Genomic DNA, 56,198 nt, shown 5'->3' with positions numbered 1-56,198 from the left:
GTCGCGTTCCCGATTGCTCGGCGACGAGACGCGCGTGTAGCGGCCGACGGCGATCTCGACGAGCCCGAACCGCTCGAGTCGCTGCAGGGCTTCGCGCACCGGCGTGCGCGACACACCCAGCTGCTGAGCGAGGTCGACGTCGCGCAGGCGCGCGCCGGCGACGAGTCTGCCATCGAGGATGGCGGCGCCGATGACGGTGTACACCTCGTCGCCGAGGATCGTGCCGACGGTCAGCTCTATCGGGTGGAGTGTGACGGGCATCGACGGCCAGTGTACGAGGCTCACGGCGGATTCCCACCAACACCCCCCTCCCGAGTGCCGGATCGGGTGGGTACAGTTAGGCTCAGTCACGCACTGCGTGGCCTATCCGGGGGGATCCGTCGACGCCCGGGCGCACGCGAGAATCGCGAGACGCCCGGGCGTCGAATGGTTAACGGGTGACATCGGGGTGAACCTCTGTCGGCAATGTTGCAACGTTTATGTCACCATCCCCGCCCCGAGGGCGCCGGAAGCGCCCGTCAGCACTAGGTTGGTGCGTGTCGGCGCGATCGCGTCGACACCGCACGCAAGTAAGGCAGTTCATGGCAACGCAGGGCACCGTCAAGTGGTTCAACTCGGAGAAGGGCTTCGGGTTCATCGCTCCCGATGAAGGCGGCGCAGACGTCTTCGCCCACTACTCCGCGATCGAGTCGAGCGGCTACCGCTCGCTCGAGGAGAACCAGCGCGTCGAGTTCGAGATCGCCCAGGGCCCCAAGGGCCTGCAGGCGGAGAAGATCCGACCCCTCTGATCCACAAGTGACGGCCCGCGCTCGCGCGGGCCGTCACTTTCTCAGAACCGGGCGTCGTAGTCCGCGAGGGCGACGGCGTCTTCGGCGTGCCGCAGGGCACGCCGCGCGGCGTCGAGCGCATCGACGGGATTCGCGGCCCCGCGGGCTGCCGCCAGCTCGCGCTGCGCGGAACCGAGCCGCACCCGGGCATCCGCCCCCGCCGCAGGCATGCGCGGTTCAGCGCGCGCGATCTGGTCGCGCGCTGCCGCGAGTGCACCGGGCAGCGCAGACCGCGCGCCCTTGAGCCGTTGCTGCGCCGTGCGCGCATCGCCGACGGCGAGATCCAGCCGGTCACGCAGCCGGGCGATCGCCGTCACCGCCGCCGTCGGCCGCCGCGCAGCGTCGGCTTCGACGGCGTCGAGCGCGGCCGCGACCTCTGTCAGAACCGCGCCGAGCCGCGCGGCATCGTCGGACTCGAGTTCGCCCCGCACGGCGTTCGCCTCGCGCAGAGCACCCCGCGCGGCGCTGATCTCGCCGTCGACCGCTGCCGAGGCATCCGTCGCGAGCCGGTGCCGCTCTTCGAAGCGCCGCGACTCGGCCTGCGCGCCCCGCAGGGCCCGCTCGGCGTCCGCCAGCAACGGCAGCGCCGACCGAGTTGGATCCGCTGCCCGCGTCGCCGCCTCGTCGATGAGCCGCTCGGCGGCTGCGAGGGCTGCCGCGGCCGCGACGGCCGAACGCTCGGCGTCGACCCATTCGCTGCGGTCGTAGCGCTCAGCCAGCGTCGCCAGCAATGGCGCGGGGTCGCCGAGCTCGGCGTGCAGGGCGCGGGCGCGGGACCGCGCCGCCTCGACCTGCGCCGCTGCGCTGACGTTGCGGGTCATCCACGCCGTGTGCTCGGCACGCGCGGCGTCGATCGTCGCGAGCGCCGATTCCGTGCGCGCGCGGATGCCCCGCGCGACGCGACGCACCTCGTCGGGGTGCGTCTCGGGCGTGAGCGCGCGCAGTTGCTCGAACGAGGCATCCCGCGCGTGCTCGGCCGTCATGCGCGCGCGGCGCAGCGTGTCGGGAGCCGTCCCGTCGTAGAGGGCGCCCGACAGCCCCACCTCGAGAGCGAGCTCGTCTATCGCGTCGTCGAGCCGCACGAGCGCCGAGCCCGCCGCGGTGCGCTCGGCTTCGGCGGATGCCCGTGCCGCGGGCGAGCGCCGCGACCGGCGCAGCAGCCAGATCGCGACGGTAGCGAGCACCGCCGTGCCCCCGAAGACGACGAGCGCCGGGATGAGCCAGCGCCAGATCTCGGCCGCGAGCTCGTCCATCGTCAGTCCTCGATGAGCAGCAGCGCGCGCAGGTCGGCCACCGTGTCGACGACGGCCGCGGCGCCCTCGGACTCGTGCGGCCAGCTGAAGCCCCAGTTCACGAAGATGACCGGCACGTCGTTCGCGGCGCCGCCGTCGACATCGTGATGCCGGTCGCCGATCAGCACGGGGCGACTCGTGTCGAGGCCCGCCGCCTGCAGCCGTCGCAGCGCTTCGGCGACGATGTCAGCCTTCGTCGCGAGGGTCTTCTCGTCGGGCGTCGACCCCACGAGCGCCTGCAGGTGCGGCGAGAGGTCGAAGTGCTCCATGAGCGCCGTCACCTGCACTTCGGGCTTCGAGCTCGCGGTCGACTGGGCGATGCCGGCGGCATCGAGTTCGGCGATCAGTTCACCGACGCCGGGGTAGAGCCTCGCGCCGGTCGTGTAGCCGTCGTCCTTCGAGATTCCGCGGTAGTACGCGACCGCGACCGTCGACTCCTCGGGCGTCATCCCGACGTTCTTCTGGAACGACTCGAACATCGGCGGGCCAATCCAGTGCACGAGCTCTTCGCGCGTGGGAGCGGGCTTGCCGAAGTGCTCGAGGGCGATCGTCAGGCGCCGCAGGATGCCCTCCGAGGCATCCACGATCGTCCCGTCGACGTCCCACAGCACGCAGGTCCACGCAGATCTCAGTGACATGACCTCAGCCTATCCAGGCCGGTCGGCGGGCCGGCCGCCAGTTCACGCGGGGCCGCCAGCGCGGGCCTCAGAACAGGCGCGGCGCCCCTGACTCGATGCCCTTCATGCCCTCGTAGTCGAGGGTGACGCAGCGGATGCCCCGGTCGGCGGCCAGCACCTTCGCCTGTGCCTTGATCTCTTGCGCGGCGAAGACGCCGGTCACCGGCGCGAGGTGCGGGTCACGGCCCAGCAGCTCGAGGTAGCGGGTGAGCTGCTCGACCCCGTCGATGTCGCCGCGCCGCTTGACCTCGACGGCGATCGTGCCGCCGGAGGGGTTGCGCAGCAGCAGGTCGACCGGGCCGATCGCCGTCGGGAACTCGCGGCGCACGAGCGTGAGGCCATCGCCGATGACGTCGACCTGCTCGGCGAGCAGCCGCTGCAGGTCGGCCTCGACGCCGTCCTTCTGCAGACCGGGGTCGACGCCAAGGTCGTGCGACGAGTCGTGCAGCACCTCATAGATGCGCACGAGCAGGGCATCCCCCGTCTTCGCGTGCGTCACGCGCCAGTGCTCGACGACGCCCGCCGACGCCGACTCGTCATCGGGCTCTTCGACGGTGAGCGTGCACGGCGGGCTCATCCAGTTGAGCGGCTTGTAGCTGCCGCCGTCCGAGTGCACGAGCAGCGATCCGTCGGCCTTGTGCATCAGCACGCGGGTCGCGAGCGGCAGGTGCGCGTTGAGGCGACCCGTGTAGTCGACGGAGCAGCGGGCTATGACGAGACGCACCCGACGATCCTACGCACTCCGGGAAGCGCCGTCAGTGGTGTCCGGCGCCGACCTTCGACCCGGCGACGGGCTTGGCCGCGCCCGACGCGAACCCGCTCATGACGATCAGTCCGACGATGATCCACAGCGTCGGCAGGATGCCGATCTGGTGGCTGATCCAGCCGAGCACCGGCGGTCCGCACAGGAACGCGATGTACCCGATGGTCGCCGCCGCAGAGACGGATGCCGCGGCCTTCGTCGGGTCGTCGGCCGCCGCCGACATGCCCAGCGGGAAACCGAGCGACGCGCCCGCGCCCCACAGGGCGACACCGACGAAGGCGAGCGGCAGATTCGGCGCGAGGATGAACATCGCCAGGCCCACGCCGGCCGTCACCGCCAGCAGGCGCAGCGTCCACACGCGTCCCAGCCGGTCGGCGATCAGACCGCCCACCGCGCGGAACACCGTCATCGCGATCGAGAACACCGTGAGGGCGATCGCGCCGACCTCCTCGCGCTGCCCGTGGCCGTCGACGACCGCGATCGTCAACCAGTCGTTCGCACTGCCCTCGGCGAACGCCATGCCCAGGATGATGAGCCCGATCGCGTACGTGCGCGGGTCGCGCCAGACCGCCAGCGCGTCCGCCAACCGCTGCCGGCGGTCGCCCGTCGTGGCCTCCGGAACCTCTTCGGTTCCCGCCGCGTGTGCCGGGATGAAGCGCAGCGCGACGACCGTGATGACGAACCACACTGCCGCGACCGCGCCCAGGTGCCACGAGACCGTGACGCCCCACTGCGCCATGACCACGCCGATGCCAGCGCCCGCGACCGTGCCCAGGCTGAAGAACGCGTGGAACAGCGGCATGAGCGTGCGCCCCGACGCCTGCTCGACCGCCGCCGCTTCGACGTTGATCATGACGTCGGTCGCGCCGAAGCACAGCCCCATGACCGCGAGTCCGATGACGGCGAGCGCGTACGACGACAGCGCGTCGACGCCGAGTGCCGCCGCCAGCAGGCCCACCGCGACGCCCACGACCGTGACGGACAGCCCCTTCTTGGCACCCCAGCGCGCCACGATCACGTTCGCCGACATGACTCCGGCGAGCGAACCGGCGCCCATCGCGAACAGCAGCACGCCGACCTCGAAGTCGTCGATGCCGAGGTTCAGCTTCACCGCGGGAAGCCGCGACGCCCATGACGCGAACGTGAGCCCGCACATCAGGAACATCGTGAACACGGCGGTGCGCCAGTTGACGAGGTTGGTGCGCGAGAGGGTGGTGGTCGTGGTCACCACGAGAGTCTACCGAATCGATTCGATCCCAGCGACCACGGAGGGTTACCATGCAGAGATGACGAATCGACGTGCCACCATCTCGGACGTCGCCCGCGAGGCGAACGTCTCGCCGTCGACCGCGTCGGTCGTCTTCAGCGGAAAGACCCCCGTCTCCGACGCGACGCGCGAGCGCGTGCTCGCCGCCGCCGCTGCCCTCGGCTACGCCGGGCCCGACCCGCTCGCCGCGTCGCTGCGGCGCGGGCGCAGTGGCATCGTCGGCGTCGTCGTCGGTTCGAGCCTCAACTCGATCTTCATCGACCCTGTGCAGCGCCTGCTCATGGACGGCCTCGCCGAAGCCGTCGCCCCTCTCGGCGCGGGACTGCTGCTGCTGCGCAGCACGAGCGACATCGAGAACGCACCGACCCTCACGACGGCCCCCGTCGACGCCGCTGTCCTCATCGGTTGTGACGCCGAGCTGCGCGACTCGCTCGACGACGTCCGCGCGCGGGGCATCCCGATCGTCGTCATCGAAGGCGACGCCGGAGCGGGCGTGCCCCGCGTGCGCCTCGACAACCGCGAGGCCCAGCGCCTCGCCGCCGGGCACCTGCGTGAGCTCGGTCACACCGACGTCGCGATCGTGACGCTGCGCACCGACCCGAGCGGCACCCTGGGCCGCATCGAGCCCGGCCGCGACATCACGATCGATGTGACCCGCGAACGCCTCGAGGGTGCGCGCGACGTGTACCCGGATGCCATCGCTCTCGCGACCTCGGGCAGCACGATCGACGACGGTCTCGCCGCCGCGCGCACGCTCTTTGCCGACCCCAGGCACCGCCCCACCGCCGTCATCGCGCAGAGTGACCTGTTGGCGACGGGCGTCATCCGCGCCGCCGAAGAGGCCGGGCTGCGCGTTCCCGAAGACGTCAGCATCACGGGATTCGACGGCGTACCCGTCGACGGCCTCGCGCCATACCGGCTGACGACGCTCGTGCAGGCGGCGACCGAGAAGGGCCGCGCCGCGGGTGCCGCCGTCGCGGCGATGCTCGAGGGCGAAGAGCCGGCCTCCGTGCTGCTCACGTGCGAGTTCCGCCTGGGGAACACGTCCGGACCGGCCCCCGCGCCCCGTTAGACTGGAACCCGACCCCCCGCGCGACCGTCAGGAGGCCCGTTTTTGCTCGTCCTCCTGGCTGCGTTCGCGCTCACCCCGCTGACGCTGCCGTGGCTGACGAACAGGATCGGTCCGCGCGCATTCTTCCTCGCGGCCCTCGTTCCGCTCGCGGGTTTCGTGCACGCGGGCCTGCTCACGCCAGTGGTGCTGGCCGGCGAGACGGTGACCGAGACGTTCTCGTGGATCCCGCAGTTGGGTCTCAGCCTCTCGATGCGCATCGACACCCTGAGCTGGGTCATGACCCTCATCGTCACGGGCGTCGGGGCGCTCGTCATGATCTACTGCCGCTGGTACTTCGACGGCAAGACGAGCGGCGTCGGCATGTTCAGCGCGACCCTGCTCGCGTTCGCCGGGGCGATGTACGGACTCGTCCTGACCGACGACCTCATCCTGCTCGTGATGTTCTGGGAGATCACGAGCATCCTGTCCTACCTGCTCATCGGGTACTACCACGCGCGCGGTGCGAGCCGCCGTGCCGCCCTGCAGGCCCTGCTCGTGACGACGCTCGGCGGGCTCGTCATGTTCGTCGGCGCGGTGATCCTCGTCGTGCAGGCGGGTACGAACAGCATCTCGGGCATCCTTGCGGAATACGCCGACACGGCATCGGGACTCGCCGCCAGCCCGCTCATCGACACGGCGATCGTGCTGCTGCTGGTCGGCGCGCTGAGCAAGTCGGCGATCTTCCCGTTCCACTTCTGGCTGCCCGGTGCGATGGCCGCGCCGACCCCGGTGAGCGCGTACCTGCACGCGGCTGCGATGGTCAAGGCCGGCATCTACCTCATCGCGCGCGTCGCCCCGTTCTTCGCGGTCGCCGCGCCGTGGCGGCCGATCGTGCTCTCGCTCGGCATCTTCACGATGCTGCTGGGCGGGCTGCAGGCGCTGCGTGAGTCCGACCTCAAGCGCATCCTCGCCTTCGGCACCGTCAGTCAGCTCGGTCTGCTGACGGCCGTCATCGGCTACGGAGAGCGCAACACTGCCCTCGCGGGCCTCGCCCTGCTGATCGGCCACGCCCTGTTCAAGTCGGCGCTGTTCCTCGTCGTCGGCGTCATCGACCGTCAGCTCTCGACGCGTGACATCGGCGAGCTCAGTGGCGTGGGGCGCCAGGCCCCGACCCTCGCGGTGGCCTCGGCGCTCGCCGTGGCATCCATGATCGGGATCATCCCGATGGTGGGCTTCGTCGCGAAAGAAGCGGCGCTCACCTCGCTGCTCGAGGCGGCCGAGGAGCCGTGGGCGCTGGTCGCCCTCATCGGGATCGTGCTCGGGTCGGTGCTGACGACGGCGTACGGGCTGCGCTTCTTCTGGGGTGCGTTCGCGACGAAGAAGGATGCCTCGGGTGCGCGCAAGCCCGCGACGGCGTGGCCCGACCCGCCGATGGGCTTCCTCGCTGCTCCCATCGTCTTGGCGGTGCTGTCGCTCATCGCCGGATTCGCCGCACCCTGGCTCGACACCGCGCTGCGCGGCTACGCCGACACGGCGCCCGAGGTGGGCGACCCGTACCACCTCGCCCTCTGGCACGGACTCGAGCCGGCCCTGTTCCTCTCGCTCGGCTGCATCGCGGTCGGTGCCGTGCTCTTCGGCTTCGCCGTGCGCACGGGCAAGACACCGCGACGCCTGCTCACCTTCACTGCCGCCGACGTCTACAACCTGACGCTGCGCGGCATCGCGCGCCTCGCGGTATGGACCACCTCGCTCACCCAGCGCGGCTCGCTGCCGGTCTACGTCGGCACGATCTTCGTCGTGTTCGTCGCGAGCCAGGCGACGGCGCTGCTGGCCAGCCCCGATTGGAAGATCGAGCTGGATGCCTGGCAGACGCCGATCCAGGTCGTGGTCGCGCCGATCATGATCCTCGCCGGCATCGTCGCAGTGCGTGCCCGCAAGCGGTACACGGGCGTCGTGCTGGTGTCGGTCACGGGCCTCGGCATGGTCGTGCTGTTCGCGACGAGCGGTGCCCCAGACCTGGCGCTGACCCAGGTGCTCGTCGAGACCGTGACGCTCGTGACCTTCACCCTCGTGCTGCGCCGGATCCCGGCGCGCCTGGGCGAGCACAACGCCTCGGTGTGGCCCGTCGCCCGCGCCGTGCTCGCGGTCGCCGTCGGCGCCACGATGGCGATCGTCGCGATGGTCGCGACCGGAGCACGCATCGAAGACCCCATCTCCGATGCCTTCCCCGACCTCGCCTACGAGCTCGGCCACGGCAAGAACGTCGTCAACGTCGCCCTCGTCGACCTCCGCGGCTGGGACACGATGGGTGAGCTGTCGGTGCTGATCCTCGCCGCCACGGGCGTGGCATCCCTCGTGTTCGTGACCCACCGCTCCGACCTGCTCTCCAGCGCGATCTCGTCGCTGCCGACGGCCGCCGTGCGCACGCGTCGCCCGCTCGTCGAGACCGAAGAGGGGCCGCGCCCCCGGGCATCCGCCCCCGGCAGCACCCGCCAGGCGTGGCTTGTCGGCGGGCAGCGCATGCGCCCGGAGAACCGGTCGATCATGCTCGAGGTGATCGTCCGGATACTGTTCCACACGATCATCGTCGTGTCGATCTTCCTGTTGTTCTCGGGACACAACCTGCCCGGCGGCGGTTTCGCCGGGGGACTGGTCGCCGGCATGGCGCTGGTCATGCGCTACGTCGCGGGCGGCCGGTATGAGTTGGGTGCGGCGGCGCCGACGGATGCCGGGCGGCTGCTCGGCGCCGGCATGACGCTCGCGATCGCGTGCGCCCTCGTGCCGCTGCTGTTCGGTGAGGCGCCGCTGACTAGTCACTTCTGGGAGGCCGATCTGCCGATCCTCGGCCACGTCGAGTTCGTCACCTCGACCCTGTTCGACATCGGCGTGTACCTCGTCGTGATCGGCCTCGTGCTCGACGTGCTGCGCTCGCTCGGCGGCGAGGTCGATCGCCAGCTGCAGGCGCTGCGCGAGGCGCAATCGGCGCGCACCGCGGGAGGCATCTCGTGAGCGTCTCCCTCGTGCTGATCATCATCATGGGCATCCTGTTCGCCGCCGGCGTCTACGCGATGCTCGAGCGCAGCCTCACCCGCGTGCTGATCGGATTCCTGCTGCTCGGCAACGCCGCGAACCTGTTCCTGCTCGTCGTGATGGGCCAGCCGGGGGAGGCGCCGTTCTTCGGGGTGGGCTCGCCCGATGAGATGAGCGACCCGCTTCCGCAGGCGCTGACGCTGACGGCCATCGTCATCACGTTCGCGGTGTCGGCCTTCCTGCTCGCGCTCATCTATCGCTCCTGGCAACTCGGTCAGGCCGATACCGTCCACGACGATGAAGAGGATGTCGCGCTGCGCGAGCGCGTCCCTTCGGGCGAAGATGCCATGAACGACGAGACCTCCATCGAGGACCAAGACGACGAGGTCACGACCGACTTCGTCGGCACCGCCACGGCACCCATCACGGTGTTGCAGCACCGCGACATCGCCGGCATCCGCGACGATGCCCCGACCGATCGCCCGACCGACGGAGGCGCCACCGGCGGAGGTGAGCAGCGATGAACGCGCTCATCCCGCTCGTCGTGACCCTGCCGCTGCTCGGCGCGGGCGTTGCGCTCATCTTCGGTCGCCGTCGTCGCGTGCAGATCAGCGTCTCGGTGGTGACCCTCACCCTCGTGCTCGCGATCGCTGCGGTGCTGCTCTACACGGTCGACAGCTCGGGCCAGGCGCTCGCCGTCTCGGTCGGTGGGTGGCCGATCCCGTTCGGCATCGTGCTCTACGTCGACCGGCTCGCGGCGCTGCTGGTCGTGATCTCGAGCATCGTGCTGCTCGCGGTCCTCTTGTTCTCGGTCGGCCAGGGCGCCGCCGACGGCGACGACGACACCCCCGTCACGATCTTCCACCCGACCTACTTGATCCTCGCGGCGGGCATCTTCAACGCGTTCATCGCGGGCGACCTGTTCAACCTGTACGTCGGGTTCGAGATCCTGCTGGTCGCCTCGTACGTGCTGATCACGCTCGGCTCGACCGAGTCGCGCATCCGCACGGGCGTCGTCTACATCGTTGTCTCGCTCGTCTCGTCGATCCTCTTCCTCGCCGCGATCGCCGCGATCTACGGCGCCCTCGGCACCGTCAACATCGCCCAGATCTCCGAGCGCATGACCGAGCTGCCGCAGTCGACGCAACTCGTGCTGCATCTCATGCTGCTGCTGGCGTTCAGCATCAAGGCGGCCGTCTTCCCGCTGTCGTTCTGGCTGCCCGACTCGTACCCGACGGCGCCGGCACCGGTCACGGCCGTCTTCGCGGGATTGCTGACCAAGGTCGGCGTCTACGCGATGATCCGCACCGAGACGCAGATCTTCCGTGAGAACGACGTCAACACGCTGCTGCTGATCGTCGCGCTCGCCACGATGATCGTCGGCATTCTCGGAGCTCTCGCGCAGGCTGAGCTCAAGCGCATCCTCTCGTTCACGCTCGTCAGCCACGTCGGCTACCTCGTGTTCGGGCTCGCGATCGCCACCCCGCTCGCGCTCGGCGCGACGATCTACTACATGGTCCACCACATCATCGTGCAGACCACACTGTTCCTCGCCGTCGGACTCATCGAGCGCCGTGCGGGATCGACCTCGATCCTCAAAGTCAAGGGACTCATGCGCGCCGCGCCCGTGCTCGCCGTGCTCTACTTCATCCCCGCGGTCAACCTCGGTGGCCTGCCGCCGTTCTCGGGGTTCATCGGCAAGTTCGCCCTGTTCAACGCCGCCGCCGAAGTCGGCACACCGCTCATGTACGTGCTCATGATCGGGGGCATCCTCACGTCGCTGCTGACGCTGTACACGCTCATGCGTGCGTGGAACCTGTCGTTCTGGCGCGAAGACGACGACCACACCGAAGAGCAGTCGGTCGTCGAGCGGATCGAGTACCTGGGGGCTGCCCCCGCCGCCGACGAGCAGGGCGGACGCCGCGTCATCCCGCGCATCATGACCGCGACGACGGCCGGCATGGTCGCCGTGACGGTCGCGCTGACGGTGTTCGCCGGGCCGCTGTACCAGCTGTGCGCGAGCATCGGCGACGCGCTGCAAGAGCCGGTCACGCTCGTCCACCTCGAAGAGGAGGCCGCCCAATGAGCCCGACGCGCAAAGCCGTCCTCGCCGCGGTGTGGCGGCAGTTGCCCTTCTTCGTGTGGCTCGTCGCCGTGTGGATGCTGCTGTGGGCGCAGTTCACCGTGCTCGCCGCCGTCACCGGCATCATCGTCGCGATCGTCGTGACGCGCGTCTTCCGGCTGCCACCGGTCGAGCTGTCGGGCCGTGTGAACTTCTGGTGGGGTCTCGTCTTCGTCGTGGAGTTCCTCATCGCCCTCGTGCGCGGCTCGCTCACGGTCGCGTGGCAGACGCTCACGCCCGGCCAACCGGGGGCGGCGATCATCGGAGTATCGATGGTCAGCGACGACGACCTCATCATGACGCACGTCGCCGTCACGGCATCCCTCATCCCCGGCTCACTGATCGTCGACATCGACCGCGACCGGCGCATCCTGTACCTGCACATCATCGGCGTGAAGTCGGACGACGACGTCGAGGCGCAGCGCCGGTCGGTGCAGCATTGGGAAGAGCGCATCATCCGGGCCGTCGGGTCGCCGGCGCAGGTGGCAGCTCTGCGAGAAACCGAGGCGCACGCATGACGATCCTTCTGGTGCTCATCTTCGTCGTGTTCGGCATCGCCGCACTCCTCACGGTGTGGCGCATCATCACGGGGCCGTCGATCCTCGACCGCGCCGTGGCATCCGACGTTCTGCTGACGCTCGTGCTGTGCGTCCTCGGCGCCGAGATGGCCATCAACCATCACACCCGCTCGCTGCCGGTGCTGCTGATCGTCGCGGCCGTCGGCGTGTTCGGATCGATCTCCGTCGCGCGCTTCGTCGCGCGGCGGGACGGGGAGGGACGATGACCGAGATCATCGTGCTGGTGCTGATCCTCATCGGGGCGCTGCTGTGCCTGACGGCATCCATCGGTCTGTTGCGGTTCCGCGACGTCCCCACGCGTCTGCACGCCGCCACGAAGCCGCAGGTGCTGGGGCTGCTGATCATCTGCATCGCGATCGCGCTGGCCCTCGGATCGTGGCAGGTGGCCGCGTTCCTCGTGCCGGTGATGCTGATCCAGCTCGCAACGGCGCCGCTGTCGGCCCACATGGTGGGCAGGCAGGCCTACCGCAACGGCACGATCGACGAGCCGTCGCTGTACGTCGACGAGCTCGCCGAAGACAAGGCCACCCCACCCGCCGCGGGCGGGTGAGGCGGGCTCGGGCGGGTGCGCGGGGTCGCGCGCCGGCGCGCAAGTTGGCGCGACACGCGGTTATCCACCCGGTGAGGGGCAGGTTTGCGCCAACTTCGCCGCGCGGGGGTCGGGCCGTTTCGTCTCGCGGCTTCGCCGCTCGCTCAACGACCGGGGTGGGGCGGGCTCACGCGCGCGGGGGCCTCAAGTTGGCGCGACGCGCGGGTATCCAGGCTGTGAGGGGCAGGTTTGCGCCAACTGCGCGGGGCGGGGCCGCGCCCCAGACCATGAAGTTGGCGCGACGCGCGGGTATCCACCCGGTGAGGGGCAGGTTTGAGCCAACTTCGCCGCTCGCGGGGCGACCGGGGTGGGTAGCGCTCACGCGCCAGGCGTCAGCACCAGGGTGTCGATCGCGGCATCCTGCACCCTGTCGAGGGTGAACAACCAGGGGGTCTGCTCGAGGTGCTGCCACGCGTCGACCTGGTCGATGTAGTTCGGGTGGAAGGCGTGCCCACTCGTGCCGGTGAGCTGGTTCCAGCGCGACGCGTCGAGGTCTGACAGGTCGACCGTCATGCGCATCGAGGGCACCGTCCACGTCTCGAAGTCGCCGCTGCCGAGATCCCACCCCGTCGCATCGACGACCGAACCGCCGCCACCGACCGGGAACGGCCCCCGGTTGAACAGCCACTCGAGCGGCGCGATCCCGCTCGAGCCGTAGCTGCCGTGGTACAGCGTGATCGCGTGCAACCCGCCCCAGTTCCACGCGTTCGGATCGTCGCCCTGCAGCGACACGAGGCGCGTGTACGCGTCGGTCGCGGCCCGCGTCAGCATCTCGTCACGGCCCGTGACACCCAGTTGGTCATTCGTCCACCAGTCGGATGCCGGTTCGTCCAGCAGCGCGTCGACGACGACGAAGAACCTGCTCTGGCTGGTCAGCGGAATCGGGTCGTCGCGGCGTGTGAACAGGTCTTGCGCGAGCTCGTCCCACAGCACGTTCGCGTAGGCCGCGGCGGCCGAGTCGGCCGTGTTCTGCGCGTCCCAGTTCGCGAGCAGGTCGAGGCCGCGCTGGGCCGAGGCATCCGGCAGGGCCATGTCTGCGTAGACGGCCGCGAGTCGCTTGCCCATCCAGAACTCCTGATCGGACTGGATCGCGCTCATGTCGTCGGCCGTCAGCTTGCCGTTCGCGATGGCGCGCTCGAGCAGGTACGTGATGCGGGCGGCGCGCCAGCCGTAGTCCCAGTCCGAGCCGAGGAAGTACGGGTAATCGTCCGCGGCGACCTGGTTGTTCGCGGTGACGATGAACCCCGAGTCGGGGTTGTAGACCACCGGCAACTCGTCGAACGGGATGAACCCGGTCCAGTCGTAGGCCGAATCCCACCCCGGCTGCGGCATCGTGCCGTCGCCCGCGCCGCGCACGGGCAGCTTGCCGGGCGTCTGGTAGCCGATGTTGCCGTCGGTGTCGGCGTAGATGAGGTTCTGCGCGGGCACGTCGAACAGCGTCGCGGCGGCGCGGAACTCGTCGAAATCAGTGGCCGTGTTGAGCGCGAAGATGGCGGATGCCGTGGTGCCGGCATCCAACGCCGTCCAGCGCAGCGACACCGCGTAGTCGCCCGCGGGGGCGTCGCCGGGCGGAGCCACGGCATCCGTCGACCCCGTGTACGGATCGTCCGCGATGCTGTCGAAGTCGCTCGTCAGCCCCGACACGATCGGACCGTGCACGGTCGAGCGCACCTCGAGCGTGACGTCGTCGCCGCCCGCGACGTGGAACGTCTCGGTGCGGGTCTGCAGCGGCACGAGCTCACCGTCGCGCCAGTACTGGTCGCCCTCGACCTTCTCGAGGTACAGATCGGTGACGTCGACGGTGAGGTTCGTGAACCCCCACGCGATGTCGGCGTTGTGGCCGATGACGACGCCCGGCACACCCGAGAAGCCGAAGCCTGCGACGTCGAACGCGCACGCGGTGGTCACGACGCGGCAGCGGAGTCCGACCTGGTGCCACACGCTCGGCAGTGAAGCCCCCAGGTGCGGATCGTTGCTCAGCAACGGCAGCCCACTCTCGGTGAGCGCACCCGAGACGACCCACGAGTTCGAGCCGATGCTCTCGCCGACATCGCCCAGCAGTGCGGATGCCGCTTCGACGACCGAACTGACTTCGGTCCACGAGATCGACGCCGTCTGCGTCGCGGCGCTGACCGCGGCATCCGCAGACGCCGACGCCGTGTCCGCCGACGCCGTGTCCGCCTCCGCGCCCGCCACAGCCGACAACCCCGTCGTGATCGTCGGCACGATGACGGGGTGATCGGCGGGGTACGCGGGGTACAGCTCGGCGATCTGCTCGGCCGTGTACGACGGCGCGAGCAGAGCACGCGCGGTCTCTTCCTCGATGTTGCCGCGGAGGTCCCACGCCATCGCCTTGAGCCACGCGACCGAGTCGGCGGGCGTCCACTGCTCGATCGTGTAGTCGGGGTTCTGCAGTCCCATGATCGCGTACTCGAACGACGCGTCGGCCCCGTCGTGATCGGCGAGGTAGGCGTTCACGCCGTCGGCGTAGGCCTCGTAGTACGCGCGCGACGCGTCGTCGAACTGCGCGACCTCTTCTTCGGCGACGCGGTGCCAGCCGAGGGTGCGAAGGAACTCGTCGGTGGCCAGTTGCGACTCGCCGAACATCTCCGCGAGCCGCCCGCTCGTGACGTGGCGGCGGAAGTCCATCTCCCAGAACCGGTCCTGCGCGTGCACATAGCCCTGCGCGAAGAACAGGTCGTGCGTCGAGTCGGCGACGATCGTCGGGATGCCGAGCTCATCGCGGGCGACCGTCACGTCGCCCTCGAGCCCGGCGACGGCGAGCGTGCCACTCAACTGCGGGAACGACCGCTGGATCGTCCAGACGACGACGCCCGCGGCGATCAGCGCGATCACGGTGATCCCGGCGACAACCGAGAACACGATGACGCCGATGCGGCGGCCGATCGATCGGCGTGACGGAGCCGTCGACGCGTCGCCGGCCTGAGCCACAGTGCGGTTGGCGCCCGTGAGCGAGGGGAGATCTGACATCGTCGTCAAGCCTTCCGAGAAGGAGAGACCCGTGCCCCCAGTCGGACGGGCCGCATTCGCATCCTAGCCCGGACGGTCTGTCACAGCAGGTGAATGTCGACGCCGAGCGCGGCGTACGTCGGTGTAGCGCGCCGGTCGCACGTCACCAGCGTCACGCCCGCGCTGCGGGCAGCAAGCCCGACGAGGCCGTCGTAGACCGCGCCGCCGGCGACGCCCGCGTGGGCGAGCACCGAGACGGCAGACAACGCGTCCTTTGGGCCCAGCGGCACGGATGCGGGGAACTCCTGTGCGATGATGCGTGCAGCGCTGGTCGGGGTGACGCGCGCAGCGCCGGGCAGCCGCGTCAGTACCGAGTACACCTCGAGCATCGCGTGTCCCGAGAGGCCGAGCACTGCGCTACGGCAGAACTGCGTGACGGCGACGTGCTGGGCGTGGTCTTCCACCACCAGCGCGATCGCCGCGCTGGTGTCGAGCAGCCAGTCAGCGCTGGTCGGCAAGACGGAGCTCTCGCACGTCGTCGGAGGTGAGCGCGTGCCCCGACGCTGCGATCACGGCGCGGCCCTCGCGTTCGACGACGTTGTCGGGGGCTTCCACCTCGATGCGGACGCCGGTGCCATCGATGAACAGATCGACCGGGCCCGGGACAAGGCCGAGCCGCTCCCGCACGCTCGCCGGAATGACGACACGTCCGGCCTTGTCCATGCTCGCCTTCATGCCATCACGATACCATTCGGATGGCATGAGGCTCCGGTCAGTCGGCGCCGAAGTCGAACGATGCCGATTCGGATGCCTCGTCGACAGCCTCCGCGAGCTCTTCGCGCGCTGCGTCGAAGGGCGCCGCGTGCTCCGTGATCTCGGCCGCTTCGCCCGCGGCGAGCTCGCCGACCAGCTCGGCGGTCGCGCCGCCGATGAGGCCGAGGCCCGCGTACTGCTCGAGGCGCGCGCGCGAGTCGGCGATGTCGAGGTTGCGCATCGTGAGCTGCCCGATGCGGTCGACGGGGCCGAACGCGGCATCCCCGACCCGCTCCATCGAGAGCTTCTCGGGCGCGTAGGACAGGTTCGGCGAGGTCGTGTCGAGGATCGTGTAGTCCTCACCGCGGCGCAGTCGCAGCGTGACCGTGCCGGTGATCGCCGAGCCCACCCAGCGCTGGATCGACTCGCGTAGCATGAACGACTGCGGCTCGAGCCAGCGGCCTTCATACATGAGGCGGCCGAGGCGCCGGCCCTGCTCGTGATAGGTCGCGAGGGTGTCTTCGTTGAGGATGCCGTTGACGAGGCGCTCGTACGCGATGAACAGCAGCGCCATGCCGGGCGCCTCGTAGATGCCGCGCGACTTCGCCTCGATGATGCGGTTCTCGATCTGGTCGCTCATGCCCAGGCCGTGGCGGCCGCCGATCGCGTTGGCCTCCTGCACGAGCGCGACGGCGTCGGCGAACTCGACGCCGTTGATGGCGACCGGGCGGCCCGCCTCGAAGCTGATCGTCACGTCCTCGGTCGCGATCTCGACGGCCGGGTCCCAGAAGCGCACGCCCATGATGGGGTCGACGATCTCGAGCGAGACGTCGAGGTGCTCGAGGGTCTTGGCCTCGTGCGTGGCGCCCCAGATGTTGGCATCCGTCGAATACGCCTTCTCGACCGAGTCACGGTACGGGAAGTCGTGTGCGACGAGCCACTCGCTCATCTCCTTGCGGCCGCCGAGCTCGGTGACGAAGTCGGCGTCGAGCCACGGCTTGTAGATGCGCAGCGCGGGGTTGGCCAGCAACCCGTAGCGGTAGAACCGCTCGATGTCGTTGCCCTTGTAGGTCGAGCCGTCGCCCCAGATGTCGACGCCGTCCTCCTTCATGGCGCGCACGAGCAGCGTGCCCGTGACGGCGCGGCCGATCGGCGTCGTGTTGAAGTAGGTGCGCCCGCCCGAGCGGATGTGGAACGCGCCGCACGACAGTGCGACCAGGCCTTCTTCGACCAGCAGCGGCTTGCAGTCGATGAGGCGGGATGCCTCGGCGCCGTACTGCAGCGCCCGGCCGGGAATCGAAGCGATGTCGTCCTCGTCGTACTGACCCAGGTCGCCCGTGTAGGTGTACGGCACGGCGCCCTTGTCGCGCATCCACGCGACGGCGACCGACGTGTCAAGCCCTCCGGAGAAGGCGATGCCGACGCGCTCGCCGACGGGCAGGGACTGGAGGACCTTCGACATGGCATCAATCCTACTGACGACGCGCTGACGCCGACGGTCTCTGGTCGGCGACGCCGGCGGGTCCCCTGTCCCACCCTCGTCTGCGAGCCAGCGCGTGGTGATGCGGTGTGCAGGATGCCTCGTGCGTGTGTGCACCGTGCCGAGCGTGCTCCGTGTCCGGATGATCCGGCGGACCGGCTCGTCGGCCCTGCAGGGGCCACCGATTGCCCCCGGTGGCGTGGGGTGTGCGCTCGCACTCGCGGACTACCGACTTCACGCCGGCGTCGCCCGTTCAGCCAGTCAGATCAGATCGCTCTGCCAGTTCGCCTCCTGGATGCGCACGTCGAGCTCGCGCCACTGCTGCGAGAGCGCGTCGGCCTGTGCGCGCACGGCCGCGACATCGATCGCCGAGACGTAGCGGATCTCGGACTGGCTGTACCGGTCGGCGCGCGCGGCACCGGCATCCGCTGCCTGTGTGTACGCCTGCACGCGCAATCGCAGCACGTCGCGCTGGGCGAGGGCGTCGGTCAGCGTCGTGCCGTCGGCGAGCGTCGCCTGCAGGTTCGTGCGGTTGATGCGCGCGATCAGGTCGGTCAGCGCCGCCGCGACGCGGTCGTGCTCGGCGAGCAGGGCGTTCGGGTCTTCGACGGGCGGCTCGCCCTCTTGCACGCGCGCGTGCTGCGCGGCGCGCTGGGCGAGCTGGGCGAGGCGAGTGGACAGCGCGGCGCGCTCTGCGAGTGCTTCGGCGAGCTTCATCGCTCCAGGCTAGCCGCGTGGCGTGCGCCGCGGCGGCGGCGGACCCAGATGACGCCTGCGGCGACGAGCGCGATGCCGACGGCGATCGCGACGATGTAGGCGATGACGCCGCCGATCCCGCCCGTCATGGCCGAGTTCGGGTCGAGGAACGGATACGGATACCACGGCGTGGTGCCCGTCACCTGCGACGTTGTGAACGGCCCGCGCACCATCGTGTAGACGACCCACACGATCGGAAACGCGAGCACGACCCAGATCGCACGCCACCGCACCGACCGCACGTGCGGCGCGACCAGCAGGTCCAGCAGCAGGAAGAGGGGGCCTATCACGTGCAGGATCTCGTTCGTCCACTGCGCACCCGGCAGGGGAAACCCGCGCAGCAGCACGTTGTAGACGATGCCTGTGACGATCATGTAGGTCGTGACGGATGCCAGGGCCAGCGCGAGCGGCAGGGGTTCGCGGCGCGGCGCGCCCGCTGTCGTCAGACCGCGCCCGCGCGTCCAGAACCAGACCGCTGCCCAGGTGAGCACGATGACCGACAGGGCGTTGGAGAGGATCGTGAAGTAGCTGAAGAAGTTCGCGATCACCGTCGGCAGGTGCCAATCGTTCGCGACCGCGTTGTCGATCGAGGTCACCAGTTGCGTGAGGATCGTCGCGAGCAGCAGAGCGGCCATGGCGAGCCGCAGGGCGGCCCAGAGGTGTGCCCCAGTGGGAGTGCGCAGCATGGCTTCACGATAGCGAGCGGAGCGGGGCCGATAGGATGGGGTGTAACCGTCCGAACAACGGGGGAGTAGGCCATGCCAGGCATCGTGATCGTCGGCGTCCAGTGGGGAGACGAGGGCAAGGGCAAGGCCACTGACCTCCTCGGAGAGCGCACCGACTGGGTCGTCAAGTTCAACGGGGGCAACAACGCCGGTCACACGGTCGTGATCGGCGACGAGAAGTACGCCCTGCACCTCCTTCCCTCGGGCATCCTCTCGCCCGGTGTCAACGCCGTCATCGGCAACGGCGTCGTGATCGACCTCGAGGTGCTCTTCTATGAGCTCGAGGCGTTGCAGGCCCGGGGCCTGGACACGTCGCGCCTGCGCATCAGCGCCAACGCGCACGTCATCACGCAGTACCACCGCACGCTCGACAAGGTCACCGAGCGCTTCCTCGGCAAGCGCATGATCGGCACGACCGGCCGCGGCATCGGCCCGACCTACGCTGACAAGATCAACCGCGTCGGCATCCGCGTGCAAGACCTCTTCGACGAGAACATCCTGCGCCAGAAGGTCGAGGGCGCCCTCGATCAGAAGAACCACCTGCTTGTGAAGGTCTTCAATCGCCGCGCGATCACGGTCGACGAGATCGTCGACGACCTGCTGTCGTACGTCGAGCGGCTGCGCCCCATGGTGTGTGACACCGGCCTGTTGCTGAACGATGCGCTGGATGCCGGTGACATCGTCGTCTTCGAGGGCGGCCAGGCGACCATGCTCGACGTCGACCACGGCACCTACCCGTTCGTGACGTCGTCGTCGGCGACGGCCGGTGGCGCGTCGACGGGGTCGGGCGTCGGCCCCAACCGCCTCGACCGCATCGTCGGCATCGTCAAGGCGTACACGACGCGGGTCGGGTCGGGCCCGTTCCCGACCGAGCTGTTCGACGAGCAGGGCGAGTGGCTGCGCAAGCGCGGCTTCGAGTTCGGCACGACGACGGGGCGCCCGCGCCGCGTCGGGTGGTACGACGCCCCCGTCACGCGCTACGCGACGCGCGTCAACGGCATCACCGACCTCGTGCTGACCAAGCTCGACATCCTCACCGGTCTCGATCAGATCCCCGTGTGTGTCGCGTACGACGTCGACGGTGAGCGGTTCGACGAGGTGCCGGTCAACCAGAGTGACTTCCACCACGCGAAGCCGATCCTTGAGTACTTCCCCGGCTGGAACGAGGACATCTCGGGTGCGCGCACCTTCGAGGACCTGCCGCTCGAGGCGCAGGACTACGTGCTCGCACTCGAGGCGATGAGCGGCACCCGCATCTCGGTGATCGGCGTGGGCCCCGCCCGCGACGCCGTCATCGTGCGCCACGACCTCGTGGACTGAGATGCGAGCGCTCCTCGGCGGGTACACCGCCGACACGGGCGGGAACGCGTCCGGCATCGGGATGCTCGTGGCCGGCCTCGCCGACGATGCGTCCGCCGGCGGTGCCCTCGCGTTCACGGGCGAGGTCGCCACGGCCGATTCGCCGTCGTGGCTCGCGCCGCATCCGGGTTCGCTGACGGTGGCCCCGAGCGGTGTCGTCTATGCCGCGCTCGAGCACCGGGGTCAGGTGCAGGCGTTCCGGCGCACGGGCGAGGCGGCGTTCGCCCCGTTCGGCGATCCGATCGACGCGGGCGAAGCGGTGTGCCACGTCGCGGTGTCGCCCGACGGGCGGTTCCTGGTGGCCAGCTGCTGGGGCGACGGGCGCGTGGTCCGGATGACGCTGGATGCCTCGGGTCGTCCTTCGGCGCCGGTGATCGCGCCCGCGGCGGTGGATCCGCACGGCGATGAGGGTGCGCCTGTGGCCGACCGCGCCGGCGACATCGATCTCGCCGCCGCGGCGCGCGCACTGCGCGAAGCCGCAGGCGAGGAGTACGCCCACCTCGTGCCGGAGCACGACCGCGCGGAGTCGTCGCCGGCGGATGGCAATGCCGGCGGGGCTGACGCGGCATCCGATCTTCGTCCGTCGCGTGCACACGCAGCGGTGTTCCTGCCGGGCGGGCTCATCGCGACGACCGACCTCGGCTACGACCTGGTGCGATTCTGGCGCGATGGCGCGACGGGGCTGCGCGCGGTGGGGCAGGTCGCCCTGCCGGTCGGCAGCGGCCCGCGGCAGATGGTGTGGCATCCGAGTGGTCACCTGTACGTCGTGACCGAGCTCTCGTGCGAGCTGTTCGTGCTTGCGCCGGCATCCGACGGCACCTGGAAGCTCGTCGGCGGCACGCCGCTCGGCCCGACGCTCCCGGGCGACGCCGCGGCCGAACTCGCGACCTCGCGCGACGGCGAGTTCCTCTACGCCGGCGTGCGCGGCAGCAACACGATCGCGACGCTGCGCGTGCGCGGCGCGGGCGAGCTCGTCTCACCCGTCGCACTCGTCGACGCGGGCGTGGACTGGCCGCGCCACCACGTCGTGGTGCGCGACGTCCTGCTCGTCGCGGGGCAGCTCTCGAACGAGGTCGCCTCGCTCACGCTCGACGTGCGCACCGGCGTGCCGGGCCGCGTGCGCCACCGCGCGGAGGCGCCGTCGCCCACGTGCCTGCTGCCTGTGCGCTGAGGCGCGCGCAGTTCGGGAGGAGATTTCCGTTCGGGAGGATGCCTGGGCCCGAAAACTCCTCCCGAAGTGAAATCTCCTCCCGAGGCGCGACCTCGGGTGCTGACAAGCCAGGCGGTGGATGCCCCGCGGCTCAGACCGCGGCATCCTGCTTCGGAATGAAGACCTTCTTGATGATGAGCAGGATGGACGCCGTCACAGGGATCGCGACGAGCGCGCCGAGCAGGCCCATGAGCGTGCCACCGACGAGTGCGCCGATCACGACGAGCGACCCCGGCACCGAGATCGCCTTGTTCATGACGCGCGGCGTGAGGATATATGCCTCAATCTGCATGTAGACGAGGTAGGCCGCGGCGAAGATGAGTGCGGCGAGCGGGTTGGAGATCAGCGCGACGACCGATCCGATGCCCCAGAACAGGACGGTACCGACGAGCGGGATGATCGTGATACAAAACGCCACGACCGCCAGCAGCGCCGGGAATGGCAGCTGCAGCACGGTGTAGAGGATGAACGTGATCACCGCGTTGAAGAATGCGAGCACGACCATGCCGCCGAGGTAGCCGCCGACCGACTCGGTGATTTCCTCGGTGAGCTCAGCAGTCAGCGGGCGGGTGCGCGCCGGCACCATCCGGTAGAACGCCTTCTTCATCTCGGGCAGCGTCGCCAGGAAGTACAGGCTCAGCACGATGATGATGATGATCCCCGAGATCGTCGTGCCGATCGAGATGCCGAACTGCAGCACACCGCCGCCGATCGCGGCGAGGTTCGACGGGTCGGTCAGGAACGCCTGCAGATCAGACAGCAGCTGCGGAACCTGCGAGCCGAACTGTTCGTGCAACCACGCGTAGAGCTCGGTGCCTTGGAACGAGGTCACCATGCTCGGCAGATCGGTGATGAACTGCGCGATCTGGGTCACGACCGTCGGAACGATGAGCCAGAGGATGCCGATGAGCACGATCGCGAACACGAAGTAGACGATGACGATCGCCCACGCGCGCTTCGTGCCGCGGTTCTCGAGCCGCCGTACGAGCGGGTCGAGGCCGAGCGCCGCGAACAGGGCGAAGGCGATGTAGATCCAGATCGTGACGAGGTTCGTGATCGCGAGGCCGAGGGCGAACGCGGCAAGTCCACCGAACGTCAGGAAGAATCCGGCGACGAACGGACGGTTGACGTTCGCCAGCACCCGGCGATCGGCCGGGGTGACGGCGCCGGCCGGGGCGACCGCGCCGCCCGGCGTGACGGTCGGGGCCGCCGCGGCCGGCTCGGAAGCCGTGACGGCGGCGCCTGCGCGACGTTTACCGAAGCGACGGCGGGGCTCTTCGTTTCCGGATGCCATGCCCACACTCTATTGGCGCGCCGGCGCCCGGCGGGGACCCAGCGTGAACCCAGGCGTCGACCCCGACCTGGACCCAGCGGCGGAGGCGGTAGTCTCGGCGACGTGGAAGGAACGCACGAACCCGACCCGCAGGCCCAGTTGCTGCGCCTGCGCGGCAGCATCGACAACATCGACGCCGCCCTCATCCACCTGCTCGCGGAGCGCTTCAAGGCGACCCAGCAGGTGGGGCTGCTGAAGGCGGAGTATCGGATGCCGGCATCCGACCCTGCCCGTGAGGAACGCCAGATCGCGCGCCTGCGTCAGCTCGCCGACGACGCCGACCTTGACCCCGAGTTCGCCGAGAAGTGGTTCAACTTCGTGGTGGCGGAGGTCATCCGCCACCACACCGAGGCGGCCGACGGCCGCTGAGCCGCGCTCGGCCGAAGCCGCTGACGGTCAGGGGGTCGCGCGGCGCAGTGTCGCCCACGCGACCACGCCGAAGACAACCGTGGCCCCAGCCATGCCGAGCGCGAGCCCGCCTGCTCCGAGCGCGGCGAACCACTCGAAGACCGTTCCCCAGGCATCCAACTGCTGCACCAGGAACATCGCGATCACCAGCACCACGCCGAACGCCACGAGGGTGAGGGTGAGCCCGAGCGCGCCGAAGCGGCGGTACAGCGTTGCGCCCCAGAAGCCGATGACGAACAGCATCAGCGACAGGATGCCGAAGAACAGGCCAGCGACGAGCCAGCCCGACTGCCACACCCAGTCGAGGTAGAAGAAGTACCCGTTGACACCCCAGCCGCCGGTGGCGACCTCGATCGCCCCGCCGAGGACGAAGGCGACCGCGAGGATCAGCGCCGTGACGCCCGCCGCGAGCATCGTTCCGAAGAAGAACTCGCGGCGCGTGAGGCTGAGTGCCTGCGAGAACGGGAACGTGTAGCTGAGCGACGTGATGCCCAGCGCGAAGAAGTACCAGATCGGCGCCTGACTCCCGCCGCCGTACTTTCCCCCGTCGTACGGGATCATTGCGAAGATCAGAACCGACAGCGCGAGCGAGGCGCCGAGGATGATCAGCGGCAGCCAGACGAACGTGTACTTGTTGACGAACTGCATGCGCATGACCGAGAGGGTGCGGTTCATCGCCCTGCTCCTTCCGAGGTGGGGGCCGGTGTGGCTTGCGAGCCTGCGGCGGGGGCCGCGGCAGAGTGCTGCGTGAGGCGGACGACCAGTTGCTGCAGCGAGACCGGAGCCAGTTCGAGGCCCGCGGCGGCGAGTCGCGCGTGGTCGGCGGCATCCAGTTCGCCGAGCACCGTGACGCTGGCGACGCGGCCGAGGGATTCACGGTGGATGACCTCGCGTCCCGCGACGAACGCCTCGACCGCCGTGGCGTCGCCGACGACGGTCGACGCGCGGCCGCGCACGGCATCCGTCTCCTCGTCCAAGAGGATGCGGCCCTGATCGATCACGATGACGCGTTCGATGAGGTTCGCGACCTCGTCGATGAGGTGACTGGAGAGGATCACGGTGCGGGGATGCTCGGTGTAGTCCTGGATGAGCCGGTCGTAGAAGATCTGGCGCGCGACGGCATCCAGGCCGAGGTACGGCTCGTCGAAGAAGGTGATCTCGGCGCGCGAGGCGAGTCCGATGATGACGCCGACGGCCGACAACTGCCCCCGCGAGAGCTTCTTGATGCGCGTCTTCAGCGGCAGCTGGAACTGCACGATCAACTCGTCGGCGAGTTCCTGACTCCAGTTCGGGAAGAACAGACTCGCCATGTGGAAGGCGTGGCGCGGCAGTGCGTCTTCGGGGTAGCGCTGGCTCTCACGCACGAAGCAGATGCGCTGCAGCACGCGCGCGTTCTCGTACGGCTCCTCGCCGAACACGTGCGCCGTGCCCGAGGTCGCGAAGTTCTGCGCCGTCAGGATGGACATGAGCGTCGTCTTGCCGGCGCCGTTGCGCCCCAGCAATCCGTAGATCGTGTTCTGCTCGAGCGTCAGGTCGACGTCGTCGAGCGCCAGGGTTTCCTTGTAGCGCTTGGTGAGGTGACTCACTTCGATCACGGCGGTCATCGTGCGTTCCCTTCCAGAGTGTCGGATGCCGCGGCGCGCTCACGCACAAGCCGGGCGAGGTCGTCGGGGCTCAGCCCGAGGGTGCGCGCCTCTGCCAGCAGGGGCTGAATGAAGCGGTCGGCGAACGCCGTGCGGCGCTCGGTGCGCAGCTGCTCGCGCGCGCCGGGCGCGACGAACATCCCGATGCCCCGGCGCTTGACGAGAACGCCCTTGTCGACGAGCATGTTCACTCCCTTCGCGGCGGTGGCGGGGTTGATGCGGTAGAAGGCGGCGAGCTCATTGGTCGACGGGGCGCGGGTGTCTTCCGCGAGCGATCCGTCGACGATCGAGTCCTCCACGCTCTCTGCGATCTGCAGAAAGAGTGCTCTGCCTTCTTCGATCACACCGTCTCCTGGTCCATGGGTTAGTTACATGACTAAGTAACCACAGAACCTCGCGATGCGCAAGACCCCGTTCTTAGCCCACCGCGCGCACGCGTGATAGCCCAGTCCCCGCGAGATCGCGAATTTGCCATCGCCGCCCGCGGCTGGAACCGTGGTGGAGGCCTTTCACGAGGCCCCACGACCAGTCCGCGGTCGCTGGTGGCGCCCCGCGTCAGACCGGCGAGCGTACGGTCGGTGGCCTGTTGCGCGGACCCGATGTCCGTAGCCGGAGCGCTCGCACAGCACCAGTGAGCGCCGGTGGCCGCCACCCGGGCGTGACCGATGCAGCCCCTTGCACCGGGCTGCCGAGGTGTCCTGTGCCGGATCATTCCGCCACCGCGCCCGCACTTGAGGCGCGCAATCTTTTCAAGGTCTTCGGCCGCAATCCGAAGGATGCCGTCGCGCGCCTGCGCGCCGGTGCGTCTCGCGCAGAGGTGACGGATGCCGGCACGGCAGCCGTCATCGACGCGAGCTTCACCGTGCAGCCCGGCGAGATCTTCGTCATCATGGGCCTGTCCGGCTCGGGCAAGTCGACGATCATCCGCATGCTCAACGGCCTGTTGACCCCGACGGCGGGCGAGGTGCTCGTCGAGGGCCGCAACGTCACGACCGCGAACCCGACCGAGCTGCGCACGATCCGCCGCGAGTCGGTGTCGATGGTCTTCCAGCACTTCGCACTGCTGCCGCACTTGACGGTGCTCGACAACGCCGCCTATGCGCTCGAGATCCAGGGCGTCGGCAAGGCCGAGCGCCGCGCGCAGGCGATGGAGATCCTCGAGCGCGTCGGCCTCGGCGACCGCGCGCTCGCCATGCCCGACGAGCTCTCCGGCGGCATGCGCCAACGCGTCGGCATCGCTCGCGCGCTGACCGCAGGCACGGGCATCCTGCTCATGGACGAAGCGTTCTCGGCGCTCGACCCGCTCATCCGCCGCGAGATGCAGGAGCAGCTCGTCGAGCTGCAGCGCGAACTGGGCCGCACGATCGTCTTCATCACGCACGACCTCAACGAGGCGATGTTCCTCGGCGACCGCATCGCCGTCATGCGTGACGGCCGCATCGTGCAGAACGGCACGCCCGAAGAGATCCTCACCGACCCCGCCAATGACTACGTCGCGCAGTTCGTGCAGGACGTCGACCGCGCGCGGGTGCTCACGGCATCCGCCGTCATGGAGCCCCCCGCCGCGACGACTCCGCTCAGCGCCGGCGTGCGCGGCGCGCTGCGCACGATGCGGGCGCAGCAGGCCGGGTCGCTGTTCGCGGTCGAGAACCGCCGCCTCGTCGGCGTCGTCACCGATCGCGCCGTCATCCGTGCCGTCAAGGCGGGCCAGACCGATCTGCGACAGGTCGTGGATGCCTCGGTGCCCACGGTCGGCCCCGACGACCTGCTGACCGACATCGTCGAGACGGCCGTCGAGGCGACCGTGCCCCTCGCCGTCGTCGACGAGAGCCGGCGGCTGCTCGGGGTCATCCCGCGCGTGACGCTGCTCGCGGCACTCGGCAACGTGCCCGCGACGACCCGTGAGATGCCCGTCATCCAGACGCCCATCGACATGGTGGCCGAGTTCACGTCGCTCGTCGACGAGGCGACGGCCGCCGTGCCGGGCGCTGCCGCGGCAGAGGGGAGCGTGCGCTGATGGAGTTCCGCATTCCCCTCGGCGACTGGATCGCCGCTCTCGTCGACATCATCGCCGACGTGTTCGGCGGGTTGCTCGACGTCGTCGCCGACCTGCTCGGCGGCGTGTACGACGGGCTCGAATGGGCCCTGCGCACCCCGCCGTTCTGGGTGATCATCCTCGTGTTCGCCACGCTCGCGTACTGGGCGAAGGGGTGGAAGCTCGCCGCCGGCACGGCGCTCGGACTGCTGCTGATCGTAGGCGTCGACATGTGGGATGCCGCGATGGACACCCTCGCACTCGTCGTCGTCGCCTCGGTCGTCGCGATCGTGATCGCGATCCCCGTCGGCATCTGGGCGGCGCGCAGCGCGCGCGTCTCGCGCGTCGTGCGCCCGATCCTCGACTTCCTGCAGACGATGCCCGCGTTCGTCTACCTCATCCCCGCGATCATCTTCTTCGGTGTCGGCGCCGTGCCCGGCATGATCGCGACGATCATGTTCGCCGTCGCTCCCGGCGTGCGGCTGACCGAGCTCGGCATCCGCGGCGTCGACTCTGAGGTCGTCGAAGCAGGGCAGGCGTTCGGCGCGACGCCCGCACGCGTGCTGCGCCAGATCCAGATCCCGCTGGCGCTGCCGTCGATCATGGCGGGTGTCAACCAGGTGATCATGCTGAGCCTGTCGATGGTCGTCATCGCCGGCATGGTCGGCGCCGGCGGACTCGGCGGCGAGATCGTCCGCGCCATCGGACGCATCAACGTCGGCCTCGGCTTCGAGGCGGGTATCTCGGTCGTCATCATCGCGATGATCCTCGACCGCCTCACGGCATCCCTCGGCACGCGCCGCCCCGCGCGCCGTGCCACCACAGACCAATCCGCACACAGCACACAGATGGAGAGGACCCCATGAACATCACCCGAACCAAGCTCTTGAGCAGCATCGCCCTCGCGGGTGCCGCGTCGCTCGCGCTCGGCGGCTGCGCGTCGAACTCCTCGAACGCCGCAGCCGATGGCCCCGCCGACCGCGCGATCGAGATCGCCGTGTTCAACGGCTGGGACGAAGGCATCGCCGCGTCGTACCTGTGGCAGGCGATCCTCGAATCCAAGGGGTATGACGTCGAGCTCACCTACGCCGACGTCGCGCCCGTCTACCAGGGCCTCGCCGGCGGCGACTTCGACGTCGTGCTCGACACGTGGCTGCCCACGACGCACGCCGACTACATGGAGACCTACGGCGACGACGTCGAAGACCTCGGCGCGTGGAATGACGAGGCGAGCCTGACGATCGCCGTCAATGAGGATGCCCCCATCGACTCGCTCGACGAGCTCGCCGACAACGCTGACCTGTTCGGCGACCGAATCGTCGGCATCGAGCCGGGTTCGGGCCTCATGCGCATCACCGGCGACGACGTCGTGCCCGGGTACGGCCTGGACGGCCTCGAGCTCGTCGAGTCGTCGACGCCGGCCATGCTCTCGGAGCTGAAGAAGGCGACGGATGCCGGGCAGAACATCGCCGTGACGCTGTGGCGCCCGCACTGGGCGTACAACGCGTTCCCGATCAAGGACCTCGCAGACCCGCAGGGTCTGCTCGGCGAGGCCGAGGAGATCCACTCGATCGCCGCGTCGTCGTTCCAGACCGACTTCCCCGAGGTGCACGGCTGGCTGCAGGACTTCACGATGCCCAGTGACACCCTGTACTCGCTCGAGGATGCCATGTTCAACGCGTACTCGGGGGACGACTACGGCCCCGTCGTCGAGCAGTGGATCGCCGACAACCAGGATTGGGTCGACTCGCTGACCTCGTGACCTGGGCCCGCTCGCGCGGGAACTGGGTGGCGCCCCGGCCTATCTCACACGCGTTGAGGTGGTCCGGGGCGCCACCCGTTTCTGGGCATGCAGAAGTGGGTGGCGCTGCGGACCAGCTCGCGGCGCTTGAGATGGTCCGGGGCGCCACCTGTCTGCGGGTGCGCAGTTACCACGTGGGCGGCGCGTCTGGGTCTGCGGGCGACCCGCCGGCATCCGACACCCGCGCCTGGGCGGGCAACTCGAGGGCGACCTTCTTCTCCAGGATCGTGATCGCCTCGTCGGAGACCACGATGAGGCCATCGAGCTCTTCGCGCACGCGCTTGTAGGCGACCTGGCGCTCGGCGGAGGTCGCGGCCTCGTCGACGGCGACGGCGAGCAGCTGCCGCGCCGTCGCGAGGCGCTTGCGCTCGGTGTCGTTGAAGTCCGAGTCCTTCAGTCGCCGCGCTTCGCGCTCGGCGACGTCGAACGCCACCTCGAAGTCGGTCACGGCGTTGGCGTAGTCGGTGAGCTCCTGGTCGGTCAGGTTCGCCTTCGCCGACGCGGGCCGCAGCCGGTCGGCGTGCTTCTTCGCCCGCAGGAACGCCGCAGTCAGCGGCTGGCGCCCGTCGCTGATCGTCGGGAACGCGATGAGCTTCGCGACGTCGAGCTCGTAGTCGAGCCAGCGTGCGGTCACGGCGTCGTGCGCGACGAACAGCCGCTCGAGCTGTGGTTGAGCCGGTGAGGGCTTCGTGATCGGTTTGGGCTCGGTCGCCGAGGCGACCTGCTTCGGCGGCGTCGCCGCCTTCAGCGCGGCCTTGGCCTGCAGGATCTCGAGGCGACGCTTGTGGCGCGAGCGAGCACCGAGCTCCCAGCGGCGCGCGAAGCCACCGACGATGCCCGCGATCGGGAACGCGAGCCACCAGTAGCTGCCGACGAACTGCCAAAAGTCCACGGTGCCACCCTATGCGGTCGAGGTCAGCAGCGAGGTGAACGCGGGCTCCGTGACGGCACCGGCCAGACCGGCGGGGTGGGCGGTGGCGGAGTGGTCGATGGACCGGCGCCGGAGTGCGAGGCATCCTCTCCGGAGTCCGCGGATGCCCCGGACGCTCCAGACGCCCCGGATGGCCCGGGCTCGCCGTACGCCGCGGGCTTCCGCGGCGCGGCCTGCGCCGGCGGCGCGGCCTGATCCGCTGTCTGGCGCGGCGCCGTCGCACGGGCGAGCGCCTCGGCGCCGCGGGCGATGACAGTCTGCGTGAGGTTCTGTGCGATCTCCTGCGCCGAGATCACCCAGGCGCTCGTCGTGGTCGTGTCTGGGCCGGGCCCCGCGGGGGCGGTTCCGGCGCCGCGCGCCCGGCGCCACGCTTCGGCTTCGGCCGCGTCGAATGCGTGCGTCGCGCGGGCGATGGCGTCGCGGTACGCCCCGAACTGGGCGGGGGTGATGCGTGCCGCCGCGGATGCCGGGCGCAGGGCGCGCGCGGTGCGTTGCTCAGCGAGGAACGCGGCCGTCTCGGGCACGCGTGCGTCGCTCATCGCGGGGAACGCGATCAACTTCGCGGCATCCGTCTCGTAGTCCATCCAGCGCGCGGTGACGGCGTCGTCCGCGGCGATCAGCCGCGCGAGTGGCAGTTGCGCCGGATCGGTGGGGCGAGCACCGAGGGCAGCACGATCGGCCGACAGCCCGGCGCGCCGCGCCCGCACGGCGGCGCTCGCTGCCTTGAGCTCACGCTGCGCGACGTCCACCGCGCGGCGCGCCGCAGCGACGGCAGCCGAGCTCACACGCCCCGCCGCGCGCTCGGCCTGAGCCCGCGCGAGTTCAGCCCGGGCGACGCGTGCCGCGATGCGGGCGGCCGTGGCATCCTGCCGCGCCGTGCGCAGCGCCTCGCGCGATGCGTCGTAGGCGAGGCGTCGCGCTTTCGCTGACCGCTGGCCGCGCAGCCCGAGCCAGCCGACGGTGCCCGCGCCGACCACGGCCGGCCCGATCCACCAGAACTCGGCGAGCGCCACCCAGAGCGGATCCACATCGCCATGCTATCCAGCATGCCTGAAAGGTGAGCGGGAATGGTGCCGGGGCGAAACCAGGCCGATGTCAGCCGAAGATGAGGGCGAGAACCGTTGCGCCGCCACCGACGAGGATCAGCGAGACGATCACGGTCCACGCGACGATCCGCGTGCGGCGCGTGCGCGCGGCGTTCATGCCCTGGTACTCGTCCTCGACGGTCATGTCGATCAGCCTACGGTGTCACAGGCTCGGTGACGGTCGCGCCGAACGCGGCCGGCAGCGTGCCCTGCGACACAGCGCGCAGTTCGGATGCCGTGAGGGTGAAGACATCCTGCACCTCGAGCGCCGCCTCGTCGCCGTCTGCTGCGGGATCGGTCACGCCGATGCGCAGCACGGGGTAGCCGCGTCCTTCGCACAGACCCCGGAACTTGACGTCCTCTTCGCGCGGGACCGACACGATGACGCGACCGGTCGACTCGCTGAACAGTGCGGTCGCGGCGTCGACGCCGTCGCGCTCCATGATCTCGCGCAGCCACACGCGGGCGCCGACACCGAAGCGCATGACCGCCTCGGCGAGGGCCTGTACGAGGCCGCCCGATGACAGATCGTGCGCGCTGGAGACGAGCTCCTGCTGCGAGGCGGCGTGGATGAGCTCGGCGAGACGCTTCTCCTGGCCGAGGTCGACCGCGGGTGGGCGCCCGCCCAGGTGACCGTGCACGGTGCCGGCCCACTGCGAGCCGGACAGTTCGGTCGAAGTCACCCCGAGGAGGTAGATGTTCTCGCCGGCATCCTGCCAGCCGCTGGGAATGCGGCGCGCGACGTCGTCGATGATGCCGAGCACGCCGACGACGGGCGTCGGGTGGATCGGCACGTCACCGGTCTGGTTGTAGAAGCTGACGTTGCCGCCCGTGACCGGCACGCCCAGTTCGAGGCACGCCTCGGCGAGACCGTCGACGGCCTGGCCGAACTGCCACATGACCTCGGGGTTCTCGGGGCTGCCGAAGTTCAGGCAGTCGGTGACGGCGGTGGGTATCGCGCCTGTGACGGCGACGTTGCGGTACGCCTCAGCGAGGGCGAGCTGCGCGCCCGCGTACGGGTCGAGCTGGCAGAACCGGCCGTTGCAGTCGGTCGCGATCGCGAAGCCGAGGCCCGACTCTTCGTCGACGCGGATCATGCCCGCGTCGTCGGGGAAGCTCAGCGCCGTGTTGCCCATGACGTAGTAGTCATACTGGTTGGTGATCCAGCTCGTGTCGGCAAGGTTCGGGCTGCCCAGCAGCTGCAGGAACTGGTCCTTCAGCACGGCGGGGTCGTCGGTGCGGGGGAGCGCCGCCGCCGAGTCGAGCTGCAGGGCGTCGAGCCAGGCCGGGTAGGCGACCGGGCGGTCGTAGACGGGGCCGTCGACCGCGACCGTGGAGGGGTCGACGTCGACGATCTGCTCGCCGTGCCAGAAGATCTGCAGGCGTCCGTCGCCGGTGACTTCGCCCAGGACGCTCGTCTCGACGTCCCACTTGGCCGTCACCGCGAGGAAGGCATCCAGCTTCTCGGGCGCCACGATCGCCATCATGCGCTCCTGACTCTCGCTCATGAGGATCTCCTCGGGCGTGAGCGAGGGGTCGCGCAGCAGGACGTTCTCGAGGTCGACGCGCATGCCGCTGCCGCCGTTGGCGGCCAGCTCGCTCGTCGCGCACGAGATGCCGGCGGCACCGAGGTCTTGGATCGCCTCGACGAGCTCGCCCTTGTAGAGCTCGAGGCAGCACTCGATGAGCACCTTCTCAGCGAACGGGTCGCCGACCTGCACGGCCGGGCGCTTGGTCGGACCGCCATCGGCGAAGGTGTCGGATGCCAGGATCGACGCGCCGCCGATGCCGTCGCCGCCGGTGCGCGCGCCGAACAGCACGACCTGGTTGCCGGCGCCGGTCGCGTTGGCGAGCTTGATGTCTTCGTGGCGCATGACGCCGACCGCGAGGGCGTTGACGAGCGGGTTGCCCTGGTAGACGGCGTCGAAGACGGTCTCGCCGCCGATGTTCGGCAGGCCCAGGCAGTTCGCGTAGAAGCTGATGCCGCTCGTGACGCCGTGCACGACGCGGGCCGTGTCGGGGTGGTCGATCGCGCCGAAGCGCAGCTGGTCCATGACGGCGACCGGGCGTGCGCCCATCGAGATGATGTCGCGGACGATGCCGCCGACGCCCGTCGCGGCGCCCTGGAACGGCTCGATGTAGCTCGGGTGGTTGTGCGACTCGACCTTGAAGGTGACCGCCCAACCCTCGCCGACGTCGACGACGCCGGCGTTCTGGCCCATGCCCACCATGAGGCGGGTCTTCATCTGTTCGCTGACCTTCTGGCCGAAGCGACGCAGGTAGTTCTTGGACGACTTGTACGAGCAGTGCTCGCTCCACATGACCGAGTACATCGCCAGCTCGCCGCTGGTCGGACGCCGCCCGAGGATCACCTTGATCTGCTCGTACTCGTCGGGCTTGAGGCCCAGCGCCGCGTACGGCTGCTCCTTCTGCGGCGTGGCCAGGGCGTTTTCGACGGTGTCGGCGACGGGGGAGGTGGTGGGGGTGCTCACGCGGCTGGACTCCAAGACTCGGGTGCCGGGGATGGCGTCCAGTCTAGTTGGGTGGTGCGACGGCGCGGGGTGTCCCTTGGGGGTGGGGAGTCGTAGAGTCGGGCGCATGACCGGGCTCACCCCTTATCTCCACTTCGACGGCGACGCGCGTGGCGCGCTGGAGTTCTACCGCGACGTGTTCGGCGGCGAGCTCGTCATCAACTCGTATGCCGACTTCGGGCGCGAGGACGGACCCGCGGATGCCGTCGCGCACGGCATGCTGCAGGGTCCCGTCGAGCTGTTCGCGGCGGATGCCGCGCCGGGGGAGGCCACGCTCGCGCTCCGGGGCATCCTGTTCTCGCTGCTCGGCACGGCCGAACCCGCCGAGCTGGAGCGCTGGTTCGCGGCGCTCGCGGAGGGCGGCGAGGTCGTCGATCTGCTGACACTCAAGCCGTGGGGCGACCACGACGGTCAGGTGCGCGACCGCTTCGGGGTGACCTGGCTGATCGGATACCAGGGATGACGGGGGGCGGGGCCGGGGCGGGTGCGGGCGGCGTGGTCGGTGCCGTGGCGGTCGTTGCGGTCGCGGCGTTGCGCGAGCGCGCGGCCGAGCTCGACGCACTGCTCGCGCGGCTCGACGCCGATGAAGCGGCCGTCCGCGAAGACCGGGCGGATGCCACGGCCGACGACGAGCACGATCCCGAGGGATCGACCCTCTCGGGCGAGTGGCAGCGCATCGAGGCCCTGCGCCGGGCGACGGCGTCCGAGCGAGCGGAGGTTGAAGCGGCTCTCGCCCGCGTCGCCGACGGGACGTACGGCGTCTGCGCCGTGTGCGGGCGGGCGATCCCGCCCGAGCGCCTTGAAGTGCGCCCGATGGCGACGACGTGCGTGGCGTGCGCCGCGAGGCGCGCGGGCTGAGGCAGCCTGCGCGGCGCCGGGGCGGCGCGGCCGTCAGCGCGCGGGTCAGGCGGTCTGCCCGGCGGCGCGCGCGGGCCAGCGGGTCAGCGCGCGCGGGTCGAGCCCGCGCCTGCGAGGGCAGGCAGGGCGACGCCGTGCAGGGCGTCGACGAGCGGAGCGAGCTCGGGCTGATCCGCGGCATCCGCCAGCGCACGCTCGAGGGCGTCGTCGTGCAGGGGGAGCGCGCGGTCGTACAGCTTGTGTCCGCTGGGCGTGAGCTCGGTGTAGATGCCGCGACGGTCGTCGGCGCAGAGGATGCGGGTGAGCAGGCCGCGGTCTTCGAGTCGCGTCACGAGGCGCGTCGTGGCGCTCGGGCTGAGTGCGGCGGCGCGGGCGAGTTGCTGCATGCGCATGTGCCAGCCGTCTTGCCGGTTGAGCGCGTCGAGCACGGTGAACTCGACGACCGACAGGTCGACCTCGGTGAGGGCGCGCTCGAGCTCGGACTCGATCAGGCCGTGCAGCGCCGCGAGGGTGCGCCACCCCTGTGCTCGCACCTCAACAGCGTCGTCGCCGATGCCCATGTCACCACTCCTGGAGCCTTCTGAAAAATAGTTGCTTGCGCTGGATGCTTGCGTGTGCAAAGATCTTGTTTGCTCGTGCAGTATCCCGCGCGTGCAACTATCTTAAGCCCTCACCAGTATTTCTCACAAGGAGATCGACATGCCCTTGGGTCTCATCGCCCTCGCCATCGGCGCTTTCGGCATCGGACTGACCGAGTTCGTCATCATGGGCCTGCTGCCCGAGGTCGCCGCCGATTTCGGCGTCACCGAGGCATCCGCCGGCTGGCTCATCTCGGGCTATGCGCTCGCCGTCGCCGTCGGTGCCCTCGGGCTCACCGCCGCGACCACGCGGCTGCCGCGCAAGCCGGTCCTTCTCGGACTCATGGTCCTCTTCATCGCGGGCAACGTGCTCACCGCGGTCGCAGATGACTACAGCATCGCGATGATCGGCCGGATCCTCGCGGCCCTGTGCCACGGCGCGTTCTTCGGCATCGGCTCGGTCGTCGCGGCGGGCCTCGTCGCGCCCGAGAAGCGCGCCGGCGCGATCGCCTTCATGTTCACGGGGCTGACGGTTGCGAACGTGCTGGGAGTGCCGTTCGGCACCTTCCTCGGCCAGCAGTTCGGCTGGCGGTCGACGTTCTGGGTGATCTCCGCGATCGGGGTGTTCGCGCTGCTCGGCATCCTGGCCCTTGTGCCCACCCTGCGCTCCGCGGCGCAGCGCATCAGCCTGCGCAGCGAGCTGCGCGCGTTCCGCTCGGGCCAGGTGTGGCTCTCGCTCGTCGTGACGGTACTCGGCTTCGGCGGCATGTTCGGCGCCTTCACCTACATCGCGTACACGCTCACCGAGGTCACCGGTTTCGCCGCGAGCGCCGTGCCATGGCTGCTCGTGCTGTTCGGCGCGGGACTCGTGCTCGGCAACTGGCTCGGCGGCAAGCTCGCCGACCGCTCGATCGACGCGACGCTCGTCGGATTCATCGCCGCGCTCGCCGTGGTGCTCGTGGCATTCGGTCTCGTCGCGGGATCGCAGCCCGCCGTCATCGTCGTGCTGTTCCTGATGGGCGGATTCGGGTTCGGCACCGTCCCGGGGTTGCAGAGCCGCATCATGAACTACGCGGGCGGCGCGCCCACGCTCGCCTCGGGCGCCAACATCGGCGCGTTCAACCTCGGCAACGCGCTGGGCGCGTGGGCGGGCGGCCTCGGCATCGCCGCGGGTCTCGGCTACACCTCACCCATCTGGATCGGCGCCGCCATCACCGTCGCCGGCCTCGCCGTGATGGTCTTCGCCGCGGCATCCGCCCGTCGGCGGGGTGTGGTGGGGGCTGCTGCCGTGGTGGGGGATGCCTCGGTGCGCGATGGCGCACAGGGTGCGGTGGGGGATGCCTCGGCGCAGGATGCACCGGTGGCGGTCACCCCGTAGGGCGCGGCCCGCGCCGCGGGGGATCCAGGTGGCGCGCCGGACTACCTCAGCCCTCGCGAGATGGTCGGCGGCGCCACCTGCCTTGGGGCCGCGAAATCTGGGTGGCGCGCCGGACCAGTTGCGTGGCACCCAACTGGTCTGCAGCGCCACCTCGATCGCGCGGCCCGAGATAGTGGGCGCAAATGACCCCCTCGCACTGTCTGAGGGGCACATTTGCGCCCACCATTTTGCAGGCAGCAGAAATGGATGCCCCACATGAGGGGGTCATCCAGGTTGAGGGGCGCATTCGCGCCATCCATTTCACTGGACCTCACACTCTCCGGGCCGCTCGCGCCCGGCCCCCCACCCCAAACATGGTCCCGGGCCGGGCCCGCTTCACGTACAGCGGACCCGGCCCGGAGCGGCGCGCGGGGGGCTACGCCGCGGCGAGCGCTTCCGCGGTGGGGGCCACGGAGGTCGCCAGCAGGTCACCCAGCACCCGGTCGATCTGCGGGATGTAGCCCGGGTCGACGGCGAACAGGCCGAGGTGCCCGTGCACGTCGTCGATCACGCGCAGCTCGCTCCCCGGGATCAGCGCCTGCTCGGCGGCGCAGTCGCGCACGGGGAAGAACATGTCCTCGCTGATCGGCATCACGAACACCTTCGCCGTGATGCGACCGAGCGCCGCCGCGAGGTCGCCGCCGGTGTGTCGCGAGACGTCACCGCGCTGCCATTTCCACGCCATCGTCAGCAGATCGTTCGGGTCCATCGCCGTGAAGTACGGCTCGAGGAAGCCGGTCATGAAGGCATCCGCCGACTCGAAGCCGAGCGCCGACCACTTCTCCTGCTTCCAGAACTCCGTCGAGAAGCCCATCGTGCCCCACAGATGCGCCTGGCGCTTCAGCCCCTCGACGACGTCGGCGTTCGACGTGTACTCGCCGCCGTACCAGCCCGGGTCAGACCAGGTCTGCTCGTTGAGCGTCTCGGCGAACAGGAAGTCGTGGGGCGTGTTCTTCGCCGTGCCCGCGATCGGAGCCGCGCGCAGCACCTTCTCGGGGAACCGCACCGCCCATTCATAGGTCTGCTGGGCGCCCATCGACCCGCCGGTGACGAGGGCGAGGCGATGGATGCCGAAGTGCTCGCGCAACAGGCGCTCCTGCGCCACGACGTCGTCGCCGATGCGCACATTCGGGAACCGCGACATCGAGATCGAGTCGTCGTCGGTGTTGTGCGGCGACGTCGACAGCCCGTTGCCGATCTGGTTGACGCACACGATGAAGTAGCGCGAGGGGTCGAGGGCGTGGCCTTCACCGACATAGGTATCCGCCCAGATCTGGTGCGTGCCGGAGTACCACGTCGGGATGAGGATCGCGTTGTCGCGCGCCTCGTTGAGCGTGCCCCAGGTGCGCACCGCGAGCTTCAGGTCGGGGATCGCCCCGCCCTCCTCGAGCTCGAGCCTGCCCACCGAGATGAGCTCGTAGTCCTTGTGCACGGCGTCGGTGTAATACGGGTTGTCGATCATGTTCCACTCCATCGTGGGTCGGGGATCGGGGTGCAGCCAGCATCCGCCGAGGCGCACCCGCGGCGGCACCGACGATGCGGCGCAATCCGCGCGCAGGCACCCGACGAATGGCGGGTCGGGGTGGCGCCGCGGGCGTGACAGCGGGCCGGCGTCAGCGCGCCGCGGGCGCCGCCGCGGGCGCGGGCAATTCGAGCACGTGCGAGTTGCGCAGGCGCCAGCGCAGGAAGGCGATCCCGAGACGCGTGCGACCGAGCCCGCCGAGCGGGTCGAATCCGAGCACGCCCTGCACCGTCTCGACGCGCGTCGTCATCGTCGAATGATGGATGCCGGCGGCCCGCGCCGCCTCGCGCACGGTCGACGTGCGCACGAGTGCGTCGACCGTCGCGGGACCCCACGAGTGCTCCATGATGGCGTTCATGCCCGCGGCATCCCGGTCTGCAGGTTCGTGCTCGGGCAGGTCGGCGAGAAGCTCGGCGAGACCGCCCAGGTCGTCGGCGCGGACGGGCGCGGCGGCGCGGTCGTCGTGCAGGCGCAGCGCGATGAGCGCCGTGCGGAACGATCGCGGCAGGTCGTCGATCGTCGCGATGCCGCCGACGCCGAGCGGCGCGCCGTCGACCTCCGCGTCGGCGAGGATGACGGCGACGTGCACGGGCCCGAACGGGGTCGACACGACGTCCTCGGGTCCCTCGGGGTGGCGTCGCCACGTCGCGAACAACGGGGCGACGGTCACGCGGTACGAGGCACCGGAGGTGAGGCGCAGGCGCGACGCGGCATCCATTCGTTCGATGTGCGGACGCGCGGGATCGACCGCCGTGGCGAAGTCGCGCTGCACGGCGACGCGGTCGAGGCTCGGGTCGAGGCGCAGCCGTAGCGCGAGCGCGAGGCGCTCGAGGATGAGGGCGTCGTTGGCACGTGGATGCCCCGGATCGCGCTCGATCCACGCGACCGCGCCGGAGGTGACCTCGGCCGTCGCGCACTCCGCGGGAGCAGCGCCGGCGAGGGTCTCGCCGCGCGGATCGACCCGCACCGTCACGCCGCCGCGGCGCATGCCGGTCGCCGTTCCCGCGAGGGCGGCCGCCGCGGCGAGCAGGCCGTGCGCGGCGACGCCGCCCGCCATGAGCTCGTCGAAGCACGCGATGACGCGCAGCCCCTCGCTCGCTTCGGGGTCGAGGGCGCGAAGCCGACCGAGCAGTTCCTGCATCCCGCCTCCTTCGCCGTTGTTCGATTATCCGCCGCGGGGCCGCGTCAGTCCACGAGGATGCGCCGCAGCCAGTCGGTGCGCGCCCGGATCATGCCCCGCGAGACCGCCGCATGCGGGGCGAAGATGTCGCACGCGTGGAAGGCGCCGGGCCACACGTGCAGCTCGACGTCGACCCCGACATCCCACAATCGCGCCGCGTAGTCGGCGGTCTCGTCGCGGAAGATCTCGGCCGTGCCGACGTCGAGGAACGTCGGCGGCAGCCCCGCGAGGTCGGTGGCGCGGGCCGGTGCGGCGTACGGCGAGACGTCGTCGGTGCCGACGCGGTCGCCGAGCAGGGCGCGCCAGCCGGTCTCGTTGCTGATCCGGTCCCACACGCCGATGCCGTCGAACGCGCGCGTCGACGCGGTGCGGCCGCGGTCGTCGAGCATGGGGTAGTCGAGCAGCTGCCCGACGAGTGCAGGGCCGCCGCGGTCGCGCGCGGCGAGGGCGACGCCCGCCGCGAGTCCGGCGCCGGCGCTCGCGCCCGCGAGCAGGAGCCGGTCGGCGCGCACGCCGAGCTGCGTCGCGTGCGCGGCGACCCACTCGAGCGAGGCGTAGCAGTCCTCGAACGGGACGGGGTCGGGATGCTCCGGCGCAAGCCGGTATTCGACGGTGATCAGGCGGATGCCGAGGTCGGGCACCCAGGCGAGCGCCGTGTCGAGGCCGCTGAACCGGTCGCCGAACATCATGCCGCCCGAGTGGAACACGAGCACGGTCGGCAGCGGCTGCGCATCGGGGGCGCCTGTCGGCGAGACGACGGATGCCCCGATGCGCGCGCCCCGGTATCCCGCAAACTCGAGGTCGACGGCGTGCAGACGCTGGTCGGCGAGCACCTGCTCGCGCGGCGGAGAGGCATACGACTGGCGCATGAAGGGGACGAGCTCGGGCGTGACCGTCGGCGGAAACACGCCCCCGACGACAGCGAGCGCCGCCTTGAGCTCGGGGTCGATCCGCACGGAGGCCATGGAGCCATTGTGCGGGGTGCGGCGCGTGCGCGGCCAGGGATGGTGGGGGTGGGGGCGGTGGGGTGGGTGCGGTGGTGGGTGGGCGCCGGGTGGGAATGTTGGCGCAAGTGACCCCTCGCCGTGAGGGAGGGGCGCACTTGCGCCATCTTTTCTGGTGGGTCAGGAAAGTGTTGGCGCAAATGAGGGGATGCCTGGGGCTGAGGGGCGCATTTGGGGCATCCATTCTGCGCACGCACGATCCAGGTGGCGCGCCCGACCAGCTCGGGCCTCGTGAGGTGGTCCGTGGTGCCACCTGCTTTCCACCCCGCCGATTCAGGTGGCGCGCCGGACTACCTCGGGCCGCGTGAGATGGTCCGCAGCGCCACCCCGATCGCGCGCCCCGAGATAGTTGGCGCAAGTGAACCCCTCGGCGGGCGGGAGGGGCGCACTTGCGCCATCTTTTCTGGTGGGTCAGGAAAGTGTTGGCGCAAATGAGGGGAGGCCTGGGGATGAGGGGCGCATTTGGGGCATCCATTCTGCGGGTGCCGAATCCAGGTGGCGCGCGCGACCAGCTCAGCGCTCGCGAGCTGGTCCGCAGTGCCACCTGCTTTTCACCCCGCGAATCCGGGTGGCGCGTCGGACCAGCTCAGCACCCGCGAGGTGGTCCGTAGCGCCACCTCGATCGCGCTGAGCGACCCGGCCCAGCGCCGCGCGCCCCCTACGCCGCGCCGCGGGGGCGCACCGTGAGGGTCTGCTGCAGCGTTCCCAGGGGACCTGCGGCATCGTGCAGGATGCTGTGGGTCAGGCCATGGCCGTGCGGGCCGAAGCTGACGGTGGTGTCGAACCCGATCCAGCCGTCGCCGGGCGCGCGGAACAGGTGCGCCGTCAGGTCGAGGTTCGGGAAGTGCACATCCCCGGGTGCGACGCGCGGGGTGATGCCGTTCGCGATGTCGACCACGCCCAGCAGACGCGCCGTCGGGCTCACGGGCTCGTCCAGCAGCAGCGGGATGCCGGGGCGCAGCCAGAATCGCGCGCGGCCGGGCTCCGTCTCGTCCCGCCGGATCTCGACCGTCGTGACGAACCGCCCCGGCCACACCTCTGCCGCCGACCACGCGGGCAGGGTGGAAGGCTCGGGCATCCGCACCAGCGCTGTGCCCGCGACGGCCGCCGTGTCGATGTCGCGTGAGAACCAGGCGCGCGCGATGACGGCGGGTCGGCCTCCGTGGCTCAGGGTGGCTTCGGCCAGCTCGATCGTGCGGCCGGGCCGGATGACCCGCGTCGTGATCTCGACCGTGTCGATCGGCAGCACTCCGAGGATGTCGAACGAGACCCGCGACATCGTCAGCGGATGCCCGTGCCGCGCGCCGTGGTCGCGCTCGAGCACGTGCGTCAGCAGACCGAGCGCCGGGGCGATGTGCTGCTCGTCGGTGTTCCAGGCGCCCTGCACGGCATCCGTCGCGGTGAAGTGGCTGTCATCGAGGCGGCGGAAGTACGCGGTCATGTTCGGATCGTCCGGGGTCATGCGAGGTGTGGCATGCGCCCGACATAAAGGAGCACGAGCAAGAACAGGAGCAGGAGCACGAACAGGAACAGCCCGACCGGATGCCCCGCCTCAGCGGCCGAGCACAGCGCGCGTGCTCGCTTCGGGGGTGAGGTCGATGCGCCGCAGCAGTTGCGCGTTGAGGGCGACGACGACGGTCGACAGCGACATCAGGATCGCCCCGACCGACATCGGCAGCACGAACCCAATGGGGGCGAGTACGCCGGCGGCGAGCGGCACGGAGATGAGGTTGTACCCGGCTGCCCACCAGAGGTTCTGCTTCATCTTGCGGTAGGCGGCGCGCGACAGCTCGATGACCGACAGCACCGATCGCGGGTCGGAGCTCGCGAGGATCACGCCGGCGGAGGCGATCGCCACGTCGGTTCCGGCGCCGATCGCGATGCCGACGTCGGCCTGCGCGAGCGCGGGCGCGTCGTTGACGCCGTCGCCGACCATCGCGACCTTGCGGCCCTCGCGCTGCAGTTCGGCGACCGTGTGCGACTTGTCCTCGGGGCGCACCTGCGCGTAGACGCGGTCGATGCCGAGCTCGTCGCCGACGGCGCGCGCGACGGCATCCGCGTCGCCGGTGATCATGACGACCTGCACGCCGAGCTTGTGCAGTGCCGCGACCGCGTCACGCGATTCGGGGCGGATCTCGTCGGTGAGCTTCAGCCCACCGATCACGACGCCGTCGCGGACGACGTGCAGGATGATCGCGCCCTCGCCGCGCCAGGCGTCGGCAAGGTCGACTTCGCGGGCGCCGACCTCTTCGAGCAGGCGCGGCCCGCCGACGCGGATCTCGGCACCGTCGACCGTGGCGGTGACGCCGACGGCGGGCGACGACGTGAAGCCGGATGCCGAGGGCACGGCCAGTCCCTGCGCCGCACGCACGATGGCCTTCGCGAGCGGGTGCTCGCTGTCGGCCTCCGCCGCGGCGGCGAGGGCGAGGACCTCGTCGGCATCCAGGTCGCCGATCGGTTCGACGGCGGTGACGGTGGGTTCGCCCTTCGTGAGCGTGCCGGTCTTGTCGAACAGGACGGTGTCGACGGTGCGCATGCTCTCCAGGGCGAGGCGGTCCTTCACGAGGACGCCGCCGCGGGCGGCGCGCTCGGTCGCGATCGACACGACGAGCGGGATCGCGAGGCCCAGCGCATGCGGGCACGCGATCACCAGGACCGTGATGGTGCGGACGACCGCGTCGTCGGGGCTGCCGACGAGCGTCCACACGACGGCAGTGATGGCGGCAGCGATCAGCGCGAACCAGAACAGCAGGGCGGCGGCGCGGTCGGCGATCCGCTGCGCACGCGAAGAGGAGTTCTGCGCCTCGGTGACGAGGCGCTGGATGCCCGCGAGGGTCGTGTCGTCGCCGGTCGCGGTGACCTCGACGCGCAGGCCCGAGTCGGTCGCGACGGTGCCCGCCGTGACGGAGTCGCCGACGGTGCGGGCGACGGTACGGGACTCACCGGTGACCATGGACTCGTCGATGTCGGCACGGCCGTCGACGATGGTGCCGTCGGCGGGGACGCTGCCGCCGGGACGCACGACGACGACATCGCCGACGCGCAGGTCGGCGGGTGCGACCGTGACGATCTGATCGCCCTCGACCCGCTCGGCCTCGTCGGGCAGCAGCGCCGCGAGGGAGTCGAGCGCGGAACTCGTCTGCGCGAGCGACCGCATCTCGATCCAGTGGCCGAGCAGCATGATGACGATCAGCAGGGCGAGCTCCCACCAGAACTCGAGTTCGTGATCCAGGATGCCGAGGGTCGCGCCCCACGACGCGAAGAACGCGACCGTGATCGCGAGGCCGATCAGGAGCATCATCCCCGGCCTGCGGGTGCGCAACTCGCTGACCGCTCCGGTGAGGAACGGCCAGCCGCCCCACACGTACATGACGGTGCCGAGCAGCGGCGCGATCCACGTCGCCCAGCCCGGGACCTCGTAGCCGAGGATCATCGCGAACATCGGCGACAGCGCGACCACCGGGATGCCGATGATCAGGTTGATCCAGAACAGCCGACGGAACTGCCCGACGTGATCCCCGTGGCCGCCGCGGCCGCCGTGCCCGCCGTGACCCATGGCCGAGTGGTCCATCCCCGCCATCCCCGCGTGCGCGGAGTGGTCCATGCCCGCGTGGGCGGAATGGTCCATCCCTGCGTGCGCGGAGTGGTCCATCCCCGCGTGCGCGGAGTGGTCCATCCCCGCGTGCGCGGAGTGGTCCTCAGGCATCCGATGGTGTGCGTGCGGGTCGGTCATCGCCGTACTCCTCTCAACAGACGCGGTCAGCAGCAGACGCGGTCAGCGCGCGGTGCTGCGGAAGGTCCGCAGTCGCAGGCTGTTGCCCACGACGAACACGCTCGACAGCGCCATCGCAGCACCCGCGAGCATGGGGTTCAGAAGCCCCAGCGCGGCGATCGGGATCGCGGCCGTGTTGTATGCGAACGCCCAGAACAGGTTGGTCTTGATCGTGCCGAGCGTCTTGCGTGACAGGCGGATCGCATCGACCGCGCTGCGCAGGTCTCCGCGCACGAGGGTGATATCGGATGCCTCGATCGCGACGTCGGTGCCCGTGCCCATCGCGAGGCCCAGGTCGGCCTGCGCGAGAGCGGGGGCGTCGTTGACACCGTCGCCGACCATCGCGACGACCTTGCCCTCGCCCTGCAGTCGGGTGATGACGTCGAGCTTGTCCTTCGGCAGCACCTCGGCGATCACCTGATCGATCCCGACCTCAGTGGCGATCCGGCGGGCGACCGTCTCGTTGTCACCGGTGAGCAGTACAGGCGTGAGGCCGAGCGCCTTGAGCTGCGCGATCGCCTCGGCGCTCGTCGGCTTGACCGTGTCGGCGACGATCAGGATGCCGCGTGCGGCCCCGTCCCATCCGACGGCGACGACGGTCTTGCCCTCGCCCTCGGCCTGCGCCTTCGTGGCGGCGATCTCGGGGGTCAAGTGCAGCGACCACTCGGCGAGCAGCGACTCGCGGCCGACGAGCACGGCGTGGCCGTCGACGACGCCCTGCACGCCCTTGCCCTCGAGGTTGGTGAACCCCTCGACGGCCGGGAGCGTTTCGTCTCGGGCCTGCGGCCCTCGCTCAACGACCGGGGGGAGGCTGTTGTTCGCGGTGCGGGCGGAGCGCTCTCGGGCCGCGCGCGCGATCGCCTGGGCGATCGGGTGCTCTGAGGCATCCTCGAGTGCGCCGGCAAGGCGCAGCAGCTCTTCGCGATCCACACCGGGCTCGGCGATGACGTCGACCAGAGTCATCTTGCCGGTGGTCACGGTGCCGGTCTTGTCGAGCACGACGGTGTCGACCTTGCGGGTGGACTCCAGGACCTCGGGGCCCTTGATCAGGATGCCCAGCTGCGCGCCGCGGCCCGTGCCGACGAGCAGCGCCGTCGGGGTCGCGAGTCCCAGGGCGCACGGGCACGCGATCACGAGCACCGCGACGGCGGCCGTGAACGCGGCCGAGGCCGGGAACCCGGCGATCAGCCACGCGGCGAGCGTGACGAGGGCGATGCCGATCGCGATCGGGACGAAGACGCCCGAGATCCGGTCGGCGAGGCGCTGCACGTCGGCCTTGCCTGACTGGGCATCCTCGACAAGCTTCGCCATCTGGGCGAGCTGCGTGTCGGAGCCGACGCGCGTCGCGCGCACCACGAGGCGGCCGCCCGCGTTGACGGTGGCGCCCGTGACGGCATCCCCTTCGGCAACCTCGACCGGCACCGACTCGCCCGTCAGCATCGAGGCGTCGACGGCGGACGTGCCCGAGACGACGACGCCATCGGTCGCGATCTTCTCGCCGGGGCGCACGACGAACTCGTCGCCGACGCGCAGGTCATCGATCGAGATCCTGGTCTCGACACCGCCGCGCAGGACCGCGACCTCCTTCGCCCCGAGCTCGAGGAGGGCCCGCAGGGCGGCCCCCGCGTGCCGCTTCGCGCGCTTCTCGAAGTAGCGGCCCGCAAGGATGAACATCGTCACGCCGGCGGCGACCTCGAGGTAGATGTTCGCCGTGCCGTCCGACGGCGCGAGGGTGAGCTCGAACTCGTGGGTCATGCCGGGCATGCCCGCCGTTCCGAAGAAGAGGGCGTACAGCGACCACAGGAAGGCGGCGCCCGTGCCCATCGAGATGAGCGTGTCCATCGTCGCGGCGCCGTGGCGCAGGTTGATCCACGCGGCGCGGTGGAACGGCCATGCGCCCCACACAACGACGGGCGCCGCGAGGGTGAGCGACGCCCACTGCCAGTAGGTGAACTGGAGCGCGGGGATCATCGCCATGAGGATCACCGGCACCGACAGGACGGTCGAGACGATCAGGCGCGTGCGCAGGCTCTTGAGCTCGGGGTCTTCGGGGTCGGCGCTGTCTGAGGCATCCTGCTTCGTGACCTTCGGCGCAGGCAGGGCTGCCGTGTAGCCGGTCTTCTCGACCTCGGCGATGAGCGCGGCGGGGTCGTAGCCCGCGGGGACGGTGACCTTCGCCTTCTCGGTGGCGTAGTTGACGGATGCCGCGACGCCGTCGAGCTTGTTCAGCTTGCGCTCGATGCGGTTCGCGCACGACGCGCAGGTCATCCCGCCGATCTCAAGCTCGTAGCTCGCGTCTGCAGTGGATGCCGGGGTGCTCATCACAGTCCTTCCTCGGGGGTGCTGGGTGGTCGGGATGGTGGGGTCGCGGCGCGGGCCCCGCGGGGCTTAGACGCGTACGGCCGAGTATCCCGCTTCGGTGACGGCTGCCAGCACGGCGGCGTCGTCAAGGTCGGATGCCGCGGTCACGACGAGCTTGCCGCTCTGCGCGCTGACCTGGATGTCCTCCACACCGGCGATCTGCTCGACCTCTTCGCGCACCGACATCTCGCAGTGTCCGCACGTCATCCCGGTCACCTGGTACTCGGTCGTCGTCATGTCATGTTCCTCTCATCGGGGTACCCCTGGCAGGTATCTACAGGGCACAACTCTAGTACCCCCCAGGGGTATTCCCGCAGGTGCGAAACCGTGTCTATTCGGCGGTGCCTGCAGGAGGGAGGTGGTGCGCCGGACCAGCTCGATGCGCGTGAGTCGGTCCGCAGCGCCACCGGGATGGGTGGCGGGCGCAATTCCGTTCACAAGACCCCTTGACACGCGGCATCCGTCGTCGTAACGTACAACCAAATGGTTGTACAAAATGAGTTGAGCGACGATGAGATCGACCGTGTGTTCCACGCCCTGGCGCAGGCCACGCGGCGCGACATCGTGCGGCGCACCCTGGCGGGCGAACAGTCCGTCTCGGCGCTCGCCGCGGAATACGACATGTCGTTCGCGGCGGTACAGAAGCACGTGGCCGTCCTCGAAGCCGCTCAGCTCATCGTCAAGCGCGCCGAGGGCCGGGAACGCCTCGTCCGCGCGGATCCTGTCATGATCGCCCGCGCCCGCGCACTGCTGGCGCGCTACGAGGACCTCTGGCGAGCACGCATCGACCGCCTCGATGCGCTGCTGGCTGAGCCCGACCCTGGCCCCTCGACGGGGACGAAAGACCCACACAAAGGAGAGTGACATGCCTGTCACCGACATCACGACCGACGCCGACAACCTCACGATGACCCTCACCGCCGACTTCGACGCCCCCGTCGAGCGGCTCTGGAAGGCCTTCACCGACCCGCGCCAGCTCGAGCGATTCTGGGGCCCTCCCGGCTGGCCGGCGACATTCACCCAGTTCGACTTCGCGGTCGGCGGGCGCGCGCGGTACCACATGACGAGCCCGCAGGGCGAGCCGTCGCGCGGCGCATGGGAGTTCCTCGCGATCAGCGAGCCGACCGGCTTCGAGGTGCTCGACAACTTCACCGACGCCGACGGCACCGTGTTCGAGGACTTCCCCTCGATGCGCATGGTGTTCCGGTTCGAGGCGACGGGTGCGGGGTCGCGCCTGCTCAACACGACGTACTTCGCGTCGCTCGAGGGCCTCGAGCAGGCCGTCGCGATGGGCGCCGTCGAAGGCTCGCGCATGGCGATGGACCAGTTGGATGCCGTGCTGCAGGACCTCCGCGCGTACGCGCAGGGCAAGGGCACCCGCACCGAGGTCCTCGACGACCAGCACGTGCGTATCACCCGCCTCATCGACGGCCCGCAGGAGCTCGTCTGGCGCGCGCACCACGAGCCCGAGCTGCTCAAGACGTGGCTCCTCGGACCCGACGGCTGGACGATGATCGAGTGCGAGGTCGGCGACACGTATCGCTACGTCTGGCAGCGCGGCGACGATGAGGCGACCCGCTTCGGTTTCGAGGGCGAGACCGTGCTGAGCGACCCCATCCGGCGCTCGGTCTCGACCGAGAAGATGATCGGCACCGACGGGCCCGCGACGGTCAACGACCTGATGCTCTATGAAGAGGACGGCGCGACCCTGCTGACCCTCATCATCGAGTACCCGGATGCCGCGACCCGCGACGCCATCCTCGCCACCGGCATGACCGACGGCATGGAAGCCTCGTACGCGCGGCTGGAGGCGACCGTCCTCGCGGGGGTGTGAGCTGCGGCATCCTCTCGCTTCGGGCGTCTCGCTGGAACGCAACTGCAAGGCCTGACGGCCGACACGCCGCCCCACACGCGCTGTGGGGCGGCGTGTCGCGTGCGCGGCCTTGCAGTTCGGGTGGGCGTTCGGCGGGGCTTCGACCCCAGCTGACGCCATCGCCTCCTCCACAATCGGCCCTCGCAGAAGTTGTCCACAATCTGCCGTTGACCTGGGATTCGTCGACTCACAGTGTCGGAGGCCCTCGGCAGAATCGAGGGTATGGACCTCCTCGCACAGCACCTCGAAGACCTGCGGTCGCAGGCGCTCGCGGTGCTGCGCGTGGCGGATGCCGAGCGCGCATTCGAGCGCGCCAGTGAGGGCGAACTCGCGCTGCAGCTCGGGGCGATCGCCGAGATCGGGCGCCTCACCGAAGCGTTGCTGATTGACGCCGTCGGCGAGGTGGCCCGGCGGTCCGGGGCGGCGGTGCGTGACGACCGGATGACGTCACATCTGGGATGCCGCGACGTCGTCGAGCTCGTGCAGCAGATCACGCGTGTCGCGCCGCACACCGCGGCACGGCTGCAGCGCGCGGCGCTGACGGTGCGCCCCGAGATCAGCGACACGACGGGCGAGAAGCTGGCAGCGCCCTTCCCCTCGGTGCGTGCCGCGATGCTCGACGGAGTCGTCGGTGCCGACGGCATCCTTGCGATCACGGGTCCGCTGCAGGCCACCGCTCCGCGCGTCCCGGCGTCGGCGCGGGCGGAGGCTGCCGAGATCGTCGTCGCCGAAGCGCGCGGTGAGGGCCCTGGCGGCGCGCCACCCGCGTGCGCCGAGCTGCTGAAGATCCATGCGCAGACGTGGGCACTCGCACTCGACCCGGACGGGGCCGAGCCCCGCGAGCGCGTCGCGGAGCGCAAGCGCGCCCTCATCCTCGGAGTCGCGACACCCGCCGGCGTTCCCGTGCGCGGTCACCTGGTACCCGAGGTCGCGGCGCAACTGCAGCTGATCTTCGATGCGCACCAGGCCCCGACGGTCGTCTTCACCGACCCGTACGCCGAAGCTGACGATGCGACCGATGCCCCGCTCGATCTGCGCACGAGAGCGCAGAAACAGCACGACGCGTTCGCGGCCGCGCTGGGCGTCGCCGCCTCGAGCGGGCTGCTGCCCACGATCGGCGGGTACGCCCCGACGCTTGTCGTATCGGTGGATGCCGCGGACATGGCATCCGGCACCGGCTACGCGCACCTGCAGGGGTGCGACCAGCCGATCTCGATCGCCGTCGCCCGCCACATCGCCTGCTCGGGGACGATCCAGCGGATCACGAGCCGCGACGACGGTCGGCACCGAAGAGCGCATCTTCAACCGTTACCAGCGCCGCGCGATCGCGCTGCGCGACGGCGGGTGCATCATTCCGGGCTGCGGAGTGCCGGCCGGGTGGTGCGAGATCCACCACGTCACCGAGTACGCCCGCGGCGGTCCGACGCATACGGACAACGGCGTGATGCTCTGCTGGTATCACCACCGCTTCCTCGAACGGATCGGCTGGAAGATCCGCATGAATGGCGGCGTGCCCGAGGTGCAGGCACCCGTTTGGTACGACACCTCATTGCGGTGGCGAAGGACGACGACCTCGCCGGTGAGGCTCAAGAAGCAGGTGCTGCGGACGTGAGTGCGCGGGGTCGCGGTTCGTCGCGAGGGAATGCGATCGCCGTGTGTTCATCGCTTCCTCCACAGGTGCCTGATTTTCGCGATCCGGGCTGTGGGCCTGTGGATAACGGATTTCCGGCGTGCGTGGCCGTCAATCTGGGCGCATGAAAACGTACGAAGAAACCCCGCCCATGACCGACGACATCGTGCTGCAGGAGTGGCTCGGCGAGATGCTCGAGCGCGCGCTCGTGCATCGAGTCTGGCTCTTTTTCCTCGACGGTGACGACCGTGTGCAGCGGACGATGATGCCGATCGACGACTACCCGGCCGACCCGAACCGGGCGTGCGTCACTCCTGACCTGGGCATGTGCACGCACGCCGAGGTGTTCGCGAGCCGCTTCGCCGACATGATGGGAGTGCTCGATGCCACCCAGATCGTCCTCGTCTGGGAGCGGCGTGGCAAAGCGGCGCTCAGCACGCGTGACGCGAAGTGGCCGACGGCGCTCGGGCGAGCCCTGCGGGCAGAGGGTGTGCAAGTGCGGGGGCAGTTCCTGCTGCACAGCCGCGGCGTGCGCCAGCTCACGCCCGACGACCTGCCCGAGCTGATCGGGTAGACCTGCCCTCGCCACACCGCCGCCCTGACGGCCGAACGAGAGCGGGTCGAGCATCCGATCACGGTGCAGGATGCCCAGACCGCGGGCATCGCGCGGTCGCGAGCTTTCGCGCTCGCCACCCGCAACACGCGTGACTTCGCAGACACCGGAGTCGAGCTCGTCGCCCCGTGGCGCTCCTAGCGGATCAGCTCTCCGCGGCGCCGGCGGCGCCCGTAGCGTCGGTCGTCGCCGCAGCGTCCGTGCCGGCCGCCGGGGCATCCGCCGGCGCGGCACCCGCCGACGCGGCATCCGCACTCGCGGCACCCGCACTCGCGGCACCCGCACCCGCGGCATCCGCCCGCTTCTTGCGCTGCGCCTTCGCGGGGCGGATCGCTGGCACGTCGCCCACGATCGGCACGGGCGTGCGGTGCAGGCGGAACCCATACCGGGCGAGCAGGCCGACCATCACCTGCAGGCGGTTGCGGGGCCCGAGCAGGCTCGCGATGTGCACGAACAGCCACGTCGACCACGCCGTGAATCCCGTGAGCGGGATGATCGCGCGCAGGAACGGCACCTTCTGCAGGATGCCGATGTAGTGCAGCACCGGCAGGTTCGCGATGCCGGGCACCTCGCCGACGGCGGCGCGGCGCCCGATGATCGCCAGCTGACCCTTGTCGTAGTACGAGAATGACTGCGTCGCCTGCCCGTCGATCAGACGCCGGATCTGCCGGGCGACGTGCTCACCACCCTGGATCGCGGGCTGCGCGAGCTGCGGGAAATCCTGCGGCGCGATCGCGACGTCACCGGCGGCGAAGACTCCCGGCAGGCCCACGACCTGCAGGTCTTCGCCCACGCGGATCCGGTTGCCGCCGTCAAGTGGCAGGCTCCACTCGCGCACCTCCTCGTGCGGTGCGACACCCGTCGCCCAGATCGTAAGATCTGCGGGCAGCACCGTGCCGTCGCTGAGCCGAACCGAATCGGGGCAGACCTCTTCGACGCCGGCGCCCAGGCGCACCTCGACGTGGCGCTTTCGCAACTGCTCGGTCGCGTACTTCCGCAGCTTCGGCAGGAAGGGCTTGAGGATCTCGCTGCGCTGCACGAGCGTGATGCGGAACGCCCCGCCCTGCAGCTCCGGATACGCGGGCGCGAGGCCCTGATCGCGCAGCTCGGCGAGCGATCCCGCCATCTCGACGCCCGTCGGGCCACCGCCGATCACGACGACCGACAGCCCCCGATCACGATCCGGCTGGGCCGCCGCCTTCTCGAGGCGCGTGAACAGCGTGTCGCGAATCGCGATCGCTTGCGACCGCGAGTACACCGCGAACGAGTTCTCCTTCGCGCCGGGCGTGCCGTGGTACGCCGTCGTCACTCCCGTGGCGATGAGCAGGTAGTCGTAGGCGAGTTCCTGCCCGTCGAGCAGGCGGATGGTGCGGGCATCCGTATCGATCTCCATGAGGTGCTCGTGCACGACGTCGAGATTCGGCTGGTGCACGCGCAGGCTGCGCAGGAAGTGCGTCACATCGCCCGGGTTCAGGCCGCCCGTCGCCACCTGGTACAGCAGCGGCTGGAACGTGTTGTACACCCGGCGGTCGATGAGCGTCACGCGCACCGGCGCGTTCTTCAGCGCCCGTGCGGCACTGACACCGGCGAAGCCTCCGCCGATGATGACGACGTGCGCGGTCATGCTTTGGCGAGGGCGTCTTCGAGGGCGACCCATGCGAGCATGGCGCACTTGACCCGGGCGGAGAACTTCGAGACGCCGGTCAGCGCGGCGGCGTCTCCGTAGACGTCTTCGTCCAGTTCGATCTGGCCGCGTGAGCGCAGCGCCTCGCGGAAGCCCTCGATGAGCGTGATCGCCTCACCACGGCTGAGGTCCTCTTCGCCGACGAGGTCGGCGAGCATCGAAGCGGATGCCTGCGAGATCGAGCAGCCCCGACCTTCCCAGGTCACATCCGCGATCTGCTCGCCGTCGACGCGGGCGCGCAACGTGATCTCGTCACCGCACACGGGGTTCTTCTGGTGCGAAGTCCCGGTGTGGTCGGCGTCGGGCGCGAGCCCGAAGTGCTGCGGGTGCTTCGAGTGATCGAGGATCAACTCGCGATAGAGGGCGTCCAGATCGTCGCTCATGTCAGACTCCGAAGTAGGGGCGTATGCCGGTGACGGCATCGAGGAAAGTATCGACGTCGTCGACGGTGTTGTACAAGGCCGCGCTCGCCCGAACGGATGCCGTGACGCCGTACCGGCTGTGCAACGGCGCCGCGCAGTGGTGACCGACCCGCACCGCGATGCCGCGCGCGTCGAGGAACTGGCCCGCGTCGTGCGCGTGCACTCCCTCGACATCGAACGCCCACAGCCCGACCCGCTCTGCGGCAGCATCGCCCAGCAGCCGGATGCCCGGGATCTCGACGAGTCCCGCGCGCATGCGCGCCGCAAGCATGCTCTCGTGCACATGGATGCGCTCGAGACCCACCGCGTCGAGGTAGCGCACGGCGGCGGCGAGTCCGATCGCGGGGCCGATCGGCTGCGTTCCCGCCTCGAACCGCTGCGGCGGCGGCAGGAACTCGGCCCCATCGAGCGTCACCGTCGTGATCATCGAGCCGCCGGTGAGGAATGGCGGCATCGCCTCGAGCACCTCCGCGCGGCCGTACAGTCCGCCCACGCCGTAGGGGCCGAGCATCTTGTGGCCGCTGAACACGGCGAGGTCGACGCCGAGCGCCGGCAAGTCCAGGCGCAGGTGCGGAGCAGACTGGCAGGCATCCATCACCGTCAGTGCGCCGACGCCGCGGGCGAGCGCGATGAGGTCGGCGACCGGGTTGACGATGCCGAGCACGTTCGAGACGTGCGTGAACGCGACGACCCGGGTGCGCTCGCGGATGAGGTCGGCGGCCGCCTCGAGGTCGAGCGTGCCGTCGCCGTGCGCCGGGATGTGCCGCAGCACCGCGCCGGTGCGCGCGGCGAGTTCCTGCCACGGGATGAGGTTCGCGTGGTGCTCGATCTCGGTCGTGACGATCTCATCGCCCGGGCGCAGTGCGAGCGAAGCGGATGCCGGTGCCCCGCGCCCGACCGACGCGTTGCCGATCGAGTACGCGACGAGGTTGAGCCCCATCGTCGCGCCGCTGGTCCAGACGAGTTGTTCGGGTTCTGCGCCGACGAAGCCGGCGACGGTGGCCCGGGCATCCTCGAACAGCTCCGTCGCCTCAGCGGCGAGCGTATGCGCGCCGCGGTGCACGGCGGCGTTGGTGTGTGTGAGGAACTCGCGCTCGGCGTCCAGCACGGCCAGCGGACGTTGACTGGTCGCGGCCGAGTCGAGATACACGAGGCGGTGCCCGTTCACCTGTTCGCTGAGGATCGGGAAGTCCTCGCGCAGGTGGGCCGCGTCCAGGGGTGTCGCGTCCGCCTGGGTCGCCTCGGTGGTCGCTGTAGTCACGCTTCTAGGCTACGCCCCGGCAGAGAGGCGGGGCCCGTCAGCCCTGCTCGTCGTCGGTGTGTGACACCAGCCCGTACGTCGGGATGCGCCCGGCACGGTCGTCACCCGGCAGCGGCCGCGACCGGCGGCCGTAGATGAGCTCCGACGAGTCGAGCAGCCACGGCACGAGCGTGATCTGCACGCCGTGCACGAGCATGAGCTGCTGCGCGATGCGCCGGGCGCGGCGGTTGTGCAGCATGGTCTCCCACCAGTGGCCGACGATGTACTGCGGCAGGTAGACCGTCATGAGTGAGGGCCCGTGCTTCGCGCGATACTGCGCGATGAACTGCGCGAGCGGAGCCGCGTACTGCCGGTACGGCGACTCGATGACGAGCAGCGGCGCGGGCATCCGGTAGAACTCCCAATCGTCCTGCACGGCGCGCGCCGCATCGGCCGAGACCGCGATGTGCACCGCGATCGTCTTGTCGTGCTTGGCCGCGAGCGCGTAGTCGATCGCCTTCGCGACGGGCTTCTGCAGCGTGCCGACGAGGACGATCGCGACATCGCCGGATGCCCCGAAGTGCACGTCGTCGTCCATCGTGATCTCGTGCTCGACGTCGCGGTAATACCGATGCACGCCGATCATCAGGAACGACAGCACGGGAATCGCCAGGAACACCAGCCACGCCCCGTGGGTGAACTTCGTGATCGTCACGATCACCAGCACGACGATCGTGAAGGTCGCGCCGAGCGCGTTGATGAGCAGGCCGGCGTATGCCCCGCGCCGCTCGGCGGACTTCGAGCGCGCGAGCAGCCGCAGCTCACGCCGCCAGTGCTTGACCATGCCGAGCTGCCCGAGCGAGAACGAGACGAACACTCCGATGATGTACAGCTGGATGAGCGTCGTCAGGCGCGCCTGGAACACGATCAGCACGAGTGCGGCCGCCAGGCCCAGGATGATCATGCCGTTCGAGTACACGAGCCGGTCGCCGCGCGTGTTGAGCGCCTTCGGCGCGTAGCCGTCACGCGCGAGCACCGATCCCAGCAGCGGGAACCCGTTGAACGCCGTGTTCGCGGCCAGCAGCAGCACGGCCGCCGTCGCCGCCTGGATGATGAAGAACAGCACGCTGCCGCCGCCGAACGTCGCGGCGGCGACCTGCGCCATGAGGCTCGGCTGCACCGCCGCCGCGCAGTCGAACCCGACGAGATGGCACGGGTCTTCGGCGTAGTGCACGCCCGCGACGAGCGCGAGCATCGTCAGCCCCGCGAACATGAGGATCGCGATCGACCCCATCATGACGAGCGTCGTCTGCGCGTTGCGCACCTTCGGCCGGCGGAAGGCAGGGACCCCGTTCGACACCGCCTCGACGCCGGTCAGCGCCGAGCAGCCGCTCGAGAACGCGCGCAGGATGAGCAGGATCACCGCCACCTGGCTGAGGTCTTCGGCCTGCACGGCATACTGCGCGCTGTCGGCGATCGGGGCATCCCCCAGCGCCCAGCGCACGAGACCGGTGACGATCATCACGAGCACCGAGCCGATGAACAGGTACGTCGGGATCGCGAACGCGGTGGATGCCTCGCGCACGCCGCGCAGGTTCACGAGGATGATCAGCACGACGAACCCGACCGCCAGTTCGACCCGCCACGCGTCGAGTGCCGGCAGCGCTGAGATGATGTTGTCGACGCCGGATGCCACCGAGACGGCGACCGTGAGGATGTAGTCGACCAGCAGTGCCGCCGCGACGACGACCCCGGCGCGCTCGCCGAGGTTCGTGCGGGCGACCTCGTAGTCGCCGCCGCCGGACGGATATGCCTTGATGAGCTGGCGGTAGCTCAGCACGACGACGATCAGGAGGGCCACGACGGCCGCAGCGACCCACGGACTGAACGCGAGGAACGCGGTGCCGCCCAGCAGCAGGATCATCAGCAGTTCCTGCGGTGCGTAGGCCACCGACGACAGCGCGTCGGAGGCGAAGATCGGCAGCGCCATCCTCTTCGGGAGCAGCTGTCCCTCGAGCTCCTCACTGGTCAGCGGTTCGCCGATGAGGATGCGCTTGGCGATCGGGGTCTCGTCGGATCCCGTACGCGCGTTGTCAGTCACGGCGGGCGACATTACGCCGTGCAGCGCCCGCGCGCAATCGGTGGAGCCGGGTCAAGCCGTGGGTGCGTGCGGGCGCCGGTCGCGCACGGGCGTCTGACGGTCAGAGCGCCGAGTAGCGGAAATACAGAATCGACGTCACAGCGGTGCCGTCGGTGTCGGCGAACATGCTGTACTGCGGCGCGCCCTCGGCGCTGGAGCGCTCCTGGTCGAACACGAACCGCGTCGCCCCGACGTTGCCGCGCGGGATCTCCTGGTCGGGTCCCAGCGCCCGGACGCCGGAGACCGACATGCCGATCTCAAGGCCCTGCTCGGCGACCATCTCGATGCCGCCGACCTCGTTGCGCGAGAACAGCGTGTACGACGGCTGCGCATACTCGGCGCGCGGCGTCCCCCCTGCGGTCTCGATCATGTCGAACAGCATGAAGCCGTCCCACTGGTAAACCGTGTAGTCGGGGTAGTGGGTACCGTCGCCGGCCTCGACGCGCTGCGTGGGCTCGGCGCCGAAGGCGTCGGTGAGCGCGGCCACGGCATCCGCCGCGTCATCGGCCCACCCGTAGGTGAAGACCTCTTCGTCCGCCGCGTCGACGAGCGCGAACCCGGTGCCGGAGAACTGCAGCGCGACCGGCTCGCCGGTGGCATCCGGAGTCTCGGACGGAGAGCTTGTCGGCGTCGTTGTCTCGGCCGTGGTCTCGGTCTGCGTCGGGGTGGGCGCCGCGCCGTTGTCGCG

At 70.0% G+C, this 56,198-nt stretch carries 53 protein-coding genes (2 of these 53 cut by a window edge); 21 read left to right on the top strand and 32 right to left on the bottom strand.

Annotation, left to right across the window (positions count from 1 at the left end):
- Window positions 1-261, bottom strand: the 5' portion of a protein-coding gene (locus BGO46_RS11855) for a GntR family transcriptional regulator (RefSeq protein WP_292673623.1). It extends 381 nt beyond the left edge of the window; the window shows 261 of its 642 coding nt (coding positions 1-261); the start codon lies at window positions 259-261; the stop codon falls past the left edge of the window.
- A gap of 320 nt (window positions 262-581) precedes the next feature.
- Here BGO46_RS11855 and BGO46_RS11850 point away from each other — a divergent pair, with 320 nt between their 5' ends.
- Entirely contained in the window at window positions 582-788 is a 207-nt protein-coding gene (locus tag BGO46_RS11850) for a cold-shock protein (protein WP_292673627.1), read from the top strand.
- Between the two features lie 41 nt (window positions 789-829).
- On the opposite strand, the gene BGO46_RS11845 is transcribed toward BGO46_RS11850, so the two are convergent.
- The 4 genes from BGO46_RS11845 to BGO46_RS11830 form a co-directional block, all read right to left on the bottom strand.
- Window positions 830-2,080, bottom strand: a complete 1,251-nt coding sequence (locus BGO46_RS11845; RefSeq protein ID WP_292673630.1) for a hypothetical protein — start codon at window positions 2,078-2,080, stop codon at window positions 830-832.
- 2 nt (window positions 2,081-2,082) lie between these two features.
- Window positions 2,083-2,757, bottom strand: a complete 675-nt coding sequence (locus BGO46_RS11840; RefSeq protein ID WP_292673632.1) for an HAD hydrolase-like protein — start codon at window positions 2,755-2,757, stop codon at window positions 2,083-2,085.
- 67 nt (window positions 2,758-2,824) lie between these two features.
- A complete protein-coding gene (gene nucS / locus BGO46_RS11835; RefSeq protein WP_292673634.1) occupies window positions 2,825-3,520 on the bottom strand; it encodes an endonuclease NucS in 696 nt (231 codons plus the stop codon).
- Window positions 3,521-3,551: 31 nt separating this feature from the next.
- Window positions 3,552-4,790, bottom strand: a complete 1,239-nt coding sequence (locus BGO46_RS11830; RefSeq protein ID WP_292673635.1) for an MFS transporter — start codon at window positions 4,788-4,790, stop codon at window positions 3,552-3,554.
- Between the two features lie 55 nt (window positions 4,791-4,845).
- Between BGO46_RS11830 and BGO46_RS11825 the strand changes: the two genes are divergently transcribed.
- The 7 genes from BGO46_RS11825 to mnhG are packed head-to-tail and all read left to right on the top strand — an operon-like array spanning window position 4,846 to window position 12,157.
- On the top strand, window positions 4,846-5,898 hold the full coding sequence (locus tag BGO46_RS11825) for a LacI family DNA-binding transcriptional regulator (protein WP_292673637.1): 1,053 nt from the start codon (window positions 4,846-4,848) through the stop codon (window positions 5,896-5,898).
- A 42-nt stretch (window positions 5,899-5,940) separates the two neighbouring features.
- Entirely contained in the window at window positions 5,941-8,886 is a 2,946-nt protein-coding gene (locus BGO46_RS11820) for a Na+/H+ antiporter subunit A (protein WP_292673639.1), read from the top strand.
- On the top strand, window positions 8,883-9,431 hold the full coding sequence (locus tag BGO46_RS11815) for a Na(+)/H(+) antiporter subunit C (protein WP_292673641.1): 549 nt from the start codon (window positions 8,883-8,885) through the stop codon (window positions 9,429-9,431). The genes BGO46_RS11820 and BGO46_RS11815 overlap by 4 nt, the downstream gene beginning before the upstream one ends.
- Window positions 9,428-10,993, top strand: a complete 1,566-nt coding sequence (locus BGO46_RS11810; RefSeq protein WP_292673643.1) for a Na+/H+ antiporter subunit D — start codon at window positions 9,428-9,430, stop codon at window positions 10,991-10,993. Before BGO46_RS11815 ends, BGO46_RS11810 begins: the two co-directional genes overlap by 4 nt.
- On the top strand, window positions 10,990-11,547 hold the full coding sequence (locus tag BGO46_RS11805; protein ID WP_292673645.1) for a Na+/H+ antiporter subunit E: 558 nt from the start codon (window positions 10,990-10,992) through the stop codon (window positions 11,545-11,547). The genes BGO46_RS11810 and BGO46_RS11805 overlap by 4 nt, the downstream gene beginning before the upstream one ends.
- Complete coding sequence (locus BGO46_RS11800; RefSeq protein ID WP_292673648.1) at window positions 11,544-11,813, top strand: monovalent cation/H+ antiporter complex subunit F; 270 nt, start codon at window positions 11,544-11,546, stop codon at window positions 11,811-11,813. The genes BGO46_RS11805 and BGO46_RS11800 overlap by 4 nt, the downstream gene beginning before the upstream one ends.
- Window positions 11,810-12,157, top strand: coding sequence for a monovalent cation/H(+) antiporter subunit G (gene mnhG / locus BGO46_RS11795; protein ID WP_292673650.1), 348 nt, complete (start codon window positions 11,810-11,812; stop codon window positions 12,155-12,157). The genes BGO46_RS11800 and mnhG overlap by 4 nt, the downstream gene beginning before the upstream one ends.
- A gap of 357 nt (window positions 12,158-12,514) precedes the next feature.
- Here the strand turns inward: mnhG and BGO46_RS11790 are convergent, their stop codons facing one another.
- The 6 genes from BGO46_RS11790 to BGO46_RS11765 all read right to left on the bottom strand — a co-directional run bounded on the left by BGO46_RS11790 (window position 12,515) and on the right by BGO46_RS11765 (window position 18,841).
- Complete coding sequence (locus BGO46_RS11790; protein ID WP_292673653.1) at window positions 12,515-15,187, bottom strand: penicillin acylase family protein; 2,673 nt, start codon at window positions 15,185-15,187, stop codon at window positions 12,515-12,517.
- An 80-nt stretch (window positions 15,188-15,267) separates the two neighbouring features.
- Window positions 15,268-15,684, bottom strand: a complete 417-nt coding sequence (locus BGO46_RS11785; protein ID WP_292673656.1) for a PIN domain-containing protein — start codon at window positions 15,682-15,684, stop codon at window positions 15,268-15,270.
- On the bottom strand, window positions 15,668-15,901 hold the full coding sequence (locus BGO46_RS11780; protein ID WP_292673659.1) for an AbrB/MazE/SpoVT family DNA-binding domain-containing protein: 234 nt from the start codon (window positions 15,899-15,901) through the stop codon (window positions 15,668-15,670). The genes BGO46_RS11785 and BGO46_RS11780 overlap by 17 nt, the downstream gene beginning before the upstream one ends.
- 37 nt (window positions 15,902-15,938) lie before the next feature.
- Window positions 15,939-17,381, bottom strand: coding sequence for an argininosuccinate synthase (gene argG, locus BGO46_RS11775; protein WP_292673663.1), 1,443 nt, complete (start codon window positions 17,379-17,381; stop codon window positions 15,939-15,941).
- Window positions 17,382-17,660: 279 nt separating this feature from the next.
- A complete protein-coding gene (locus tag BGO46_RS11770) occupies window positions 17,661-18,116 on the bottom strand; it encodes a DIP1984 family protein (RefSeq protein ID WP_292673666.1) in 456 nt (151 codons plus the stop codon).
- Window positions 18,113-18,841 (bottom strand): Pr6Pr family membrane protein, encoded by a 729-nt coding sequence (locus BGO46_RS11765; protein ID WP_292673669.1) that lies wholly within the window; start codon window positions 18,839-18,841, stop codon window positions 18,113-18,115. Before BGO46_RS11765 ends, BGO46_RS11770 begins: the two co-directional genes overlap by 4 nt.
- A gap of 72 nt (window positions 18,842-18,913) precedes the next feature.
- Between BGO46_RS11765 and BGO46_RS11760 the strand changes: the two genes are divergently transcribed.
- Together BGO46_RS11760 and BGO46_RS11755 are read left to right on the top strand one after the other, a co-directional pair.
- Window positions 18,914-20,200, top strand: a complete 1,287-nt coding sequence (locus BGO46_RS11760) for an adenylosuccinate synthase (RefSeq protein ID WP_292673672.1) — start codon at window positions 18,914-18,916, stop codon at window positions 20,198-20,200.
- 1 nt (window position 20,201) lies between these two features.
- A complete protein-coding gene (locus tag BGO46_RS11755) occupies window positions 20,202-21,410 on the top strand; it encodes a beta-propeller fold lactonase family protein (RefSeq protein ID WP_292673675.1) in 1,209 nt (402 codons plus the stop codon).
- Window positions 21,411-21,540: 130 nt separating this feature from the next.
- Here the strand turns inward: BGO46_RS11755 and BGO46_RS11750 are convergent, their stop codons facing one another.
- Window positions 21,541-22,743, bottom strand: a complete 1,203-nt coding sequence (locus BGO46_RS11750; protein ID WP_292673678.1) for an AI-2E family transporter — start codon at window positions 22,741-22,743, stop codon at window positions 21,541-21,543.
- Window positions 22,744-22,845: 102 nt separating this feature from the next.
- Here BGO46_RS11750 and BGO46_RS11745 point away from each other — a divergent pair, with 102 nt between their 5' ends.
- Window positions 22,846-23,151, top strand: coding sequence for a chorismate mutase (locus BGO46_RS11745; protein ID WP_292673681.1), 306 nt, complete (start codon window positions 22,846-22,848; stop codon window positions 23,149-23,151).
- Window positions 23,152-23,178: 27 nt separating this feature from the next.
- On the opposite strand, the gene BGO46_RS11740 is transcribed toward BGO46_RS11745, so the two are convergent.
- Genes BGO46_RS11740 through BGO46_RS11730 form a run of 3 tightly spaced genes read right to left on the bottom strand, consistent with a single transcriptional unit; the run spans window position 23,179 to window position 25,177 of the window.
- A complete protein-coding gene (locus tag BGO46_RS11740; protein ID WP_292673682.1) occupies window positions 23,179-23,865 on the bottom strand; it encodes a hypothetical protein in 687 nt (228 codons plus the stop codon).
- Window positions 23,862-24,794, bottom strand: a complete 933-nt coding sequence (locus BGO46_RS11735) for an ABC transporter ATP-binding protein (protein ID WP_292673685.1) — start codon at window positions 24,792-24,794, stop codon at window positions 23,862-23,864. Before BGO46_RS11735 ends, BGO46_RS11740 begins: the two co-directional genes overlap by 4 nt.
- Window positions 24,791-25,177: a GntR family transcriptional regulator gene (locus tag BGO46_RS11730; RefSeq protein WP_292673687.1), complete on the bottom strand. Its 387-nt coding sequence runs from the start codon at window positions 25,175-25,177 to the stop codon at window positions 24,791-24,793. Before BGO46_RS11730 ends, BGO46_RS11735 begins: the two co-directional genes overlap by 4 nt.
- A gap of 356 nt (window positions 25,178-25,533) precedes the next feature.
- Between BGO46_RS11730 and BGO46_RS11725 the strand changes: the two genes are divergently transcribed.
- From BGO46_RS11725 to BGO46_RS11715, 3 genes are read left to right on the top strand one after another with little or no spacing between them, the layout of a single operon-like run.
- Window positions 25,534-26,850 carry a glycine betaine/L-proline ABC transporter ATP-binding protein gene (locus BGO46_RS11725; protein ID WP_292673691.1) on the top strand — a complete coding sequence of 439 codons (1,317 nt, stop codon included), beginning with the start codon at window positions 25,534-25,536 and terminating at the stop codon, window positions 26,848-26,850.
- Window positions 26,850-27,734, top strand: coding sequence for an ABC transporter permease subunit (locus BGO46_RS11720; RefSeq protein ID WP_292673693.1), 885 nt, complete (start codon window positions 26,850-26,852; stop codon window positions 27,732-27,734). The genes BGO46_RS11725 and BGO46_RS11720 overlap by 1 nt, the downstream gene beginning before the upstream one ends.
- On the top strand, window positions 27,731-28,630 hold the full coding sequence (locus tag BGO46_RS11715; protein ID WP_292673696.1) for a glycine betaine ABC transporter substrate-binding protein: 900 nt from the start codon (window positions 27,731-27,733) through the stop codon (window positions 28,628-28,630). The genes BGO46_RS11720 and BGO46_RS11715 overlap by 4 nt, the downstream gene beginning before the upstream one ends.
- 166 nt (window positions 28,631-28,796) lie before the next feature.
- Here BGO46_RS11715 and BGO46_RS11710 read toward each other — a convergent pair whose 3' ends face one another.
- The 4 genes from BGO46_RS11710 to purL form a co-directional block, all read right to left on the bottom strand.
- On the bottom strand, window positions 28,797-29,561 hold the full coding sequence (locus tag BGO46_RS11710; RefSeq protein WP_292673698.1) for a hypothetical protein: 765 nt from the start codon (window positions 29,559-29,561) through the stop codon (window positions 28,797-28,799).
- A 23-nt stretch (window positions 29,562-29,584) separates the two neighbouring features.
- Complete coding sequence (locus BGO46_RS11705; RefSeq protein WP_292673700.1) at window positions 29,585-30,628, bottom strand: hypothetical protein; 1,044 nt, start codon at window positions 30,626-30,628, stop codon at window positions 29,585-29,587.
- 67 nt (window positions 30,629-30,695) lie between these two features.
- Window positions 30,696-30,830: a hypothetical protein gene (locus BGO46_RS11700; RefSeq protein WP_292673703.1), complete on the bottom strand. Its 135-nt coding sequence runs from the start codon at window positions 30,828-30,830 to the stop codon at window positions 30,696-30,698.
- A gap of 10 nt (window positions 30,831-30,840) precedes the next feature.
- A complete protein-coding gene (gene purL / locus BGO46_RS11695) occupies window positions 30,841-33,177 on the bottom strand; it encodes a phosphoribosylformylglycinamidine synthase subunit PurL (protein ID WP_292673705.1) in 2,337 nt (778 codons plus the stop codon).
- Window positions 33,178-33,283: 106 nt separating this feature from the next.
- On the opposite strand from purL, the gene BGO46_RS11690 reads away from it, so the two are divergent.
- A complete protein-coding gene (locus BGO46_RS11690) occupies window positions 33,284-33,679 on the top strand; it encodes a VOC family protein (RefSeq protein WP_292673707.1) in 396 nt (131 codons plus the stop codon).
- On the top strand, window positions 33,676-34,074 hold the full coding sequence (locus BGO46_RS11685) for a TraR/DksA C4-type zinc finger protein (RefSeq protein ID WP_292673709.1): 399 nt from the start codon (window positions 33,676-33,678) through the stop codon (window positions 34,072-34,074). Before BGO46_RS11690 ends, BGO46_RS11685 begins: the two co-directional genes overlap by 4 nt.
- 83 nt (window positions 34,075-34,157) lie before the next feature.
- Here BGO46_RS11685 and BGO46_RS11680 read toward each other — a convergent pair whose 3' ends face one another.
- Window positions 34,158-34,634 carry a MarR family transcriptional regulator gene (locus tag BGO46_RS11680; protein WP_292673714.1) on the bottom strand — a complete coding sequence of 159 codons (477 nt, stop codon included), beginning with the start codon at window positions 34,632-34,634 and terminating at the stop codon, window positions 34,158-34,160.
- Window positions 34,635-34,773: 139 nt separating this feature from the next.
- On the opposite strand from BGO46_RS11680, the gene BGO46_RS11675 reads away from it, so the two are divergent.
- Window positions 34,774-36,030, top strand: a complete 1,257-nt coding sequence (locus tag BGO46_RS11675) for an MFS transporter (RefSeq protein WP_292673718.1) — start codon at window positions 34,774-34,776, stop codon at window positions 36,028-36,030.
- 415 nt (window positions 36,031-36,445) lie between these two features.
- Here the strand turns inward: BGO46_RS11675 and BGO46_RS11670 are convergent, their stop codons facing one another.
- From BGO46_RS11670 to BGO46_RS11640, 7 genes are all read right to left on the bottom strand, one after another.
- Window positions 36,446-37,531 (bottom strand): alpha/beta fold hydrolase, encoded by a 1,086-nt coding sequence (locus BGO46_RS11670; protein WP_292673720.1) that lies wholly within the window; start codon window positions 37,529-37,531, stop codon window positions 36,446-36,448.
- A gap of 151 nt (window positions 37,532-37,682) precedes the next feature.
- Entirely contained in the window at window positions 37,683-38,732 is a 1,050-nt protein-coding gene (locus BGO46_RS11665) for a hypothetical protein (protein WP_292673722.1), read from the bottom strand.
- A gap of 44 nt (window positions 38,733-38,776) precedes the next feature.
- Entirely contained in the window at window positions 38,777-39,736 is a 960-nt protein-coding gene (locus tag BGO46_RS11660; protein WP_292673724.1) for an alpha/beta hydrolase fold domain-containing protein, read from the bottom strand.
- Window positions 39,737-40,433: 697 nt separating this feature from the next.
- Window positions 40,434-41,216 carry a thioesterase family protein gene (locus tag BGO46_RS11655; protein ID WP_292673727.1) on the bottom strand — a complete coding sequence of 261 codons (783 nt, stop codon included), beginning with the start codon at window positions 41,214-41,216 and terminating at the stop codon, window positions 40,434-40,436.
- A 111-nt stretch (window positions 41,217-41,327) separates the two neighbouring features.
- A complete protein-coding gene (locus BGO46_RS11650) occupies window positions 41,328-43,346 on the bottom strand; it encodes a heavy metal translocating P-type ATPase (RefSeq protein WP_292674240.1) in 2,019 nt (672 codons plus the stop codon).
- A 204-nt stretch (window positions 43,347-43,550) separates the two neighbouring features.
- Window positions 43,551-45,869 (bottom strand): heavy metal translocating P-type ATPase, encoded by a 2,319-nt coding sequence (locus BGO46_RS11645; protein WP_292673730.1) that lies wholly within the window; start codon window positions 45,867-45,869, stop codon window positions 43,551-43,553.
- Window positions 45,870-45,935: 66 nt separating this feature from the next.
- Complete coding sequence (locus tag BGO46_RS11640; protein WP_292673733.1) at window positions 45,936-46,145, bottom strand: heavy-metal-associated domain-containing protein; 210 nt, start codon at window positions 46,143-46,145, stop codon at window positions 45,936-45,938.
- Window positions 46,146-46,391: 246 nt separating this feature from the next.
- Between BGO46_RS11640 and BGO46_RS11635 the strand changes: the two genes are divergently transcribed.
- The 4 genes from BGO46_RS11635 to BGO46_RS11620 all read left to right on the top strand — a co-directional run bounded on the left by BGO46_RS11635 (window position 46,392) and on the right by BGO46_RS11620 (window position 49,985).
- Window positions 46,392-46,772 carry a metalloregulator ArsR/SmtB family transcription factor gene (locus BGO46_RS11635; protein WP_292673737.1) on the top strand — a complete coding sequence of 127 codons (381 nt, stop codon included), beginning with the start codon at window positions 46,392-46,394 and terminating at the stop codon, window positions 46,770-46,772.
- A gap of 1 nt (window position 46,773) precedes the next feature.
- Window positions 46,774-47,742, top strand: coding sequence for an SRPBCC family protein (locus BGO46_RS11630; RefSeq protein WP_292673739.1), 969 nt, complete (start codon window positions 46,774-46,776; stop codon window positions 47,740-47,742).
- Between the two features lie 261 nt (window positions 47,743-48,003).
- The gene (locus BGO46_RS11625; RefSeq protein WP_292673742.1) at window positions 48,004-49,539 is read left to right on the top strand and encodes a DUF222 domain-containing protein; all 1,536 of its coding nucleotides are present in this window, start codon (window positions 48,004-48,006) and stop codon (window positions 49,537-49,539) included.
- 23 nt (window positions 49,540-49,562) lie between these two features.
- Window positions 49,563-49,985, top strand: a complete 423-nt coding sequence (locus BGO46_RS11620; RefSeq protein WP_292673745.1) for a hypothetical protein — start codon at window positions 49,563-49,565, stop codon at window positions 49,983-49,985.
- Between the two features lie 184 nt (window positions 49,986-50,169).
- On the opposite strand, the gene BGO46_RS11615 is transcribed toward BGO46_RS11620, so the two are convergent.
- The 5 genes from BGO46_RS11615 to BGO46_RS11595 form a co-directional block, all read right to left on the bottom strand.
- Window positions 50,170-51,648: an NAD(P)/FAD-dependent oxidoreductase gene (locus tag BGO46_RS11615; protein WP_292673747.1), complete on the bottom strand. Its 1,479-nt coding sequence runs from the start codon at window positions 51,646-51,648 to the stop codon at window positions 50,170-50,172.
- Window positions 51,645-52,091 (bottom strand): Fe-S cluster assembly sulfur transfer protein SufU, encoded by a 447-nt coding sequence (gene sufU / locus BGO46_RS11610; protein ID WP_292673748.1) that lies wholly within the window; start codon window positions 52,089-52,091, stop codon window positions 51,645-51,647. The genes BGO46_RS11615 and sufU overlap by 4 nt, the downstream gene beginning before the upstream one ends.
- A 1-nt stretch (window position 52,092) precedes the next feature.
- Window positions 52,093-53,391 carry a SufS family cysteine desulfurase gene (locus tag BGO46_RS11605; protein ID WP_292673751.1) on the bottom strand — a complete coding sequence of 433 codons (1,299 nt, stop codon included), beginning with the start codon at window positions 53,389-53,391 and terminating at the stop codon, window positions 52,093-52,095.
- A gap of 37 nt (window positions 53,392-53,428) precedes the next feature.
- Window positions 53,429-55,483, bottom strand: a complete 2,055-nt coding sequence (locus BGO46_RS11600; RefSeq protein ID WP_292673754.1) for an APC family permease — start codon at window positions 55,481-55,483, stop codon at window positions 53,429-53,431.
- Between the two features lie 88 nt (window positions 55,484-55,571).
- Window positions 55,572-56,198: the 3' portion of a hypothetical protein gene (locus BGO46_RS11595; protein ID WP_292673758.1), read on the bottom strand. Its footprint extends 123 nt past the window's final position; the window shows 627 of its 750 coding nt (coding positions 124-750); the start codon falls outside the window, past its right edge; its stop codon occupies window positions 55,572-55,574.

The sequence above is a fragment of the Microbacterium sp. 70-16 genome (genome assembly GCF_001898315.1).
In the GTDB taxonomy this organism is placed as follows: Bacteria; Actinomycetota; Actinomycetes; order Actinomycetales; family Microbacteriaceae; genus Microbacterium.
The sequence above is the reverse complement of the archived record's forward strand: the minus strand, read 5'-3'. Positions and strand labels throughout refer to the sequence as shown.

What these genes read in the sequence shown, in the direction of transcription:
- BGO46_RS11850 (WP_292673627.1), top strand. Translation starts at nt 582, where the DNA reads ATGGCAACGCAGGGCACCGTCAAGTGGTTCAACTCGGAGAAGGGCTTC.
- BGO46_RS11845 (WP_292673630.1), bottom strand. Translation starts at nt 2,080, where the DNA reads ATGGACGAGCTCGCGGCCGAGATCTGGCGCTGGCTCATCCCGGCGCTC.
- BGO46_RS11840 (WP_292673632.1), bottom strand. Translation starts at nt 2,757, where the DNA reads ATGTCACTGAGATCTGCGTGGACCTGCGTGCTGTGGGACGTCGACGGG.
- BGO46_RS11825 (WP_292673637.1), top strand. Translation starts at nt 4,846, where the DNA reads ATGACGAATCGACGTGCCACCATCTCGGACGTCGCCCGCGAGGCGAAC.
- BGO46_RS11810 (WP_292673643.1), top strand. Translation starts at nt 9,428, where the DNA reads ATGAACGCGCTCATCCCGCTCGTCGTGACCCTGCCGCTGCTCGGCGCG.
- BGO46_RS11805 (WP_292673645.1), top strand. Translation starts at nt 10,990, where the DNA reads ATGAGCCCGACGCGCAAAGCCGTCCTCGCCGCGGTGTGGCGGCAGTTG.
- BGO46_RS11800 (WP_292673648.1), top strand. Translation starts at nt 11,544, where the DNA reads ATGACGATCCTTCTGGTGCTCATCTTCGTCGTGTTCGGCATCGCCGCA.
- mnhG (WP_292673650.1), top strand. Translation starts at nt 11,810, where the DNA reads ATGACCGAGATCATCGTGCTGGTGCTGATCCTCATCGGGGCGCTGCTG.
- BGO46_RS11790 (WP_292673653.1), bottom strand. Translation starts at nt 15,187, where the DNA reads ATGTCAGATCTCCCCTCGCTCACGGGCGCCAACCGCACTGTGGCTCAG.
- BGO46_RS11780 (WP_292673659.1), bottom strand. Translation starts at nt 15,901, where the DNA reads ATGAAGGCGAGCATGGACAAGGCCGGACGTGTCGTCATTCCGGCGAGC.
- argG (WP_292673663.1), bottom strand. Translation starts at nt 17,381, where the DNA reads ATGTCGAAGGTCCTCCAGTCCCTGCCCGTCGGCGAGCGCGTCGGCATC.
- BGO46_RS11770 (WP_292673666.1), bottom strand. Translation starts at nt 18,116, where the DNA reads ATGAAGCTCGCCGAAGCACTCGCAGAGCGCGCCGCGCTGTCCACTCGC.
- BGO46_RS11765 (WP_292673669.1), bottom strand. Translation starts at nt 18,841, where the DNA reads ATGCTGCGCACTCCCACTGGGGCACACCTCTGGGCCGCCCTGCGGCTC.
- BGO46_RS11760 (WP_292673672.1), top strand. Translation starts at nt 18,914, where the DNA reads ATGCCAGGCATCGTGATCGTCGGCGTCCAGTGGGGAGACGAGGGCAAG.
- BGO46_RS11755 (WP_292673675.1), top strand. Translation starts at nt 20,202, where the DNA reads ATGCGAGCGCTCCTCGGCGGGTACACCGCCGACACGGGCGGGAACGCG.
- BGO46_RS11750 (WP_292673678.1), bottom strand. Translation starts at nt 22,743, where the DNA reads ATGGCATCCGGAAACGAAGAGCCCCGCCGTCGCTTCGGTAAACGTCGC.
- BGO46_RS11740 (WP_292673682.1), bottom strand. Translation starts at nt 23,865, where the DNA reads ATGAACCGCACCCTCTCGGTCATGCGCATGCAGTTCGTCAACAAGTAC.
- BGO46_RS11735 (WP_292673685.1), bottom strand. Translation starts at nt 24,794, where the DNA reads ATGACCGCCGTGATCGAAGTGAGTCACCTCACCAAGCGCTACAAGGAA.
- BGO46_RS11720 (WP_292673693.1), top strand. Translation starts at nt 26,850, where the DNA reads ATGGAGTTCCGCATTCCCCTCGGCGACTGGATCGCCGCTCTCGTCGAC.
- BGO46_RS11715 (WP_292673696.1), top strand. Translation starts at nt 27,731, where the DNA reads ATGAACATCACCCGAACCAAGCTCTTGAGCAGCATCGCCCTCGCGGGT.
- BGO46_RS11700 (WP_292673703.1), bottom strand. Translation starts at nt 30,830, where the DNA reads ATGACCGTCGAGGACGAGTACCAGGGCATGAACGCCGCGCGCACGCGC.
- BGO46_RS11690 (WP_292673707.1), top strand. Translation starts at nt 33,284, where the DNA reads ATGACCGGGCTCACCCCTTATCTCCACTTCGACGGCGACGCGCGTGGC.
- BGO46_RS11685 (WP_292673709.1), top strand. Translation starts at nt 33,676, where the DNA reads ATGACGGGGGGCGGGGCCGGGGCGGGTGCGGGCGGCGTGGTCGGTGCC.
- BGO46_RS11680 (WP_292673714.1), bottom strand. Translation starts at nt 34,634, where the DNA reads ATGGGCATCGGCGACGACGCTGTTGAGGTGCGAGCACAGGGGTGGCGC.
- BGO46_RS11675 (WP_292673718.1), top strand. Translation starts at nt 34,774, where the DNA reads ATGCCCTTGGGTCTCATCGCCCTCGCCATCGGCGCTTTCGGCATCGGA.
- BGO46_RS11670 (WP_292673720.1), bottom strand. Translation starts at nt 37,531, where the DNA reads ATGATCGACAACCCGTATTACACCGACGCCGTGCACAAGGACTACGAG.
- BGO46_RS11665 (WP_292673722.1), bottom strand. Translation starts at nt 38,732, where the DNA reads ATGCAGGAACTGCTCGGTCGGCTTCGCGCCCTCGACCCCGAAGCGAGC.
- BGO46_RS11660 (WP_292673724.1), bottom strand. Translation starts at nt 39,736, where the DNA reads ATGGCCTCCGTGCGGATCGACCCCGAGCTCAAGGCGGCGCTCGCTGTC.
- BGO46_RS11655 (WP_292673727.1), bottom strand. Translation starts at nt 41,216, where the DNA reads ATGACCGCGTACTTCCGCCGCCTCGATGACAGCCACTTCACCGCGACG.
- BGO46_RS11650 (WP_292674240.1), bottom strand. Translation starts at nt 43,346, where the DNA reads ATGGACCACTCGGCCATGGGTCACGGCGGGCACGGCGGCCGCGGCGGC.
- BGO46_RS11645 (WP_292673730.1), bottom strand. Translation starts at nt 45,869, where the DNA reads ATGAGCACCCCGGCATCCACTGCAGACGCGAGCTACGAGCTTGAGATC.
- BGO46_RS11640 (WP_292673733.1), bottom strand. Translation starts at nt 46,145, where the DNA reads ATGACGACGACCGAGTACCAGGTGACCGGGATGACGTGCGGACACTGC.
- BGO46_RS11635 (WP_292673737.1), top strand. Translation starts at nt 46,392, where the DNA reads ATGGTTGTACAAAATGAGTTGAGCGACGATGAGATCGACCGTGTGTTC.
- BGO46_RS11630 (WP_292673739.1), top strand. Translation starts at nt 46,774, where the DNA reads ATGCCTGTCACCGACATCACGACCGACGCCGACAACCTCACGATGACC.
- BGO46_RS11625 (WP_292673742.1), top strand. Translation starts at nt 48,004, where the DNA reads ATGGACCTCCTCGCACAGCACCTCGAAGACCTGCGGTCGCAGGCGCTC.
- BGO46_RS11620 (WP_292673745.1), top strand. Translation starts at nt 49,563, where the DNA reads ATGACCGACGACATCGTGCTGCAGGAGTGGCTCGGCGAGATGCTCGAG.
- BGO46_RS11615 (WP_292673747.1), bottom strand. Translation starts at nt 51,648, where the DNA reads ATGACCGCGCACGTCGTCATCATCGGCGGAGGCTTCGCCGGTGTCAGT.
- sufU (WP_292673748.1), bottom strand. Translation starts at nt 52,091, where the DNA reads ATGAGCGACGATCTGGACGCCCTCTATCGCGAGTTGATCCTCGATCAC.
- BGO46_RS11600 (WP_292673754.1), bottom strand. Translation starts at nt 55,483, where the DNA reads ATGTCGCCCGCCGTGACTGACAACGCGCGTACGGGATCCGACGAGACC.